47 protein-coding genes (2 of these 47 only partly in view) are annotated in these 57,671 nt (G+C 57.7%); 31 read left to right on the forward strand and 16 right to left on the reverse strand.

Annotation, left to right across the window (positions count from 1 at the left end; genetic code table 11):
• A protein-coding gene (locus tag ACFFT4_RS21110; protein ID WP_378050793.1) for an ABC transporter permease crosses the window boundary here: on the forward strand, positions 1 to 799 show its 3' portion. The gene continues 467 nt to the left of window position 1, outside the view; the window shows 799 of its 1,266 coding nt (coding positions 468–1,266); its start codon lies beyond the left edge, outside the window; the stop codon is at positions 797 to 799.
• Between the two features lie 116 nt (positions 800 to 915).
• Here ACFFT4_RS21110 and ACFFT4_RS21115 read toward each other — a convergent pair whose 3' ends face one another.
• Genes ACFFT4_RS21115 through ACFFT4_RS21125 form a run of 3 tightly spaced genes read right to left on the reverse strand, consistent with a single transcriptional unit; the run spans position 916 to position 2,365 of the window.
• On the reverse strand, positions 916 to 1,470 hold the full coding sequence (locus tag ACFFT4_RS21115; RefSeq protein WP_378050794.1) for a superoxide dismutase family protein: 555 nt from the start codon (positions 1,468 to 1,470) through the stop codon (positions 916 to 918).
• The gene (locus ACFFT4_RS21120) at positions 1,443 to 1,589 is read right to left on the reverse strand and encodes a hypothetical protein (RefSeq protein WP_378050795.1); all 147 of its coding nucleotides are present in this window, start codon (positions 1,587 to 1,589) and stop codon (positions 1,443 to 1,445) included. Before ACFFT4_RS21120 ends, ACFFT4_RS21115 begins: the two co-directional genes overlap by 28 nt.
• Positions 1,586 to 2,365 carry a helix-turn-helix domain-containing protein gene (locus ACFFT4_RS21125; protein ID WP_378050796.1) on the reverse strand — a complete coding sequence of 260 codons (780 nt, stop codon included), beginning with the start codon at positions 2,363 to 2,365 and terminating at the stop codon, positions 1,586 to 1,588. The genes ACFFT4_RS21120 and ACFFT4_RS21125 overlap by 4 nt, the downstream gene beginning before the upstream one ends.
• 190 nt (positions 2,366 to 2,555) lie before the next feature.
• On the opposite strand from ACFFT4_RS21125, the gene ACFFT4_RS21130 reads away from it, so the two are divergent.
• Positions 2,556 to 3,677 carry an amidohydrolase family protein gene (locus ACFFT4_RS21130; protein WP_378050797.1) on the forward strand — a complete coding sequence of 374 codons (1,122 nt, stop codon included), beginning with the start codon at positions 2,556 to 2,558 and terminating at the stop codon, positions 3,675 to 3,677.
• Positions 3,674 to 4,072 (forward strand): Rieske (2Fe-2S) protein, encoded by a 399-nt coding sequence (locus tag ACFFT4_RS21135; protein ID WP_378050798.1) that lies wholly within the window; start codon positions 3,674 to 3,676, stop codon positions 4,070 to 4,072. Before ACFFT4_RS21130 ends, ACFFT4_RS21135 begins: the two co-directional genes overlap by 4 nt.
• A gap of 71 nt (positions 4,073 to 4,143) precedes the next feature.
• Here the strand turns inward: ACFFT4_RS21135 and ACFFT4_RS21140 are convergent, their stop codons facing one another.
• A complete protein-coding gene (locus tag ACFFT4_RS21140; protein ID WP_378050799.1) occupies positions 4,144 to 5,022 on the reverse strand; it encodes a helix-turn-helix domain-containing protein in 879 nt (292 codons plus the stop codon).
• Between the two features lie 201 nt (positions 5,023 to 5,223).
• On the opposite strand from ACFFT4_RS21140, the gene ACFFT4_RS21145 reads away from it, so the two are divergent.
• From ACFFT4_RS21145 to ACFFT4_RS21160, 4 genes are all read left to right on the forward strand, one after another.
• Complete coding sequence (locus tag ACFFT4_RS21145) at positions 5,224 to 7,446, forward strand: helix-turn-helix domain-containing protein (protein WP_378050800.1); 2,223 nt, start codon at positions 5,224 to 5,226, stop codon at positions 7,444 to 7,446.
• A gap of 134 nt (positions 7,447 to 7,580) precedes the next feature.
• The gene (locus ACFFT4_RS21150; protein ID WP_378050801.1) at positions 7,581 to 8,492 is read left to right on the forward strand and encodes an ABC transporter permease; all 912 of its coding nucleotides are present in this window, start codon (positions 7,581 to 7,583) and stop codon (positions 8,490 to 8,492) included.
• Positions 8,493 to 8,506: 14 nt separating this feature from the next.
• The gene (locus ACFFT4_RS21155; protein WP_378050802.1) at positions 8,507 to 9,403 is read left to right on the forward strand and encodes a carbohydrate ABC transporter permease; all 897 of its coding nucleotides are present in this window, start codon (positions 8,507 to 8,509) and stop codon (positions 9,401 to 9,403) included.
• 28 nt (positions 9,404 to 9,431) lie between these two features.
• Positions 9,432 to 11,105 (forward strand): ABC transporter substrate-binding protein, encoded by a 1,674-nt coding sequence (locus tag ACFFT4_RS21160; RefSeq protein ID WP_378050803.1) that lies wholly within the window; start codon positions 9,432 to 9,434, stop codon positions 11,103 to 11,105.
• A 398-nt stretch (positions 11,106 to 11,503) separates the two neighbouring features.
• Here ACFFT4_RS21160 and ACFFT4_RS21165 read toward each other — a convergent pair whose 3' ends face one another.
• From ACFFT4_RS21165 to ACFFT4_RS21180, 4 genes are all read right to left on the reverse strand, one after another.
• Positions 11,504 to 12,472, reverse strand: a complete 969-nt coding sequence (locus tag ACFFT4_RS21165) for an alpha-L-fucosidase (protein WP_378050804.1) — start codon at positions 12,470 to 12,472, stop codon at positions 11,504 to 11,506.
• A 105-nt stretch (positions 12,473 to 12,577) separates the two neighbouring features.
• Positions 12,578 to 13,375 (reverse strand): sugar phosphate isomerase/epimerase family protein, encoded by a 798-nt coding sequence (locus tag ACFFT4_RS21170; RefSeq protein ID WP_378050805.1) that lies wholly within the window; start codon positions 13,373 to 13,375, stop codon positions 12,578 to 12,580.
• Complete coding sequence (locus tag ACFFT4_RS21175) at positions 13,372 to 14,454, reverse strand: Gfo/Idh/MocA family protein (protein ID WP_378050806.1); 1,083 nt, start codon at positions 14,452 to 14,454, stop codon at positions 13,372 to 13,374. Before ACFFT4_RS21175 ends, ACFFT4_RS21170 begins: the two co-directional genes overlap by 4 nt.
• Before the next feature lie 2 nt (positions 14,455 to 14,456).
• Positions 14,457 to 15,452 (reverse strand): DMT family transporter, encoded by a 996-nt coding sequence (locus tag ACFFT4_RS21180; protein ID WP_378050807.1) that lies wholly within the window; start codon positions 15,450 to 15,452, stop codon positions 14,457 to 14,459.
• Between the two features lie 290 nt (positions 15,453 to 15,742).
• On the opposite strand from ACFFT4_RS21180, the gene ACFFT4_RS21185 reads away from it, so the two are divergent.
• The 6 genes from ACFFT4_RS21185 to ACFFT4_RS21210 all read left to right on the forward strand — a co-directional run bounded on the left by ACFFT4_RS21185 (position 15,743) and on the right by ACFFT4_RS21210 (position 25,144).
• Complete coding sequence (locus ACFFT4_RS21185; RefSeq protein WP_378050808.1) at positions 15,743 to 17,605, forward strand: heparinase II/III family protein; 1,863 nt, start codon at positions 15,743 to 15,745, stop codon at positions 17,603 to 17,605.
• Between the two features lie 207 nt (positions 17,606 to 17,812).
• Positions 17,813 to 18,721 (forward strand): ABC transporter permease, encoded by a 909-nt coding sequence (locus ACFFT4_RS21190; protein WP_378050809.1) that lies wholly within the window; start codon positions 17,813 to 17,815, stop codon positions 18,719 to 18,721.
• 48 nt (positions 18,722 to 18,769) lie between these two features.
• The gene (locus ACFFT4_RS21195; RefSeq protein WP_378050810.1) at positions 18,770 to 19,648 is read left to right on the forward strand and encodes a carbohydrate ABC transporter permease; all 879 of its coding nucleotides are present in this window, start codon (positions 18,770 to 18,772) and stop codon (positions 19,646 to 19,648) included.
• 56 nt (positions 19,649 to 19,704) lie between these two features.
• Complete coding sequence (locus ACFFT4_RS21200) at positions 19,705 to 21,354, forward strand: type 2 periplasmic-binding domain-containing protein (RefSeq protein ID WP_378050811.1); 1,650 nt, start codon at positions 19,705 to 19,707, stop codon at positions 21,352 to 21,354.
• A 29-nt stretch (positions 21,355 to 21,383) separates the two neighbouring features.
• Positions 21,384 to 23,594 (forward strand): AraC family transcriptional regulator, encoded by a 2,211-nt coding sequence (locus ACFFT4_RS21205; RefSeq protein ID WP_378050812.1) that lies wholly within the window; start codon positions 21,384 to 21,386, stop codon positions 23,592 to 23,594.
• A 38-nt stretch (positions 23,595 to 23,632) separates the two neighbouring features.
• Entirely contained in the window at positions 23,633 to 25,144 is a 1,512-nt protein-coding gene (locus ACFFT4_RS21210) for a M81 family metallopeptidase (RefSeq protein WP_378050813.1), read from the forward strand.
• Between the two features lie 87 nt (positions 25,145 to 25,231).
• On the opposite strand, the gene ACFFT4_RS21215 is transcribed toward ACFFT4_RS21210, so the two are convergent.
• On the reverse strand, positions 25,232 to 26,113 hold the full coding sequence (locus ACFFT4_RS21215; RefSeq protein ID WP_378050814.1) for a helix-turn-helix domain-containing protein: 882 nt from the start codon (positions 26,111 to 26,113) through the stop codon (positions 25,232 to 25,234).
• Positions 26,114 to 26,305: 192 nt separating this feature from the next.
• Between ACFFT4_RS21215 and ACFFT4_RS21220 the strand changes: the two genes are divergently transcribed.
• From ACFFT4_RS21220 to ACFFT4_RS21290, 15 genes are all read left to right on the forward strand, one after another.
• Entirely contained in the window at positions 26,306 to 27,046 is a 741-nt protein-coding gene (locus ACFFT4_RS21220; RefSeq protein WP_378050868.1) for an IclR family transcriptional regulator, read from the forward strand.
• 8 nt (positions 27,047 to 27,054) lie between these two features.
• A complete protein-coding gene (locus tag ACFFT4_RS21225; protein WP_378050815.1) occupies positions 27,055 to 27,831 on the forward strand; it encodes an SDR family NAD(P)-dependent oxidoreductase in 777 nt (258 codons plus the stop codon).
• A 43-nt stretch (positions 27,832 to 27,874) separates the two neighbouring features.
• Positions 27,875 to 28,759, forward strand: coding sequence for a fumarylacetoacetate hydrolase family protein (locus ACFFT4_RS21230; RefSeq protein WP_378050816.1), 885 nt, complete (start codon positions 27,875 to 27,877; stop codon positions 28,757 to 28,759).
• A gap of 144 nt (positions 28,760 to 28,903) precedes the next feature.
• Positions 28,904 to 29,482: a Uma2 family endonuclease gene (locus tag ACFFT4_RS21235; protein ID WP_378050817.1), complete on the forward strand. Its 579-nt coding sequence runs from the start codon at positions 28,904 to 28,906 to the stop codon at positions 29,480 to 29,482.
• A gap of 112 nt (positions 29,483 to 29,594) precedes the next feature.
• Complete coding sequence (locus ACFFT4_RS21240) at positions 29,595 to 30,077, forward strand: hypothetical protein (RefSeq protein ID WP_378050818.1); 483 nt, start codon at positions 29,595 to 29,597, stop codon at positions 30,075 to 30,077.
• Between the two features lie 248 nt (positions 30,078 to 30,325).
• A complete protein-coding gene (locus ACFFT4_RS21245) occupies positions 30,326 to 31,102 on the forward strand; it encodes an endonuclease/exonuclease/phosphatase family protein (protein WP_378050819.1) in 777 nt (258 codons plus the stop codon).
• Between the two features lie 186 nt (positions 31,103 to 31,288).
• Entirely contained in the window at positions 31,289 to 31,798 is a 510-nt protein-coding gene (locus tag ACFFT4_RS21250) for a hypothetical protein (RefSeq protein WP_378050820.1), read from the forward strand.
• Positions 31,795 to 32,112 (forward strand): helix-turn-helix domain-containing protein, encoded by a 318-nt coding sequence (locus ACFFT4_RS21255; RefSeq protein ID WP_378050821.1) that lies wholly within the window; start codon positions 31,795 to 31,797, stop codon positions 32,110 to 32,112. The genes ACFFT4_RS21250 and ACFFT4_RS21255 overlap by 4 nt, the downstream gene beginning before the upstream one ends.
• Before the next feature lie 293 nt (positions 32,113 to 32,405).
• Complete coding sequence (locus ACFFT4_RS21260) at positions 32,406 to 32,951, forward strand: 50S ribosomal protein L25 (protein WP_378050822.1); 546 nt, start codon at positions 32,406 to 32,408, stop codon at positions 32,949 to 32,951.
• A gap of 313 nt (positions 32,952 to 33,264) precedes the next feature.
• Entirely contained in the window at positions 33,265 to 36,453 is a 3,189-nt protein-coding gene (locus tag ACFFT4_RS21265; RefSeq protein ID WP_378050823.1) for an Ig-like domain-containing protein, read from the forward strand.
• A gap of 229 nt (positions 36,454 to 36,682) precedes the next feature.
• On the forward strand, positions 36,683 to 37,606 hold the full coding sequence (locus ACFFT4_RS21270; protein WP_378050824.1) for a hypothetical protein: 924 nt from the start codon (positions 36,683 to 36,685) through the stop codon (positions 37,604 to 37,606).
• Between the two features lie 99 nt (positions 37,607 to 37,705).
• On the forward strand, positions 37,706 to 38,446 hold the full coding sequence (locus ACFFT4_RS21275) for an ABC transporter ATP-binding protein (RefSeq protein WP_378050825.1): 741 nt from the start codon (positions 37,706 to 37,708) through the stop codon (positions 38,444 to 38,446).
• Entirely contained in the window at positions 38,439 to 39,188 is a 750-nt protein-coding gene (locus tag ACFFT4_RS21280; protein ID WP_378050826.1) for an ABC transporter permease, read from the forward strand. Before ACFFT4_RS21275 ends, ACFFT4_RS21280 begins: the two co-directional genes overlap by 8 nt.
• Before the next feature lie 2 nt (positions 39,189 to 39,190).
• Positions 39,191 to 40,633 carry a sensor histidine kinase gene (locus tag ACFFT4_RS21285; protein ID WP_378050827.1) on the forward strand — a complete coding sequence of 481 codons (1,443 nt, stop codon included), beginning with the start codon at positions 39,191 to 39,193 and terminating at the stop codon, positions 40,631 to 40,633.
• A complete protein-coding gene (locus tag ACFFT4_RS21290; protein WP_378050869.1) occupies positions 40,624 to 41,319 on the forward strand; it encodes a response regulator transcription factor in 696 nt (231 codons plus the stop codon). The genes ACFFT4_RS21285 and ACFFT4_RS21290 overlap by 10 nt, the downstream gene beginning before the upstream one ends.
• Positions 41,320 to 41,418: 99 nt before the next feature.
• On the opposite strand, the gene ACFFT4_RS21295 is transcribed toward ACFFT4_RS21290, so the two are convergent.
• The 4 genes from ACFFT4_RS21295 to ACFFT4_RS21310 form a co-directional block, all read right to left on the reverse strand.
• A complete protein-coding gene (locus tag ACFFT4_RS21295; RefSeq protein WP_378050870.1) occupies positions 41,419 to 42,438 on the reverse strand; it encodes a glycoside hydrolase family 130 protein in 1,020 nt (339 codons plus the stop codon).
• Between the two features lie 11 nt (positions 42,439 to 42,449).
• Entirely contained in the window at positions 42,450 to 43,289 is an 840-nt protein-coding gene (locus ACFFT4_RS21300) for a carbohydrate ABC transporter permease (protein ID WP_378050828.1), read from the reverse strand.
• Complete coding sequence (locus tag ACFFT4_RS21305; protein ID WP_378050829.1) at positions 43,286 to 44,173, reverse strand: carbohydrate ABC transporter permease; 888 nt, start codon at positions 44,171 to 44,173, stop codon at positions 43,286 to 43,288. The genes ACFFT4_RS21300 and ACFFT4_RS21305 overlap by 4 nt, the downstream gene beginning before the upstream one ends.
• A gap of 81 nt (positions 44,174 to 44,254) precedes the next feature.
• Positions 44,255 to 45,631, reverse strand: a complete 1,377-nt coding sequence (locus ACFFT4_RS21310) for an extracellular solute-binding protein (RefSeq protein WP_378050830.1) — start codon at positions 45,629 to 45,631, stop codon at positions 44,255 to 44,257.
• 242 nt (positions 45,632 to 45,873) lie between these two features.
• Between ACFFT4_RS21310 and ACFFT4_RS21315 the strand changes: the two genes are divergently transcribed.
• The gene (locus ACFFT4_RS21315) at positions 45,874 to 47,646 is read left to right on the forward strand and encodes a sensor histidine kinase (protein ID WP_378050831.1); all 1,773 of its coding nucleotides are present in this window, start codon (positions 45,874 to 45,876) and stop codon (positions 47,644 to 47,646) included.
• On the forward strand, positions 47,621 to 49,225 hold the full coding sequence (locus tag ACFFT4_RS21320; RefSeq protein ID WP_378050832.1) for a response regulator: 1,605 nt from the start codon (positions 47,621 to 47,623) through the stop codon (positions 49,223 to 49,225). The genes ACFFT4_RS21315 and ACFFT4_RS21320 overlap by 26 nt, the downstream gene beginning before the upstream one ends.
• Before the next feature lie 134 nt (positions 49,226 to 49,359).
• Here the strand turns inward: ACFFT4_RS21320 and ACFFT4_RS21325 are convergent, their stop codons facing one another.
• The 3 genes from ACFFT4_RS21325 to ACFFT4_RS21335 all read right to left on the reverse strand — a co-directional run bounded on the left by ACFFT4_RS21325 (position 49,360) and on the right by ACFFT4_RS21335 (position 56,859).
• Positions 49,360 to 49,548 carry a hypothetical protein gene (locus tag ACFFT4_RS21325; RefSeq protein ID WP_378050833.1) on the reverse strand — a complete coding sequence of 63 codons (189 nt, stop codon included), beginning with the start codon at positions 49,546 to 49,548 and terminating at the stop codon, positions 49,360 to 49,362.
• On the reverse strand, positions 49,538 to 50,683 hold the full coding sequence (locus tag ACFFT4_RS21330) for a DUF4062 domain-containing protein (protein WP_378050834.1): 1,146 nt from the start codon (positions 50,681 to 50,683) through the stop codon (positions 49,538 to 49,540). The genes ACFFT4_RS21325 and ACFFT4_RS21330 overlap by 11 nt, the downstream gene beginning before the upstream one ends.
• Before the next feature lie 233 nt (positions 50,684 to 50,916).
• Positions 50,917 to 56,859: a discoidin domain-containing protein gene (locus ACFFT4_RS21335; RefSeq protein WP_378050835.1), complete on the reverse strand. Its 5,943-nt coding sequence runs from the start codon at positions 56,857 to 56,859 to the stop codon at positions 50,917 to 50,919.
• 383 nt (positions 56,860 to 57,242) lie between these two features.
• On the opposite strand from ACFFT4_RS21335, the gene ACFFT4_RS21340 reads away from it, so the two are divergent.
• A protein-coding gene (locus tag ACFFT4_RS21340; RefSeq protein WP_378050836.1) for an AraC family transcriptional regulator crosses the window boundary here: on the forward strand, positions 57,243 to 57,671 show its beginning. The gene runs 1,827 nt beyond the window's last position; 429 of the gene's 2,256 nt are visible here — the first part of the coding sequence; the start codon lies at positions 57,243 to 57,245; its stop codon lies off the right edge, out of view.

Genomic DNA, 57,671 nt, shown 5'->3' on the forward strand with positions numbered 1-57,671 from the left:
GAAAGCGCAGCTCTATGCGCCGGTAATGTTCCACACCCAGAAGGTCAGCTTCACGGACGAGAAGGGCAAGACGGAGGAAGAGCAGGGCATCGCCATCGTCCTTACGTATGTCATGATCATTCTGCTGTTCATGGCCGTCATGATCACGGGACAATTGATCGCCACGGAGATTACGGCGGAGAAGAGCTCGCGCGTCATGGAGATCATCGTGACCAGCGTCTCACCGCTGAAGCAGATGTGGGGGAAAATTCTCGGCACGTTCATCGTTGCCATGCTCCAGATCGTCGTTCTGGTCGGGGCGCTGGCCGCCAACCTGACGCTGCCCCACAACGCGGACACGCTGAAGAGCTTCGGCTTCGATCTCGGCACGATCGATCCGCTGCTGCTGGTCTATGCGGTATTTTTCTACCTGGCCGGTTTCTTCCTGTACGCGACGCTGTTCGCCGCCGTCGGCTCGATCGTCAGCCGCACCGAGGACCTGGGCCAGGCGGTCATGCCGATTACGCTGCTGACGCTCGCCGGCTTCTATATCGCGATGTTCGGCCTGAATCAGCCGGACAGCACGCTGATGGTCGTCTGCCAGTACATTCCGTTCTTCTCGCCGTTCCTCATGTTCCTGCGGATCGGCTTGACCGAGCCGGCCTGGTGGGAGATCGCCTTGTCCATCGGCATTCTGCTCGCCTCGATTCTCGTGATCGGCTGGCTGTCCGCGAAGATCTACCGCGTCGGCGTACTGATGTACGGCAAGCGTCCTTCGATGAAGGAAATCGTGAAGGCGATGAAGGCTTACAAGGTGTAAGTTGCCGAAGCGTGCAGCCTGTGGGTATCGTTTAGAATTGAGATTAACTCATGCTGTTCGGAGAAAATAAAAATCCCGAGGATCGGATATCGATCCTCGGGATTTTGTCGTCGCGGTTACAAGATCGGTCCGCATGCGATACGGTTTCCGGAGTTGCCTGACGGATCGGTTACGTAATCGTCCTCTTTCTCGTGGATGATGAGCGACGTACCTCCCTCGCGCAGCAAGGAGTTGGGCTCGCCTTTTTTCAGCGTTACCGTTCGGCTGACCAGATCGGTATCGACGACCCCGTCCGGACCGACCTCGATATTGAGCAGATCGCCGGCATGGAAGCCATGCGGGTTGTTGAAGCCGTGCTGCTTCTGATAAGGATTCAAGTGGGCGCCCGCGGATTCGAATTCGGGAGGCTCGCATTTCCCGACTTCGTGAAAATGGATGCCGTGAACCCCGGGAGGGAGCTTCTTCGCTTTGAGATGGACGCGGACCGCCCCGGTCTCTTGAGTCAGAACCGCGGTTCCGATTTTACGCCCCTTGTCGTTCACGATCTTGACTTTCACCTTATCCGGGGCGGGGGACGTCTCCTCGGCCGCGAAGGCGGCTCCGGCGCTTCCCGAGACAAGCGCGATGCCGAGCAAGCCGGCGATCAATCGGGTTCGATAGTTTTTCCACATGCGAATTCAGCCTCCGAAATCTGTTTTTGAGAATCGTCAACTTTCTTAGCTTCACCATCTTCTGCAAAAAGAAACGCGGCGGGGATATCGCATGCTGTACGGATCAGTCGTTCTTTCACGGCATCCGCCTCGTCAAAGCCGAAGGAGGCATGCCGGTCACCTTCTTGAAGACGCGGTTAAAATACGTCGGATCGCAGAAGCCGAGGTAGTCCGAGATTTCCGCGACGGTCATATCCGATTCGAGCAGCAAGTCGCGCGCCTCGGAGCAGCGCAGGCGATGAACGTATTCGATCGGGGTTTGACCGGTCATCGCTTTGAAGATGCCGGTGACGTAACCGGGAGAGAGATCGACCAGCTCGGACAGCCGGGCCAATTTGATTTCTTCTTTATAGTGGGCTTTGATGTACTGCTCGATGTCGTCGGCGATCTTCCGCTTGTGCGCGGGGATATCCCGCTGGGCCAGCTCCCGCATAATGGAGCCGTACAGCTCCATCATCATCCCTTGGCAGATCAATTCGTGGTAGTCGGCTTTCTCGTTCCAGGTCTGGTAGAGCGAGCTGAAGCGCTGCCGGAAGTATTCGAATTTGCGCGTTCGGTACAGAAGGTGCGAGCTATGCTTGAAAGGGATGAACAAGGGATGATCGTCCGGGAATTGCAGGCCGAAGTGGACGGAGTATTTCTGGTGTGGGGGATAAGGACCGTCCGATCCGCTCCGCAGAGAGCCGGGACGCATAATCAAGAAATCGCCCTTGGACAACGTCAAATCGACTTCGTCGATCCGGTAGATCAGGTTCCCATGGGTCACGAGAGCGACGATATGATTCTCCGCTATCGACCGGGCGATACGCCAATGCGGTATGAAATTGTTAAGGAACACGCCGTGCAACTGAATCATCTTTGCATCACCCGTAGCGTTGTAGGAGTATAGGAATCAGCTTACCAGAAAAAGAGGGAGCTGCGGGAGTCCGGCGAGAAAATGGTGAAGAATCGTTCAGCTGTTTGCGTTTTGTGAATGTTGAATTCTATCGGGCTGCCTTACGATGGATGCAAGTCAATGCTTGTCATTCGCAGAGGGGGAGTAACCGATGGAAAGGGAACGACAAACCGCAAGCGAGCCGGAAGCCCCGGGACTGATCGACGCCGACGTGCACAACGCGTGGGCCAGCCAGGCCCAACTGCTGCCTTATCTGCCCAAGGTGTGGCACGAGCAATGGATGAACGGCCAACTGATCGGCAACCCCTGGTATTCCCCGCTTGGCGGCGTGTACCGGAAGGATGCGGCGACGCCCGAGGGCCAGGAGCCGGGAAGCGATCCGCGCTATATGATCGAGCATCATCTGGACCCGTATGGCATCGATTACGCGATTCTGACCGGACATATCGCCCTTAATTGCTCGCTGCATCCCGATCCCGACTTCGGCACCGCGGTCGCCTCCGCCTACAACGACCATCTGATAGACGAGTGGCTGAAGGCGGACCCGCGGTTCAAGGGCTCGCTCGTCGTGAACTTCTCCGATCCCGACGCGGCGGCGCAGGAAATTCTGCGGGTAGGCGGGCACCCGGACATCGTTCAGGTCATCATGTGCAGCGGAGCCAGAATGCCGTTCGGGCAGCGGTATTATCACCGCATCTACGAGGCGGCCGAACAAATGAACCTGCCCGTCGCGATCCATCCGGGCTCCGAGGGCAAGGGAATCGCTTATCCGCCCACTCCTTCCGGGTATCCGACCCGGTATATGGAATGGCACAACATTCTGCCGATCAACTATATGACGCATATCAACAGCCTGATCTGCGAAGGCGTCTTCGAACGGTTTCCGAGCTTGAAATTCGTCGCGATCGAAGGAGGTATCGCCTGGATGCCGCATCTCATGTGGCGGATGGACAAAAACTACAAGGCGCTGCGGGATTCGACCCCCTGGCTCAAGCGTCTGCCGTCGGAGTACATGCTGGAGCACATCCGTCTGACGACGCAGCCTATCGAGGAGCCGGCCAGCAAGGAGCATCTGGCGCAAATCTTCGACATGGTCGACGCGGGCCGCACGCTGATGTTTGCGTCCGATTACCCGCATTGGGACTTCGACAATCCGAAGCTGGCTCTGGCCGGTATCCCGCGCGAGATGCGCAAGCGAATCCAGGCGGCGAACGCCGCCGAATTATACGGCCTTGGGCGGAAGCCGCGGCTTGAAAGGGGCGGATCGGCTTGAGCAGGCATCGAGTGGCCGGACCGGGCGAGATTCCGTCGGGCGGTCGCAAGCTGGTGAAAGTCAACGGGCTGGAATTCGGCATCTTCAATGTTGGCGGACAGTACCGTGCTTATCGCAACGTATGCCCCCATGCCGGGGCCGACGTATGCGTCGGCACAATCGGCGGAACGCGGCTGCCGGCGCGCGTCTACGAGTACGTATACGGCAGGGAAAACGAGATTTTGCGCTGTCCCTGGCACGGGTGGGAATTCGATCTGACGACGGGAGAGCATCTGGTCGATCCGCAAGTGAAGCTGAGGGCCGGCAAATTGGAGACAAGCGGAGACCGAAGCGGCGAGAATCTGGAGCGCGGCATACTGGAGACCGATGATGACGGCATTTTTCTGATTCTCTGAACTTGCAAAAAAGGGCAGATCCGACGGGAGGCATCGGATTTGCCCTTTTTTGTTGTGCGCCCGGAATCGCGTTAATCGACGCGGAACGCCTGAAATCGCTTGCGATATTCGCCGGGCGTATAGGAAGTTTGCCGCTTGAACAGCCGAATGAAGTAGTTGTTGTCCTGGAAGCCGCATTGCTCCCGGATTTTCGTCAGAGACAGCTCGGAATGGGTGAGCAGGCGTTTGGCCCGGTCGATCTGCAAGCGGTGCCGGTACTGCAAAGGGCTCATCCCGGAGTAATGCTTCAGGCAGCGGGACAGATAATCGAAATGATAGTGCAGATCGCGCTCCATCTCCGCCGAGTCGAACGGAAGCTCCAGGCGATTGGCCAAGTAGGCGGCCACCTCTTCCCCGAGAAAGTAGGAGCGGGCTTGCGGGCTGCTCTTCCTCATGCCGTTCTGAAGCTGCGTCAGCACTTGTCCGAACATAAGGTGCAGCTCGAAGGAGCTGTAAGGGGTCAGCACGCTATGCAGCCGGAGCATCTCCTGCAGGAGCGGCAGAATCGCGCGCATGTCGACGGAGGCGAATTTGGGAATGTCGATCATTGCCGCCGGCGGCTCCGTATCCTGGTTCGTCGGTTTCAGCAGCGGCTGCTGCCAGCTGTTTTTCTCCTTCAAAATCGGTTCGGAAGCCGTCGGGTACTGAAAATGAATCCAATACACCTCGGTCTCTTCCTCCGTCGGATGAAAGCCGCGATGCGTCTTCCCCGGTTCAAGCGCGAGCATCATGCCTTGGCGGATAGCGTATGAAATTCCGTCCTCTTCCATGAACAGCGTGCCCTTCATGCAAAAGATCATATCGAACGCTCCGAATGTCCGCTCGGCATGCACGACTCCGGACGGCCAGAGCACGTATCCGATCGTGGCCAGCAGAGGAAACGGCGGAACCTTCAATTCGAGTACGAGCATGCGGGCACCTCCATCCAGGATGTAGAGATTGTACTACAGGAAGTCGCCATTGTCAGCTGTCCAGAGGGTACGAATCGAGTAAAGTGGTAGATATCATATGGCGAAATCCGATTCACAACATTATGGCAGCGCTTTCATAAAACCGAAACAAGACAGAGTTGATTTTCCAATACGACTAATACGATTAAAAGGAGAAAATCCATGAAATCCAATCGACGGTTCGGCAGAGACAATTGGTTCATGCGTCTGCTGCTTCCTTACGCCTTTTTCCTGGCCATGGCCTTGACCGCAAGCGGATTGATTTACGAGAGGACGCTCGATCTGGTGGGCGAGGAGGAAAGAAATACCCATCTCCATCTGCTGAATCAGGTCAAATCGACGCTGGACGGCCGGCTGGCGGAGATCGACACGCTCGCGATGCAGGTGGCCAACGACCCCAGGCTGCTGCAGCTTCAACAGATCAAGGAACCGTTCGAGGGGACGAATACGTTCAAAATGCTGGCTGCCCAGAAGGGGCTGTATCATTTTGACGTGACGAATAAATTCATCTTGGACTATATGATTTATTACCGCAACAGCGAGACCGTGCTGACCCCGTCCACGCTGTATCTCGCCGATGCGTTCTACGGGTTCGCCTTCGATTACGAGGACATGACGCAGGAACGCTGGCGCCGGACGTTTTTCGAAGAGGAAAACCGCAAGCTCGTTCTGCCCGCGATGCCCGTTCGGTACAAAGGCAAAGCCCATTCCGTTGTTACGTACAATTATCCGTTGGGGACGATTCCGAGCGTGTCGCGGGGGAGCGTCGTCATGCTGATCGACAACGGGCAGATTTTGAAGCTGCTGAGAAGTCTCGTCGACGAAAAGGAAGGCTGGGCCTACATTGCGGACAATCGCGGCAACGTGATCTCTTCGATCGGCGATTACGTTCGGTTGGACCCGGAGCTGATGGGCGGCCGAACCGGGTGGGTTTCCGAATCCGCTCCTACCCGGGGGATGCACGTTACGTATGCCCGGTCCTCGGAGAACGGCTGGTATTACGTTCTGGCCCAGTCTCCCCGGATCGTTCTGGCCAAAGTCCATTACGTCAAGCGGATCACCCTGGGCACGACTTTGGGCTTTCTGGCCGTCGGCCTGGCGCTGGCCTATGTGTTTACTTCGCGGAATAGCCGCACGGTAGCGCGAATGCTGGACAGCCACTATGCGCTCAGGGAAGAAATGCGGAAGCAGGAGCCGATTCTTCGGACCAGCATTATCGAGAGGCTTCTGAAGGGGGAGATTGTCGGCGGGGAAATGGAGGGCATGATGAAGCGTCTGCGGATGAATCCCCGGATTTCCGCCATTGCGGCGGCCATCGTCCATTTCATTCCAACGGAAAACGTCGAGGAGAAACGGCTGAAGGAGCTGGCGCGCCTGAGAATCCTTCTGCGGGAGCTTCTCCGGGAATGGCCGGCTGTCGCGATCCATGGCCACGAGACAGCGGAGGACAAAATCGTCCTGCTGTTTCTCGCTTCGGATACGTCGGAGGAAGAGTGTGCGCGCACGATGGAAGCGCTGTTCGACAGAATCACGGGAATCGATCCCGCCGAGCTGCGCGCGGACTTGTACGTCGCGTCCGGCGGAATTTATTCGGCGCCGATCGACGTCTCCCGTTCTTACGGCGAGGCCAAGCAGGCGTTGAACTATGCGCATTGGCGGCAGCTGCGCGGGCTTACCCGGTTCGGAGAGCTCCCCGACTTGTCGGATAGTCACTATTATCCGGGCGAAATCGAGACGCGTCTGACGAATCACGCGAAAGCGGGGGATGCCGGCGAAGTGGCGCTGCTGCTCGACGACATTTACGAACGGAATTTCCGCAAGAGAAATTTGCCGTTCGCCATTCAGAAGCTTCTCTTGTACGAGATGGCGGGCAGCCTGATGAAGGTTAAGGAGCAGCTCGCCTTGGAGCCGGACGACGACGTAAGGAGGCTGTTGAGCACTACCGACGACGCGGAAAGCCCCGCCGAAGCGTTCCAGGCCGTACGGGGGCTGTATGCCGATATTTGCGAGCGGGTCGTTCGGCGCAAGAAGAGCCGCAACGTCCAGCTGCTGGAGAGAATTCGCGGGCTCATTCAGGAGCAGTACGGGAACGCGGACCTTAATCTGGACGCCGTCGCCGATCAGGCGGGCATTTCGCGAGTATATTTCTCAAGCTTCTTCAAGGAGCAGACGGGCGTTAATTTCTCCGACTATCTGGAGAACCTGCGGATGGACAGCGCCCGCGTCATGCTGCGGGACGCTCCGGCGACCGTGAACGAGATCGCGCAGCGATGCGGCTACGGCTCCACGAATTCGTTCTCCCGGGCCTTCAAGAGAATTCATGGAATCAGCCCTACGATATACAGAGAGAGCTTTCGACAAGGGGCGGGGGAAACGCAATCTTAACGAATGCACGGTGCCGCAGCAAGTGAATACAGCCGAATGTTAAGCGGGGAATACGGATTGTCCGATTGCAGATAGCGGCTAATCTCCCCTTGGCGCTAGAGTGGAAATCAACTCAAGAGAAAGGGGGAAAACAAGTGAACGGACCGCTCGACCGCATACTGCGGGTATGGCAGCTTTACGCCTTGCTTGCGCTGCCGCTGCTTTACCTGATCGTCTTCAAGTACGTTCCAATGTACGGCGCGCAGATTGCTTTTAAGGATTTCGCCGTCGCGCAGGGAATATGGGGAAGCGAATGGGTCGGATTAAAGCATTTCGACCGCTTCGTCCATTCGTACGACTTCGGCAAAATCATGGCCAACACGCTGCTGCTCAACGTCTACAACTTGATCGCCGGATTTCCGTTTCCGCTGCTTTTGGCTCTCGGGCTTAACTACGTGCGGGTTCGCTGGTTCAAGAAGACGGTGCAGATGGTGACGTACGCGCCGCATTTCATCTCGACGGTCGTTATGGTCGGCATGCTGTTCGAGCTGCTGGATCCCAGGAACGGCATTGCGAACAACCTGCTTCAGGCGTTCGGCTTCGAAACGATCAATTTTATGGGCAATCCGGATTATTTCAAATCCATCTATGTGTGGTCCGGAATCTGGCAGAGCGCGGGCTTTAACTGCATCATCTTTTTGGCTGCGCTTTCAAGCATCGATCCGTCGCTGCACGAAGCGGCCGTCATCGACGGAGCCAGCCAGAGACAGCGGATGCTGCACATCGATCTGCCCGGCATCATGCCGGTTGCCGTCATTCTGCTTATTCTGAACATGGGCAGCATGCTGGACGTCGGGTTCGAGAAGGTGCTGCTGATGCAAAATCCGCTGAATACGCGCACGTCGGAAGTCATCGATACTTACGTCTACAAGGTCGGCCTGGTGTCGCAAGCGATGAACTATTCCTATTCCGCGGCCATTGGATTGTTCAAATCGGTCATCGGCTTTTTTCTGATCGTCGCCGTTAACCAGATCGCTCGCAAAACCAATCAGGCCAGCTTGTGGTAAGGAGAGCTTTCCAAGTGGAACATACCCGTATCAAGTCGTCCTTCGGCGACCGGCTATTCACGGCGATCATTTATACGCTGCTGTCCTTGTTTTTTCTGGCGATTCTTTATCCGTTGATCTTTATTTTAAGCGCTTCCATCAGCGACCCTTCGGCCGTCGTGTCCGGCAAAGTGTGGCTCTGGCCGGTACAGCCTACCCTGATGGGCTACGAAGCGGTGTTTAAGCACAAGCTGATCGGCTCCGGATTCGCGAATTCGATTTATTACACGGCGTTCGGAACGGCGGTCAATATCGTTATGACGGTGCTGGCGGCGTATCCGCTCTCCCGCAAGGATCTGTACGGGAAGAACCTCCTCATGCTCCTGTTCGTGTTCACGACGATGTTTTCCGGAGGCTTGATTCCCGGTTATCTTCTCGTCAAGGACCTGGGCATGCTTAACACGGTGTGGTCGATGGTGCTGCCGGGGGCGCTCAGCGTCTGGAACGTCATCATTACGCGCACCTACTTCCAGACCTCGCTTCCGGCCGAGCTGCTGGAGGCGGCGCAGATCGACGGCTGCAACGACTTTAAGTTCGTGTGGAAGATCGTGATTCCGCTCTCCGGGCCGATTATCGCGGTAATGACTCTCTATTATGCCGTAGGCCACTGGAATCAATATTTCAATGCCATGATCTTTTTGAACAAGCAGGAGATGTACCCGCTGCAGATCGTGCTGCGGAACATTCTCATCCAGAACGACGTGAACGCGCTTATGCTGTCCGATATTGCCAACGTCGCCAAGCGGGAAGCGCTGCGGGTGCTCTTGAAATACTCGCTGATCGTAGTCTCCACGCTGCCGTTAATGCTGGTCTATCCGTTCGTGCAGAAGCACTTCGTCAAAGGCGTCATGATTGGATCTTTGAAAGGCTAATCGGAATCGATTCGGGAGGATAACGAAAATGAGAACGAAGTTAAAAAGAAGCATGATCATCGCCGGTCTGTGGACGATTCTGGCCGCGGTGATTCTCGGCGGCTGCGCCAAATCGAACGAGACGGCTTCGTCGGCGCCGCCGAGCTCCGCGGCGGGGGACGAGGTGACGCCGGCCGGGCAGTTTCCGATTACCAAGGAGAAGACGACCATTCGCGTCATGGTTCCCGACAATGCGATCGTCGAGGATTTCGCCACGAACGAATTCACGAAGTATTTGGAGGAGCAGACGAATATCCATATCGAATGGGATGTCGTTCCGGGCTCCTCCTCGGCGGAAAAGCTGAATCTCGTGCTCTCGAGCGGAGAGGGGCTGCCCGACGTCATTATGGGCTTCAACATGTCGAACTCGCAGCAGATGATTTTCGGCACCCAGGGAGTCATTCTTCCGCTTAACGAGCTGATCGACAAATACGGCTTAGAGACGAAAAAGATGTTCGAGCAGATGCCGGTGGTCAAGGATTCGATGACGGCGCCGGATGGCAATATCTACTCCCTGCCGCATACGAACGAATGCTTCCACTGTACGCTGCCGCGCAGGATGTGGATCTATGAGCCTTGGCTGGACAAGCTCGGCCTGAAGATGCCGACGACGACGGACGAATTTTACCAGGTTCTGAAGGCGTTTAAGGAGCAGGATCCGAACGGCAACGGCAAAGCCGACGAGATTCCGATGTCCGGCTCTCCGACCGGCTTCTACGCGAGCATCGATTCTTTCCTGATGAACGCCTTTATCTACAACCCGGGCGGCGACCGGCTGTATCTGGAGAACGGCCGGGTGGTCGTCCCGTTCGACAAGCCGGAATGGCGGGAAGGGCTTCGTTACCTGCACAAGCTGTACGAGGAGAAGCTGCTCGATCCGCAAGCGTTGACCCAGGACGAAGACCAGCTTAGAAGACTGGGCGAGAACCCGGACACGGCGATTCTCGGGACGACCGCGGGCATGCACATGGGCGTGTTCAGCGAATTTTACGGAGCGAGCAACCGCTGGCTGGAATACAAGACGATTCCGCCGCTGCAAGGGCCGCAAGGGCTGCGGATCGCGCCGCGGGAAGCCTATCATCTCGTGGGAACCGGATCGTATTTGATCATGAAGGAGAGCAAGCATGCCGAAGCGGCGTTCCGGCTGGCCGACTTCCTGTACAACGAAGAGACGACGCTGCGCTCGGTCATCGGCCGTCCCGGACAGGAATGGGTCGAGGCGCAAGCCGGGGAAATCGGCATTAACGGCGAGCCGGCCAAGTGGAAGCAAATCGCCGACTGGGGTCAAGTGCAGAACATCAACTGGGGGCAGACCGGTCCCTCCCTGCGAACGAACGAGCTGCGGCTGGGAGAGGTGGCCAACCCGGACAAGCCGCTCGAGATCGTCATGTACGACGAGGCGAAGACGAAGTACGAGCCTTACCAGCAAGCGGTGGAGAACGTGCTGCCGCCTCTGTTCTTCTCGAACGAGCAGGCGATCGAGATCGCCGATCTGTCCAAGACGATCAACGATTACGTGAACGAGATGATTGCCCGGTTCACAATCGGCGACGCCGATCTCGACAAGGACTGGGACGGCTATCTGGACAACCTGAACAAGATGAACCTGGGGCATTATCTGACCCTCTATCAGGAAGTGTACGACTCCAAATATAACAAATAGACGGCTATACGCTCCTGAAATCTAAGCGGGCAACCCGCTGCAATGGGATTTCAGGAGCGTATGAAGCAGTCTCGGTCTACAGGGTAATCATGATCATAACACTTGGATATTGAGCTCCATTCCGATTCGCTCGCGGGCCTCGTTGTACGAATTATTCGAGTAACGTCCCCAGTTTCTCGCCCATTTGAGCGCCAATGTACGAATTATTCGAGTAACGTCCCCAGTTTCCCGCCCATTTGAGCGCCAATGTACGAATTATTCGAGTAACGTCCCCAGTTTCCCGCCCGTTTGAGCGTCGATGCACGATTTTCTCGAGTAACGTCCCCCGATTCCGCCCCATTCGAGCCCGCGTTATGCGATTTTTTCGTGCAATCTCTCGCGGAGGTTCATGAGGCGGTTCACTCGCGAGTCAGCCAGTTGCCGGGAAGCTCCTCGAGATCCGCCGGCCGCCGATAACTCTCGCCGATTTCCTTAAAGCGGGCCAGCACGTTGTCGTCGAGCAAGCCGCTGCGGTTCGGCGCGCCATTCAGCAGGAAGGAGACGTTGCGGCCGTTCGAGTCGTTGATTTTGTCGAGCGCCCATTCGGCCGATTTCAATTCCATGTCCGTATCCGTCGTTCTCCAGAACCAGGTTTTTGTCAGAATGTTGCAGCTCGCGCCCGGCCCCGCGAACGCGTCGGAGATCTCCTGTCCGGCGGCGTTTTCGTAGAACACGATGTCGGTATGGGCGAGATCCTCGCAGCCGATATTCATGAGCAGGCAGTCGGGCTGCAGCTCCTTCACGAAAAGATCGATTTCCTCGAACGGAAGATCTCCATAATTGGGGCCGCCCCACGCCGCGTTCCAGCCGTCGATGATCAGGAACGGAAGCTTGCCGTATCCCGTCAGCAGCTCGCGCAGCTGATTTTTGATAAATTGCTTGTCCTCCGGCGTACATTTATTTCGCCCGATTTGGTGGTGCAGATCGAGCATGGAGAAATACAGTCCGGCTTCGATGCCTTCCTCGCGGAACGCGTCCAGGTACTCCTTTACGACATCCGTAGAGATCGCCGAATTCCGCACGCAATGTTCCGTATAGCGGGTCGGCCACAGGCTGAAGCCTTCGTGATGCTTGGCCGTCAATGCGGCGAAGGTCATGCCGGCGGACTTGGCCGCTTTCGCCCACTGCGCGCAATCGAGTTTGTCCGGGCTCCAGCTCTTCGGATCGAAGACGAATCTGCGCGGCGCGCCGTGATTCTCGTGCGCATATTCCCAGTCCTCGATTTCCGAGTCCGCGAATTGGAACGTTGCGCTGTTGAAATGAATGAACATGCCCAGCCTTTGATTCACGAACCACTGCTGTCTTTTAATCAAGCTTTGTTTTTCCATAGGAAGGCCTCCTGTTTCAGTAGAAATCGTATGATATCTACCACTATAGTAGAGACCTTCCCTTAAATCATCCGCCAATCACGACGTTCTAGCATACGATTTCGACTAGAGTTCCCGTTCGTACTGCCGCATCGCGGAAAGCTCGCGCGGCAGATGAACCTCCGGATCCTCCCAATCCAGCCACTCTCCGCTCAGAAACCCCTCATATCGATCGTTCGCCAGCAGCCGCACGACCGGACGATGATCGATTTCTCCTTGGCCGATCGGCCGGAACGCCAGCCGGCTCGGATCGAGCAACCCGTCATGAATATGCACGTGACGCAGCCACGGCTTGAGGATGCGATAGGCTTCCTCCATGGAGGTTTTACCACCGCGGAGGGTATGCATCACGTCCCACACGACCCCGACGGCCGGATGGTTTACGGCGGACAGGACGCTTGCCATCTCTCGCGGGTCCGACCAGTCGTCGTGCGTTTCGACCGCCAGCACGACGTTCGATTCCGCGGCGAGAGGAGCCAGTTCGCTGAGCGAAGCCGCGATTTGCTCCCGTACCCGGGAACGGTCGCTGCCCTCGGGAAGGACGCCGCAAAATACCCGCAGCAGCGGAAAGCCCAACGCTCCGGCCAGCCTGAGATAGGAGCGGGTTTCCTCGAGATTGGACGCCAGGGTCGCGGAATCGGAATAATGGCAGGAGACGCTCAGACAGATCGGGAACACCCCGCTTGCCGCGAAGCGTTGGCGGATATCCGCTATCGCTTCGGGAGACAGCCCGAGCTCGATGCCGTGGCGATGACCGGCTCCGCTGCGGATTTCCGCCCCGTCGTAGCCGAACTCGCTCGCCATGGCCAGCAGGGTGGACAGATCGGCATCCGGACAGGAGAACGAGACGAACGAATACTTCATCGCGGCTCTCCTCCTTCTGCGCCGATCGCAACGGGCGCGCCCTGCCTCGCCGAGTCGTACATCGCATCCATGATCGTCTGCAGCTTGAGCGCTTCCGCCAGGCCCGTGGCCGGCTCCTTGCCCTCGGCGACGGACCGCGCGAAGTCCAGCAGCGCCCCTTTATCAATCCAGGACGAATCCTCGTTCCCTTCCCATACAACGGAGCTTGACACCCCCGTCTCCGCATGGAGTGAAGCGGCGGCGATCGTCTTCTCGGACGGCCAGGTCATATGAAGCGAGAGGCTGCCTTCGCTGCCGATGATCTGCCAGGTTCTCTCCTGCGGAGCCGCCATGAATTCCCCGCGCTCGTAAGTCAGAACGATGTTGTCCGCGCATTGGATGTAGGCCGTGCCGTACGTCTCGGAATCGGACCCCGGCGGAAAATAATCGGAGATCGACGGGGCCAGCCCCCACATGCGGGCGATGATCCATTCCGGCTGCAGCTTCCATCCGGTCAGGCCGAGCAAGTAATCTAAATCGTAAATGCCCCAGTTGGCCACGATGCCGCCGCCATTGATCGAAGTGTGAACGCGCCACGTAGGCGGCGGGCTCGCGGGTCTGCCCGCAGCCGGCTCGTTCACCCGGCAGCGCAGCACGCGGAGCTCGCCCAGGCGGCCTTCCGCGATCCAGCGGCGAGCCGCTTCCGCATGCTCCAGGAAGCGGAAGCGGGAGGAGCAGAAGGCTACGGTCCGGTCGCCGCGCGCCGCCATCAGACGGCGAATCTCGTCGGCACGCATCGCCAGCGGCTTCTCGAGCAGCACATGCTTGCCTGCGGCCAGCGCCTGCAGAGCCATCTCCGTGCGGATATGGGTGGGGACCGCCAGCACGACCGCTTCGACCGAAGCGTCGGCCAGCAGGGCCGCGGCCTCCCCGTACCATCTTCCAGCGCCGAACTGATCCGCGGCAAGCCGGGCGGCTTCCGTATTGGCGTCGGCGACGGCGGCCAGCTCGATCCACTCCGCTTCGCTCGCCGCTTTAATATGCTGCTTGCCGATGACGCCGCAGCCGACGACTCCGATTTTTACCTTTTTTAACGACATGCTTATAACCTCCTCGTCATTTCCGGCCGTGCCGGCATTCGGGTGTAGCGATGATTCCAGAGCAAGCCGCCGACGATGGCGCACATGCCGAGCAGAATGTTCGGCGTCAGCTTCTCGCCGAGCCAGAGGACCGACAGCAGCACCCCCACGACCGGCTGCAGATAGATCAGCGGCATCGCGCGTTCCATCGGCAGCCGCGACAGCGCCCAGGCATACAGCAAATAAGCGGCGCCGGTAGACGCGAAGCCGAGATAGCCGATGGCGTACCCCTGCTCCCGGGCGTCGAACCCGGCCGGCAGCAGACGGCCTTCCGTCAGCGCCAGCATCGCCCACAGCGCGGCGAAGCCGGCGGTCATGCCGTGAACGTTAAGCGCGAGCGCGGCCATGCCGCCCGAATAACGCTTCGTGATCACGGTATAAGCGGAGAAGGCCAGCAGGGCGAGCAGAGCCAGGCTGTCTCCCGCCAGAGAAGCATCCGAGCCGGCCAGCGACGGCCCGACCATTATGGCGATGCCGATCAAGGATAGGCCCGCGGGAAGGAAGACGCCGGCGTGTCCGCGTCCGCCGCCGACCGCCCGGTCCAGCAGCAGCGTGCAGATGGGCGCCATGGACAGGATCAGCACCAGATGGCTGGCCAGCGTGGCTCTGGCCGCCGCGAAGAACAGCCAGATCATGACTCCGTAGCCCAGAATGCCCCCGATCCAGATCGGGAGCAGGCGGGCAGCGGAGCGAAAGCGCGGGGGCGGCGCGAGAGGAACGGATTCTCCGTCCGGCGACCGCCCAGGCGGAAGGACTGCGGCGATTCCACCCTCGTGTCCGCGTCGGCCCATTCGGCGGCGGAGGACCAGGAACGCTTGCACCAACGCCAGCAGTCCCAGGCCGAGACCGACCCGCCATACGGCAAGCTGAAGCGGCGTTCCGGCGTCGCCGATGCTTCGTCCTACGGCCGCGGCGGAGCCCCAGAACAGGACGACGAGCAGCATGGCCGCGTAAGGCATGGCGAACTCTCCCTTCGGCTTTGTTATTGCGTTGCGCGTCTTGCCTTGCGCTCCGCATCCGACATCAGCATAGCAAACCGCCCGTAGTCCCGCGTTGTCCGAAAGTGATGCTGCGTTGCGCATTTGCCGCCGCTCCCTGCCGCTCGTTTCGCCAAAAACCGGAAACGAACATAAATGCGTTACGATCGCAATTGTTTGTTATTTCAACCCTCGGAGCCGCTGTTTATAATTCAGTTGCCCGCCCCGGTCGCCCTCTTCGACGACTCGACGATAAAGGAGTGTTCGCCCATATGATCAGCTTCAAAACTCTGCGCCGGGAATTGACGGCGGAGCGAAGCCTCCCTGCTTCCCTGCGATACGGACTGCCGCCGCGGGAAAGTCCGGCGTGGACCCGCCTGCGGGAGCAGCCGCACTTGCAGCCGCTGCTGCGGGAGATTCGCGACTTTGCCCGCAGCGCCAGGGAGACGCCGCCTCCGCTGCTGACCTTCGAACGCTTTCAGACGTTCGAAGCGCAAGGAACGCGCAGGGAATACGAGAAGCCGTATTTCGAGCGGCGGGGCCGCCTGCTCGCGCTCGTTCTCGATTCGCTGCTGGAGGACACGGCCGACAACAAGCAGGCGCTGGAAAACGTGATTTGGGACATCTGCAACGAATACACCTGGTGCCTGCCCGCTTGTCTGCCCGCAGGAGCGGCCAATGCCGCCGCCGGCCGGGTTCCGCCGGAATGCCAGGTCGACCTGTTCGCCGCGGAGACCGCACACGCGCTGGCCGAAGCGCTGCTGCTGGCGGGAGACATGCTGAATCCGTGGATCGAATATCGCATTCGGACCGAGATCGAACGCCGCGTGTTTCGTCCGCTGTTCAACGATCCGGTTCGCTTCGACTGGGAGTCCCGCTCGGACAACTGGTCGGCCGTCTGCGGCGGTGCCGTCGGCATGGCCGCGCTGCTGCTGGAGAAGGACGGGCAGAGGCTGGCGGGCATGATCGAGCGGGTAACGCGCAGTCTGGCGTGTTTTCTGGAAGGATACGGCGAGGATGGAGGCTGCGCGGAGGGACTCGGTTACTGGTTCTATGGCTTCGGTTACTACGTGTATTTCTCCGATATGCTCAAGCGCTATACCGAGGGCGGGCTGGACTTGCTCGCGGGCGGCAAGCCGAGAGCGATTGCCGCGTTCCCGGCCGCCGTGACGCTCTCCGGCCGCCGCGCCGTCAACTATTCGGACGTCGGTCTGGTCACGCTGCACACGGGCCTGCTGAGCAAGCTGGCGCACGAGCTGGGGACGCCGATCCCGGAGCTGGACAAGGTTCCGCCATTTTGCGCGGACGCCAGCTATCGCTGGCCTCATGTCATTCGCAATCTGTTATGGACGGATACCGAGCTGTTCGGAAAGCCGCTGCCCGAAGGGGGAAAATGGCTTGCGAACCTGGCCGTCGCGGTCGATCGCAGAAGAGCCGGAGGGATCGACTTTGCGTTCTCGGCAAAGGGAGGCCATAACGACGAGCCTCATAACCACAACGATCTGGGACAATTCATTCTTCACGTCGGCGGAGACAATCTGTTGGCCGACCCCGGAGCGGGGGAGTATTCGCGAGATTACTTCGGCCCGGAGAGATATTCGCTGCTCCACAACTCGGCGGAAGGCCATTCCGTTCCCGCGATCAACGGACGGCTGCAGCAGGCCGGCAAAGAGTATGCGGCGACCGTGCGGCGTTGGAGCAGCGATGCCGGAGGAACCGATCTGGAGCTGGACCTGACCCGAGCGTACGCGGTTCCGGGACTTGAATCTTTTCGCCGGAGCTTTAGCTGGCGCTGGCATCCCGGAGGCGCGGGCGCGCAGGCGTCGCTTGAGCTGACGGACAGCTTCGAATTCGCCGACCGACCGGAAAGTCTTGCGGAGCAATTCGTCAGCCTGCACGCTCCGAAGCTGGCCGACGGGGAGATCAGGTGGACGGGGGAGAGCGGCTCGATTGCGCTGGAATACGATCGAAGCGCATTCGCGGCGGAGCTGGACGCGGTCGCGACGACGGATTTTGCCGGACGTCCCCAGACTGTCTACAGGCTGCGCTTGGAAGCGTTGGCGCTCTCGGATCGCCTGCGGCAGACGTTCCGATTCCGCTGCTTCGGTCCGACGCCCCGTGAAGGCGAAGAATGAGAAAAAACGCGTCAATACCGCGTTGCGGCGCGATATCGCTTTTTTGCACCGAACAAGAAACCGTTATCATGACAGGATTTTGGCGGTTGCGCGACCGCCCTTTCGCCCCTACGATGGGCTCATGCGACCGGCAAGCGAAGGGCAACGGCGACGGCCCGCAAGAGGGGCGCGGCCGTCGCGCAACCGAACCAGGAAGGAAGGAACCGCATGAAATCTTCGCTGATCAAGAGATATGTGGCGCACAAGTATTTTTTTATCATGCTGCTCCCCGTTCTCGTTTACTACGGCATTTTCCATTACGGGCCGATGTACGGCGTCGTTATCGCTTTTCAGGATTATCAATTCTTAAAAGGAATCGGCGGGAGCCCGTGGGTGGGGTTCGATAATTTCCGCGAGCTGTTCGGAGGATTGTATTTCGGCACGGTGCTGCGCAATACGCTGATCATCAACTTCTACAAGCTGCTGTTCGGCTTTACGGCTCCGATCCTGCTGGCGGTCTTAATCAACGAAGTGTCCGTCAAGTGGTTCAAAAAGACGGTGCAGACGATCAGCTATTTGCCTCATTTTCTGTCCTGGGTCGTGCTGTCCGGCATGGTAATCGAGATTTTGTCGCCGAGTCGCGGACCCGTGAATATGGTTCTGTCGCTGCTGGGCATGGAGCCGATCTTCTTCATTACGGAGCCGGGCTGGTTTCGCTCGATCCTGGTCAGCACCGACATTTGGCGCAGCGTCGGCTTCTCTTCCATTATTTATTTGGCGGCGATCGCGGGCATCAACCCGGAAATGTACGAAGCCTCCGAAGTGGACGGCATCAGCCGGCTGCAGAAGATCTTCTATATCACGATTCCGTCCATCGCTCCGGTCATCGTCATTATGCTAATCCTTAATTCCGGGTCGATCATCAACGACGATTTCGAGCAGGTGTTCAATTTGCTGAACGCCAAGGTGATGGAGGTAGGCGACGTGCTGTCGACCTACACCTATTCGGAAGGACTCCTGAAAATGAATTACAGCTACGCCGCGGCCGTCGGCCTGTTCAAGAACGTCGTCGCTCTCGTCCTGGTGCTTACCGCCAACTATTTGGCCAGCAGAATCTCGGACGACACCATTTTTTAGAGGTTCGCTTTTTGAACACGCATTTAACGCAAGAAAGGAAGAGACCGCGTGAAACACAAAAGAACCGCATCGGACAACGTCTTTCTCGTGATCGTCTACAGCCTGCTGACGCTGCTGTCGATTACGACGCTGGTTCCGCTGCTGCAGGCGGCCACCGTCTCGCTAAGTCCGCCCGAGGTCGTCAACCGCTACGGCTTCCATCTGTTCCCGACGAAGCTGGATTTCTCCGGTTACGAACGGGTGTTCAACTATCGCGTCATCTGGACGGCTTACGGCAATACGATTACGAGAACGCTGCTGGGTACGGCGATTACGCTCGTGCTGACGTTCCTCGGCGCCTATCCGCTGTCCAAGCGGACGCTGCCCAACCGCAGATTATGGACCGGCATTATCGTGCTGACGATGTTTTTCTCCGGGGGCCTGATTCCGACCTATCTGCTCATCAAGAACATCGGACTGATGAACTCGGTTTGGGCGCTCGTGCTCCCCGGTGCCGTAAGCGCTTTTATGCTGCTGATCGTGCGCAACTTCATCAGCGCGCTTCCCGAAAGCCTGGAGGAATCGGCCAAGATCGACGGAGCGAACGAGATCGTCGTGCTGCTTCGCATCGTGCTGCCGCTGTCTCTGCCGATCATCGCCACCGTCGGCTTGTACGCGGGAGTCGGCCACTGGAACGCCTGGTTCGACAGCATGATTTACATCCAGGAGGAAAACAAGCAGGTGCTGCAGTTGATTCTGCGCAAAATTTTGCTGGAAGGCCAGGATGTCGCCGCGGAATCGGGAGCAGGCTCTCATGCGACGGCCGTCAACTCCGAAACGGTGAAAATGGCGGCTCTGATGGTGTCCGTCCTGCCGATCCTCTTCGTGTATCCGTTCCTGCAAAAGTACTTCGTCAAAGGGACGCTGATCGGTTCTGTCAAAGGTTGACTCTTGATCCCCGGATCAGGTTAACATAAAATTTTCTAAACGGAGGGATTCACGGCATGAGAAAGAAAACGAACAGAATTGCCGGAACGACATTGACGCTTGCGCTCGCCGTCGGGCTGCTCGCGGGCTGCGGAGGGAACGGGGACAAGGAGACCGGCAAGGCGAGCGAGAGCCCGTCCGCTTCGGCCAAGACGTCCGAGGAAGCGGCCAAGCCGATCGCGATGGAATGGCTCGGTTACGACTCCTACGGCCAGCCCAACCCGGACTCGGCGGTCATCAAAGCCGTAGAGCAGAAGTTTAACGCCAAATTCGATTTCTGGTACATCGATTCGCAGAAGTGGGAGGACAATCTGAACGTCAGATTGGCGGCGGGCGAGATGCCGGACGTCCTGAAAATCACGAACCGCCAAAACCTTCCCAAGTACGTGAACCAGGGCATTCTGGCTCCGATTCCGCTGGAGACGATCGAGAAGCATGCGCCGACCTATGTCAAGTTTCTGAACGAGAACTACCCGGAGGTATGGGACGGCGTCAAATACAACGGCGAAATCTACGCCATTCCGATGACGAATCTGAACGGCACGTATCCGACCGTCGTCATCTGGCGGCAGGATTGGCTGGAGAAGGTCGGCATCTCGAAGGTTCCCCAGACGATCGAGGAATACGAGGAAGCCTTCGTCAAATTCCGCAACGACGACCCGGACGGGGACAACAAGAAGGATACGTACGGCTTGTCCGACTTCGCGCTTCCGAACATTCTGGGCGCCTTCGGTTACCCGGGAATCACCGATTTCAAAGGAGCGGCCAAAGGGGACGCGAGCAAATCCGTCCAATTTACGATGAAGGACGGCAACGTCGTTCTGACGTCCATTCAGCCGGAAATGAAGGAAGCGCTTTCGGTTCTCCAGCGTTGGTATAAAGCGGGCCTGATCGATCCCGAATTCATCACTTCGGAAAATACGACCGGCTACTGGGCGGACTCCCAGGCTTTCTACAACAGCAAGATCGGGATTACGGGCATGTCGATGTTCTATCACTGGCGCAACGAGATGAACCCGGACATCGCGGACGATACCGGGGGCGGCCAGTACAAGGCCTTCAAGGAGAGCAACCCGAACGGAGAAGCCGTCTTCGGCGTGCCCGCGGTCGGTCCGAACGGCGCTTCGGGCACCCCGACCTGGGATACGGCCAGCCATCCGATCGCGATTACGACCAAGGCGATGGAGGATCCGGCGAAGCTGGAGCTGCTGCTGCAAATGATCGAAGCCGCTTGTACCGACTACGAATACTATTTGATGCTGACCAACGGAGAGAAGGGCGTCGACTGGAAGCTGGAGGGCGACAAGTTCATTAATCTGACGGCTTCCGATACGTTGGCCGAGGCGAACGTGAAGGGCAAAAACGTGCTTAACGCCAAAGTATCCTACGACCCGTTCCTGAAGCAGCGCGATCAGTTCGACTATGCCTTTGCCGACGAGCATGCCAAGATATCCGGCTACAACGCGGTATACGTGCCTAACGTCGAAGCCTTCAGCAAATATTCGAACACCTTGAACAAGCTGACCGTGGACGCTTATTTCAAAATTATTACCGGAGAGGCCGAGGTGGACTCCTTCGACGATTACGTCGCGAAATTCCGCGCCAACGGCGGCGACGAGCTGGAGCAGGCCGCCAACGAGGCTTACAAGCAGATGGTAGGACAATAATAAAGACTTAAGACTGGGGGGAGCGGGAGATGGAGGAAGCGAATCGTTCCGGCAGCCGGATATTCAAGCGGCTGCTCGTGTTCAACCTGATTACCGTTCTGGTCGTCTCGCTCGTCCCCCAGTTCGTGTTTTACCGTTACTTCATGACCATGTACAACGAAGAAGCGCAGGCATTGAACATGCAGACGGTCAGACAATTCCAGAGCGCCATCGACGAGCCGATCGTCAAGGCGATGGTCAACTTTCCCAATCAGTACCTGTCCGAGCTGGAAAGCAACGAAGCGCTCGTCTACCCGCTGACCCGCGATATCAGCCGCGATTCGGCGGCTATTTTGAAGGTGGCGAGACGCATTGACGATATCAAAAACAACACGCCCTTCCTGCATTCCATCGATCTCTATTATCCAAAGGGCAATTTGCTGTTTCTGGGCGACCGCGTCTGCATGCTGAACGAGTCGGAATGTCCGCTCGGCGGCAGAGCGGACTGGTTCGGCGCCTTCGCCGAATCCGATCTTAACATCGACTGGATCGGGGCCCGGACGGCGGGACCGCACGATCCTGCGCAGATCGCGACTTACGTGAGGAGCATTCCGTTCTTCGGCAGCAAGGAGGTGCGGCAGGGCACCGTTGCCGTCAATCTGGACCTGGCCGAGCTTGACGCCAAGCTGCGGGGCTTGAAGGCGCCGGCGTCCGGCATGCTGCTGATCGTGGACGAAGCGGGCGGCGTTATCGCGCACAATTACGGAGATGAGCCGCTTCCCGATCTGAGTCAGGAAGCGCTGCGAGCCAAGCTGCTGGGCTCGGACGGCGCGGGCATGTTCGACGCCAAGGTCGACGGGCAGGCGAGCGTCGTGTCGTTCGTGAGCTCCGCCTTTAACGACTGGCGGTACGTGTCGGTCACGTCGATCGAGAACGCGTACCGCAAATCGAATCAGCTCAGAGGATGGATGCTGGCGATCGGCTCGGCGTTCCTGGCCGTTAACGTGCTCGTAAGCGTCTGGCTGACGGCGCGGGCGCACAAGCCGATTTCCAACCGGATGGAAAACCTGCGGCAAAGCCTGATCCGCCATATGCCCGTCGTTCGGCACAATTACGTGCTGGGGCTGTTGTTCGGCTCCGCTCCGGATGCGATGAAAATCGGCGATATGCGATCCATTCTGGGCATCGGTCACGAGGATCGCCTGGCGGTCGGCTTCGCGCTTCGGATCGAAAGAGAGGGCGGCATGGAGCACGAGGAAGCGCTGGCGGCGGACTTTCATTTGATCGAACGCCTGGAGAGCGGGGTGCCGGGCGCGGATATCGCCGCGATTCGGGACGACCGCTCGCAAATTCTCGGGTTTATCAGCTATCCCGAGGAGATGTCGTTGACGGCGATTCTGGCGCAGATGACAGAAATGATCGCAAGCGCCGGGGAGAGATATACGCTGTGCCTGGGAGGAAGCTATCCGTCGGACGCGGGGGCCGTCGCGCGGTCGTTCTCGGAAGCGGACGAGGCTCTGGAGTATGCCTTCCTGCATCCCGAGGCGCGGGTGCTGCTTCACGAGGAGCTCCGCATCGGAGAGCTGAAGGAGCCCGGCAATCTGCCCAAGGCGCTGGACGAACTTCCCGCGGCCATCAAGGCGGGAGACGGCAAAAGGCTGCAGCAGCTGATCGGGGACCTGCTCGCGGAAATCCGCCTGGGCGAATGGACGGTAAAGTATTGCCGCAACGTTCTGCAGGACATCGTGCTGGCGATCGACAAGACGGTTCAGCAGCTGGGCTTTCAGCCGGCGGAGCTGTTCGGCGGCGACTTGCGCGAGCAGTATCGCGACATGGAGCAGATCGATCAATTCGAAGCCTGGATCGGGGAGGTCGCGGAGACGGCGATGAGCCGGATTCACGAGCGGAAGGGACAATTCGATCTGGAATTCGCCGACAAAATCGTCTCGTACGTCAACAACAGCATTTCCCATCAGCTCTCGCTCGTCTCGGCGGCGGAGCACGTCGGCGTCAGTCCGACCTATCTGAGCAAAATTTTCAAGAGCATTACGGGCAGCAACTTCAACGAATACGTGACCGGGCTCAGGCTGGAGCGAGCGGCGGAGCTGCTGCGCGAGAGGAAGCTGTCGGTGCAGGAAATCTCGTACCGGGTCGGTTACCAGTCGACGCACCACTTCATCCGCCTGTTCAAGGAAAAGCACGGCCTTACGCCCAAGCAATATCAAAAAAAGATCGCGGACGGCGGGGAGGAAGAGCTGTAGCGCCGGATTCCCGCCTTATGCCGCGGGGAGGAATCGTTTTGCGAATATTGACCGGAACGCTGATGCACGAGACGAACACGTTTAATGAACGGCCGACGACGCTGGAGGACTTCCATCCGCTGATTGGCCAAGAACTGTTCGAGCATGCCTTCTGGAGAGGGAACGCGGAGTCCACCGGGGGAATCGTCGAGACGCTGCAGGTGGAAGGCGCGGAGGTCATCCCATCCGTGCACGCCGTGGCAATGGTGTCGGGCACGGTCGTCGACGAGGCGTACGAGGAGATCAAGCGAGGCGTGCTTGCGGCCGTTCGCGCGGCCGGGCCGCTCGACGGAATTTGCTTCTGCCTGCACGGCTCCATGTGCGCGAAGTCCGTGCTCGATCCCGAGGGGGATCTGATGAGCGCCATCCGGGAGGAGGTCGGCCCCCGGCTGCCGATCGTCTGCACGCTTGACATGCATGCCAAGGCGACGGATCTCCTGCTCGCGAGCGTGAACGCTTTTACCGTATTCCGCACGGCGCCCCATACCGACAGGTACGATTGCGGGGAGCGGGCGGCCGAGCTGCTGCTGCGCATCATCCGCCGCAAGCTGGAGGTCGTTACGGTCGCCGCGCGGCTGCCCCTGCTCTTGTGCGGCGAAAATTCCATGACGACCGTCCAGCCGATGCGGGATTTGATCGCCGAAGTATACGAGACCGGGCGGGAGAAGCATGTGCTGAACGCGGAGTATGCGCTGGGCTTTCCTTGGGCAGATACGCCGCATCATAGCGTGAGCGCGTTGGTATGCGGAGAGGCCGCCGAGCTAGAAGCGCTGACCGATACCGCGCTTCGCATGGCCGGGCGTCTCTGGGAGAAGCGGGAGCAGTTCCGATTCTCGGAGGAGACGTATTCGCTGGACGAGGCGATAGACGTCGCTCTGCGCGAGGCGGAGGGGCCGGTCGTGGTCTCCGATACGGGAGATAACCCGACCGCGGGAGCGTCAAGCGACTTGACGGGAATGCTCGAGAGGCTGCTGCAGCGCGGGGTTGACCGGGCTCTGGTTGCGGTCATCGCCGATCCGGCCTCGTTTGCCGCATGTCGGGAGGCGGGATCGGGCGCGACTCTGGAATTGGCGCTGGGCCGCCGTCGCCCCGATTCCGTCGAGCCGTTCGCGGCGCGGGTCGAAGTCCGTTCGGTGCATTCCGGGCTGGATGCGTCGGGACACAGCAAGGAGCGCTGCGACGCCGCGGTAGTGCGGATCGGCGGAGTCGACGTCATTGTCGCCGAGCGCCGGATAGCCGTCTACGATCCCGCTTACCTGGCGCAGCTTGGCCTGCGTCCCGGCGATTACCGTCTGATCGCGGTCAAGAGCGGATACTTGAGCCCGGGTTACCGGGCTATGGGAACAAGAAGTTTGTTCGCGCTGACGCCCGGGCAGACCGCCATCGAGCTGGACAAGCTTCGTTATGAACGGCTGACATCGCCGATCTATCCGCAGCAGCTGGATACGGTATGGAACCGGGACGAGGAGCGGGAGCGTATGCTGGGGATGTTCAAAGGCCGGCGAAAGTAACGATGTTGTTTGAACCAAGGGAATGGAGAAAGGGAATGGTTTTGCCGTGAGGCGGAGCCATTCCCTTTCTCCATGCAAGGAGTATTTTTACTTCTCGCGGTTTTGCGCCTGATTCCGGTATTGCACCGGCGTCATTCCGAAATTGCGGCGGAAGAGCTTCCCGAAGTAGGCGACGTTGGTCAGGCCGATTCGTTCGGCGATCTCGCGCACGGGAAGCCGGGTGGCCGACAGCAGCAGCCCGGCTTCGCGCAGTCTGCGCGCCGTCATATATTCGGTCAGCGTCGCGCCCGTTTCCTGGTGGAACAGCCGGGACAGGTGCGACGGGGAGACGAAAAGTTCGTCCGCGAGACGGTTAAGCTGGAACTCCTCGTGATAATGCGCTTCGATCCACTGCATCGCTTTTTCGGTATTGCCCATCGCGCGCGGCCGCGAAGGCGATGAAGCGAGTTCCTCGATCTCGGGAAACAAGCGCCGCAGCAGCTGCAGCAGGGCGATCCCGGCCAGCGACATTTCTTCAAGGCGCCGAAGCCGATCGGCGCCTTGAAGCGTTTGGGCACAGCCGGCCAACGCTTGGATTGCCGCCTCGGCATGCTCTCCCAGCGGGAAATGCTGCCGACTGAGCTCATTCCTCCATAGCACCCGGAAAAAACGCTGCAACGACGGAAAAGCGTCGAGCCGGGAATCGAGCTCCGCAGGATCGAACAGGAACACGCTGCGCTCGTAGACGGCGTCGCTGCGCATATGGACTTTATGCAATTGATAGGGCTGGAACAGAAGCAGGGTGCCGGCCTGCGCGTGCACGAGCTGGTCACCGACGATGACCTGCCCCGCCCCTTCGTGAACCAGCAGCAGCTCCATGCCCTGATGCGCGTGGAAGCAGTAAAACTCGGAATGGCGAATGCCGTAATTCAGAAAAAACCGCTCCTGCAGCTCGATCCGTTCGATCAACCCGGCGTGTACCCTCTTCATTCCGTTGCTGGCTCCTTCGCAAAGCATTGATCTACATCAATCATACCATAAGGCCGGATGCGGGAGCTGCACGTCTTGACGGCGGTCCGTTCTCTGTCTAATATTAGAGGTGCATAATAATAAACTTTGGTTTAATTAGATAAACTTAGCGGAGGGGATATCATCAGCGAACGGAAGTATTGGGCTCCCGCCCTGGAGAGAGCTCACCGCATTTTGGAGCTTATCCGTCACGAGCCGGGCAAGCTCAGGCTGATCGATCTGTCGAAGCGGCTTGATCTTAACAAAAGCTCGATGTTCGTGCTGCTCCATACGCTGGAGGAGTTGGGCTGGGTTACCAAGGATGCGAACGACACCTACTCCTTGGGGCGTATGCTTGGCGTGTGGGGTCACGCTTTCGCCAGCCAATTCGATCTGAATGAGCGATTCCGGGAGGAAGCGGGCCGATCGCGGGACAAGCTGGGAGAGACGATACAGCTTGCAAGGCTCGAAGGGAATCAGGCGCTCTATCTGGGGAAGGTCGAAGCGCCTTCGCGCGTGAAGCTGGTTTCCGAGCCGGGCATGCGTTTTCCCGCCCATGCGACCGCCTTGGGAAAAGCGTTGCTGGCCTGGCGGCGGCGGGACGAATTGGAACGCATCCTTGACGAGCGGTTGGAGGAACTGACGCCGAATACCGTAACGTCGCGAGCGGCGCTGCTGGCTCAACTGGAGCAGATCCGTTCGGCGGGATTCGCGACGGAGGAGCAGGAATCGGCGATGGGCTTCTGCTGCGTCGCGGCGCCCGTGCTGGACTCGGCGGGGGCGGCCGCGGCCGCCGTAAGCGCGTCGATTCCCGTGCATAAGTGGGAGGAGTCCCGGGAACGGGCGAAAGAAGAAATCGTCAGCCTGGCCGGGCGATTAAGCTTGTTTTTGACATCGTTCGAGGAGAAGGAGTGATGGGGCAGATGGCAAGGTTGGCAAACAAAATCGTTCTCATTACCGGAGCCGGATCGGGCATCGGACAGAGCACCGCCGTGCTGTTCGCGCGGGAGGGAGCGACGGTTATCGTTAACGATCTGGAGGCGGCGAAAGGGGACGAGACGGTACGGCTCATTGAGGAAGCCGGCGGGAAAGCGATCTGTCTGGCCGCGGACGTGACCGATCCGGAGCAGGTCGCGGGCATGGTGGAGACGATCAAGTCGAAGTACGGCAGAATCGACGTGCTCTTCAACAACGCGGGCATCAGCGGAGTCGGCATGCTGCACGAGATCGACCCCGAGGCGTGGGATCGCGTGATGAAGGTGAACATTCGCGGCGTCTTCGTGCCTTCGAAATACGTGCTGCCGCTCATGATGGAACAGCGCGGCGGATCGATCATCAATATGTCGTCCTGCATTGCGGAGATCGGGCTTGCAAGGCGAGCCTCATATTCCGCGACGAAAGGCGCCGTGCTGGCGCTGACGAAATCGATGCAGGTCGATTACGCTCCGTACAACATTCGCGTTAACGCGCTGCTGCCGGGAACAATTCTGACGCCGTTTGTCGAGAAGTACCTGTCGGAATCGTACGATGATCCGGAGGAGGCGTACGCATCCCTGAAAACCCGTCAGCTCAGCGGCGATCTGGGCCGTCCCGCCGACGTGGCTCAAGCGGCGCTGTTCCTGGCTTCCGACGAATCGAAGTTTATGATGGGTTCTCCGCTGTACATCGACGGCGGAGTCGTTTTCGGCAAGAACGCTTAATTTAACGGTTTTATTCATACGAATAACGGGAGGATTTATCGACATGAAACTGCTCACTTTTATCCGGCAAGGAGCGCCGGCTCTCGGCGTGAAGACCGAGCGCGGCATATTGGACGTCGCGACTGCTGCGGCGGGACGGGAGGCTCCGGCTTCCGTCATGGAGGTCATTGCACAGGGCGCTTCGGCGATTGCGGCGCTCGCCGATCTGGCCGCGGCGACGCCGGCGGACAGCTCCGCTTGGCTGCGGGAGGACGATCTCGCATTCGGGCCTTGCGTGACGGAGCCGAAGAAGATCATCTGCGTCGGTCTGAATTATCGCAAGCACGCGGAGGAGACGAAGGCGGCGATTCCCGAGTATCCGATTCTGTTCAACAAGTTCGACAATACGATTGCCGCACACGGACAGGACATCGCCATCCCCCGCACGACCGACAAGCTCGATTACGAGGCCGAGCTTGTCATCGTGATCGGCAAGAAGACGAAATATGTCTCCCGCGAGCAGGCGCTCGACCATGTGTTCGGCTACTGCTGCGCGAACGATTTGTCCGCCCGCGATTTGCAGCTTCGCACGCCGCAGTGGATGCTCGGCAAGATCGGCGACGACTTCAGTCCGATCGGGCCTTATCTTGTAACGGCCGACGAAGTGGGCAATCCGAACGATCTTGCCGTCAAAACCTACGTGAACGGCGAGCGGCGCCAAAACTCCAACACATCGGATATGATTTTCGCCTGCGACGAGATCGTCAGCTACATCTCCCAGCATCTGACGCTGCTGCCGGGCGACATCATTCTGACGGGCACGCCGGAAGGCGTCGTTCTCGGTTATCCGAAGGAGAAGCGGGTGTACTTGAAGCCCGGCGACGTCGTCACAATAGAGATCGAGAAGCTCGGCTCGCTGACGAACCGCTTCGTGACGGAAGAGGCGTAAAGGGACGCGTCGCGAACAAACGAGTTGACAAGCCGATTCTTTTTCACCCATAATAAGGGGAAATAAAGGGGAAGCACCCCGCAAAGAGAGACACGATATTTGTGTTGCTTTGCGGGGTGCTTTTCGTATCGGGAGGGTATCGGAATGGACGACGGCAAGAGAGAAAAAACGGCTAAAGTCAAGGAGACGCACGGCACTTATTTTATCGATGAGAGATACGAGATTATCGGAGGGGTGAGGTACGATTTTCTGACCTCTCCCAAGTTTTCGCATCAGGACGTGCTTGGGCGTCTGTATTTGGCGTTTCATTCCGCCTGCTCGGAGGACGGCGTTATTTTGCTCGCCCCGATGGACGTTCATTTCGACGAAGCGAACATTTTGCAGCCGGACATTCTGTATATTCGCGGAGAAAACAGAGGCATCATCCGGGACGGCTATGTTTATGGGGCTCCCGATCTGGTCGTGGAGATTTTGTCGGGAAGTACGGCGCAAAGGGATAAAACGATCAAGAAATCGACTTATGAGAAATTCGGAGTCGGGGAATACTGGCTGGTCGATCCGGTCTATCGGCTCGTGGAACAATTCGCGCTCGTCGAAGAGAAGTATCGCCTGCTGGCGACCTTGTCGGAGGAGGACGAGCTTGTTTCTGCTACCGTGGCCTGCCTGACCGTCGACCTGTCGGCTGTGTTTGTGAAAGAGGAAGCGCCAGACGGTCTTGTGTAGGGAAAATCCCGCAGTGCTTAAAGAATTTGCGGAATGCGGAAGCAGGTGCTCTCCATATCGGTCCAGGTGAAACGCAAGTGTTGGGGAAATAAGCGAAAAGGATGTGAGAACAATGGGCAGCTATTATACAATTGGTGTTATTTCTTCCCTAAATGCCACTTCAACCGGATTGTTGACGCGTAAGGAATGGGTAGAGATTTTGAACGAGAGAGTAGATATTCAACTATTCGATTTGCGAATTAACCGCGACGAAGCGGAGGCATTCTTGCGACCGGATATTTTTAGCGAGAACATTGCCGACTTCTATAACGTGCTAAGAAGTATTTTGGGACAAGAAAGAAACCGAAATATCGATTATTACGAAAAAGAGTATGGCACTGAGCTGGAAGATTACCAATTCGCAGATACAACTCTTTACTTGCAACATCCAAAAGGCGATCACATTACGTTAGACATGAGTATTGCTTTGTTGTTTATCGAGGGAAAAGTGCTGGCGGAGGAGTTCGATACAGATCCGGTTCTGATAAATTGGTTATTTCGGCACAGCAATATCGAGAGTAAACTAGCTGGCTGCGTGATAAGCGCAATTGTGTAGAGGAATTCTTCGATATCGCGAGAACAACTGTCGCTTCTTTCGTTCACGAATAGGAGGGGAATCGGCATGAAAATCCAGAAAACGGACGAACGATTGTCGTTCGTGAAACTCCGGAAATGGCAAACTGGATGCATCTCCAAACCTAAAATAAAAATGCGGAAAAAGAATCGTAGGCAATAGTTTGGGATGAATAGCCCTGCTTCGAAGGTGTACAATGGGGGGGAAGTGAGTTTCAGGGAGGAACCGGGATGCTTGCGAAAATCATGACTTTTAATTTGCGCTTAAACGTAGCTTCGGACGGAGAAAACGCCTGGCCGAACCGGGTGAAGGCGGCCGCGGAGGCAATCAAGCGTCACGATGCGGATATCGTCGGTATCCAGGAAGGGCTGCTTCCCATGCTCAGGGATCTGGAGCCGCTGCTGCCGGAATACGCTTGGGTCGGCGAAGGGCGAGAGGGCGGAGAGCAGGGCGAATACAGCGCCATTTTTTACAAGAGGGGCAAATGGAAGGCGGAAGAAGTCGGCGGCTTTGGCCTGTCTGAGACGCCGGGGAAGCTTGGCGCGATGAGCTGGAATACCGCTTGCCCGCGGATGTGCACGTGGGCGCGGTTCAAGTCGGCTGCCGGCGAAGAGCTTGTTGTGTTCAACACTCATCTGGATCATTTGAGCGATGAAGCCCAGACGAAAGGTATGGAGCTGATTCGGCGGCGGATCGAGCGGTTCCGCGAGACGACCGTTCTTCCCGTCGTTCTGACGGGAGATTTCAACGTCGGTCCGGAGCATGCGGTCGTTTCCGGCCTGGAGCGGGCCGGTTACCTGAACGCCTATTCCGTTCTTCCGGAAGGCGTGCGCGGCGTTGGTCGAACGTTCCACGATTTTCTGGGCGGAGAGCCCGGAGAACCGATTGATTACGTCTTCGCGTCGCCGGATCTTGCGATTGTCGGCGTTGAGGTGGACCGCGGGCAGTACGACGGGCGTTATCCTTCGGATCATTATCCGGTCATTGCCGAGGTGTCGCGGGTATAAAGGAAGGTTCAAAGGCAGTCACGAGAATGTAAGAAGCGATAGGTATAATGCGGACTATCTGCCTTTTCATAGTTTCGTCCAAATAAGGGGAAGTAATGGGGAAGTACCCCGCAAAAAGAGACACGATATCCGTGTTGCTTTTGCGGGGTTTTTTCGTATAGAGAGGGGGAAGGAGGCGCAATTCGTTTGCGCTCCTATGTCGTATACGATATAATGAAAACACAAATTACCTTTGCGAAGATTCCTGGGACGAAGTTTGAACCAGCGTTCGAATTCATCCAGCAGATCGGCCGAGAAGCTAAAACCGATCCAGGCATGAGCCAACTGTTCGCGCTTATTATTCGAGGAATGAAGTTTCTCCAAACCTACGGCTTGCAAGAAGCGTTCAAACAGTATTTTGTTACGGATCTTGAGGACGGTCGTCCGTACACAATTAGGATAGCGAAGCAGTTGAAAGGTCACGTACCTCTCCTCGAGTTCCGCATCAATTTACGTCCGGTTGGCGCGTTTCGCGTGTTCTTTTTCGAATATGATTTCAAGGATCGGCAAATTCTCGTTTTTGCAAACGGGATGCTGAAACAATCGACGGATGACCCTGCTTTTGAAGCAATGGCAAGCCAAGTCGATGTCATGTACGCCAATTTTCTGAAGCAGCCCGAGCAATACATAAATCTCGAAGGAGAGGGATTGGTATGAGCGAGGAACGTTTGGAAAGCAGTTTTGAGAAACTGCTCGCGCAAGCGGAGGAAATGCCGGAGGTCAAAGAATATCTTGCGAGCGTATCGGTTTTTATCGGCGACATCGTATTGGCGCGCCGTTTGCAGCTAAAATTGACACAAGAGGAGCTTGCCAAGCTGGCGGGGACGACACAGCGTCAAATCTCATTGATCGAAACGGCGAAGGGCAACGTTGGACAAACGATTATCGACAACGTATTCAAGGCGCTGAATGTTAAGGATGTCTCGATTTCCTTCCACAACGAAGAAGCAGCCTCGGCCGTTGCGTTATAAGGCGTTATAGCTTGAGTTACAGCTGGAGCGGGCCGACCGGGACCGTAGTCTGCTTCTGCTGTCGACACCGCCATCGAACTATGATAGGATGAAGGAAACCCAGAGGCATTCCACTTCTTCCAGAGTGGAGTGCCTTCGTCTATATTTATGGGTTTTTACATTTAATGTATTCCTATCAATCCGTAAGGACATGGAGGTCGTGATGCTATGTTTCTCTATTGGTCCCCGTTCAGGGGAGATCCGACGGCTGCCGTTAAAGCGCTAAGATCACTCGTGTAAAGGAGAGGTAGAGCATGGCTGCATGCATTCATACGGAGAGACGTCCGCGGTTGAACGCTTCCGGGCTGCGGAATTTACGCCGGGAGGGGCGTCTGCCCGGAGTCGTATTCGGCAAAAATACGGACAACGAAATTATTCATATTTCCACCAAGCAATTCGAGAAATGGTTAAAGCAAGGGGCATCCGGTTTTATCGAGCTGGAGATGGAAGGCGAGAAGCCGTTGACGGTACTGCTGGAGGATCTTCACCGCGACCCGGTAACCCGTTCGCTTGTTCACGTGGATTTCCAGCTCGTCCAGACCGACAAGATCGTTCGCACGAAGCTGGCGGTGAAGCTCAAAGGTACTCCGGTCGGAACGAAATCGGGCGGCATCGTGCAGGTGCAGGACCCGTACGTAGAAGTGGAAGCCCTGCCGGCAAACTTGCCGTCCACGGTCGAGCTGGACATCAGCGAGATGGAAATCGGGGATACGCGGTTCGTGAAAGACTTGGAGCTGCCGCCGGAGGTGACGGTTGTCTCCGGGCCCAACGAGCTTCTCGTGGCGGTGTCCAAGCCGTAAAATAAGTCGGCTAATGAAGCCCGTTCATATCCATAGGTAAAATGTTAAAGGCTGTCCCGTAAGCGAGCAATTCCGCTTACGGGACAGCCTTTGCCGTTTCGGACGAGTTGACGCTAGGCGTACTTGAGACAAGCGCTTGAAATTGGGTTGAGAATATATTGGAATATTTAGAAAATCATATCATGACATTATATCCAATTACTTTTCTAACAGGAATTTTTTTCTATTCATAACTGAAGTATTGCTGTAGAATAAAATCATCGTCAAAATTCGAGTAAAACTTCTATGCATCCAGAGGAGGGAGTTTGAAGCTATGACATCGGGAACAGCCTCCGGGTCTGGTCGTACAAGCCCATTTAAGAGACGGATATTCGTCGTCCTGGCCATCTGCTTTATTTTGATTTGGAGCATGTCTTCAGCGCTGGGAAACGCGCATGCTGCTACAGCATTGGCCATCACTAATGAGCCGGAGGATATCGAGGTATTTGAAGGTTCCCCGGATCAAACGTTTTCTGTCGAGGCTGAAGGCGATGGCGTCTTGAGTTATCAATGGTATCGCTCTGATGAGAACGGCACTGTTCAATTGCCGGGTAAAGAGCAATCCATATTAACGATCCCGATCCCGGCATCTGCCTTTGAGTCGGACTATTACGTTGTTGTTTCCGACAGTGCAACCAGTGTAACCAGCCGATACGCCCACTTAAAAGTGAACGCGCTGGAGGTAGCTCCCGAGCCGACGATTGCAGCGCAGCCGGTAGGCAACGAAGATTTGGAAGAGGGCGATCCGGATCTGGAGCTCAGCGTTTCGGCAAGCGTCTATAGTGGAACGTTAAGCTATCAGTGGTATCGCAATACGACGAACAGTACGTCGGGCGGTTTTCTGCTGGAGGGCAAAACAACGAGTACGTTAACGGTATCGGCAGGCGGAGCTCACGATTCGTACTACTACGTCGTGGTGACGAATAGTATTCCCGACATGAAGACGTCAAGCGTAAAAAGCGGCACTGCCCATGTACTCGTAACGGATGTGACTTCACCGTCCGTAACGATTTCATCGGCCATAAACAGACCGACCGCGCAAGCTACATTTGCCATTAAGATTCTATTCAGCGAGCCGGTAACGGGGTTCTCGGCGCCAGACGTCTCCGTCGATAACGGCAGCCTCAGCAATTTTCAGGAAACAGGCGGTATACTGTATACCGCGGACATTACTGCGGTAGAGGAAGGCCCGGTTACAATCGGTATTGCCGCCAACGCGGCGGAGGACAATTATGGCCATGGGAATATAGCGGCAGCACCCTATGTCGTTACCTATGATACGACTGGACCCAAGGTCAACATTTCCTCGTCGGCCGCGGATCCGACGAATCAGTCGTCATTCGTCGTTACGCTGGCTTTTGACGAGCCGCCGCTCAATTTTTCGGCCGACGATATTGCGGTAACGAACGGGACAGCCAGCCAACTGCAATCGGCGGACGGCTTAACGTACACGGCAGTCATCCAACCGACGGTTGACGGAACGGTAACGGTTCATATGGCGGCGGGCGTGGTAAACGATGCGGCGGGCAACGCCAACACGGCGGCATTGACCTCATTCAGCACCGTCTATGACGCCACGGCGCCTACGGTAAGCATCACCTCATCGGCAGCGGACCCGACCAACCAGTCTCCTTTCGAGATGACGTTCACCTTCAGCGAAGCGGTCACCGGTTTTGTGCTGGGCGACATTGCAGTCACGAACGGAAGCGCAAGCAACCTGATTACTTCGGACAATGTGACCTATAAAGCAGAGGTTGCACCAAACGCAGACGGGCCGGTAACGGTCAATGTTGCGGCCGGCGCGGCAACCGATGCGGCGGGCAATGCGAACATCGTGGCTGCGGCACCGTACAGCATCGTTTTCGACAATACGCCTCCGGTACCGACTATTTTAAGTCCGGGCAACCAAACGCGAACGACCGACAAACGTCCGGAGATTAAAGGAACGGCGGAAGCCGGAAGTACGGTTACGATTACAATCGATGGCGACGAAAGCCATGTGCAAGCGGACAGCAACGGCGAGTGGCAGTTCAGGCCTGCAAATAACTTGCCTAACGGAACGCACACAATCACGGTTGACGCAACCGATCCTGCCGGGAACGACAGCGAGGTTCAGGCCGGGCTGACCCTTGTGATCTATACGGAAAGTACATCTGGGGGCACTGCAGAAAATACGCCTGAGGTCACTAAAGAAAATGAACCCGATCTCTATACGGACGTTTTGATTAACGGCAAAGCGTTTAAGCTCGGCAAGCTGACAGCAAGCCGACAAAACGACAGGTCGGTCGCAACGCTCACGATAGATGAGCGCGGACTGGAAACGATGCTTGCGGGAGAAGGGCCGCATGCAGTGCTCACGATTCCGATGAATACGGACTCCGACGTTCTGATCGGAGAACTGAACGGGCAAATCATTAAGACTTTGGAGCAAATGCAAGCAGTAGTAGAGTTAAAGACAAAGCACGCTACGTACAGGTTGCCTGCACAGCAATTTGACATCGACACCCTCGTTAAACAGTACGGCAATTCGATTAACCTGCACGACATTGCTGTACAGATCGAGATTGCAGCTCCGACAATAGACACGGTGCAGCTGCTGGAACGTGCCGCTAAGCAAGGAGGGTTTACGGTTGCAGCCCCTCCTGTAAGCTTCATTATAAGAGCTTCGCATGCGGGTAAGATTGAGGAAATATCGAAGTTCAATACGTACGTTGAACGGACGATCACTTTACCGAAAGGTGCAAATTCGAGCGGAATGACGACGGGAGTCGCGATTGAACCGGATGGAACGGTTCGCCATGTCCCGACCCGGATTGAAGTCGTCGACGGGAATTATACCGCGCATATCCATAGTCTGACGAACAGTATTTACGCTGTTGTATGGCATCCGCTTGAATTTGCCGATATGACGAACCATTGGGCGAAAGAGGATGTTAACGATATGGGCTCGCGGATGGTGATCGACGGTTTGGAAAACGGATTGTTCAGTCCTGATGATAGTATTACGCGTGCGGAATTCGCGGCGATTCTCGTGCGCGGGCTCGGATTAAAGCTTGAAAACGATCGGGAAGCGTTCTCCGATGTGAAATCCGCCGACTGGTACAGCGACGCCGTTCATACGGCTTATGCCTATAACCTGATCGACGGATTCGAAGACGGGACTTTCCGGCCTAATGACAAGCTCTCACGCGAACAAGCGATGGCTGTCATTGCCAAAGCCATGAAAATGACAAACGGACCCGGAGCGGCAACGATGACTGCCGAAGCGGCTGAAGAGACGCTGCGTTCCTATACGGATGCGGTCGATGCTTCCGTCTGGGCGAGAAGCGGTATTGCAAGCAGTGTAAAATCCGGAGTTATATTGGGCAGAAGCGAATCGGCGCTCGCACCCAAAGCGAATATCACAAGAGCCGAGGTTGCGGTTATGGTCAAACGTCTGCTCAAACAAGCCGGCTTGATTTAAGCTCTGCTCATTCTAGCGCTCACAGAATCGCCTCAGCTTCTATTCCGCTGAGGCGATTTTTCTTTTGTAATCGTGGCAGGAGTCGAATCGGCAGGCTGTTTATATAAATTTAATCTTTTTTAAGCGGCGCTTTAGAACCGATTTACGGGCAGTTTAGATCCGAAGGTTAAGATGAGTTCATGGAAGCCGCAATGGAATCCATGGAATCGAACCTAAGGAGGAGTAAGGAATGAACAAGAAGTTGGCAATGATCGGAGCGGGGGTGGTGGCGGGCAGCGTGCTGCTGATGTCTTCCGTATACGCGGGAGTCGGGAGCGCGTCCGGCTACGAAGCCTACAAAACGGCCATCAAGAATACGGCATCCATAGACAACGTTACCCACACGGTGAAGGTGTCCATAGAGGATAACGGCAAGCCGGTTATCCAGGTCGCCTCCACGATGAAGACGGACGGCGAACGCTCCTCGGGCAGCGCCGAGATCAGCCTGCCGGGCGGAGAGACGCAAAGCCTTGAATTTTTCCATCAGGACGACCGGCAAATTCTCAAATCGGGCAGTTCGGACGTCTATCGGATTCTCGAAACGGACAACGAATTCCGCAATCGCTTCAAGCACCGGGAGGACGAGGCCAAGCTTCACGATCCCGGCTTCTCCCGGGAAGTCGAGAAGGTGATCGACACGCTGGTCGGCAATCTGAAAAACGACGTGACGCTGAGCCAGGAGGGCGAGACGAAAGAAATCGCGCTTAAGCTGGAAGGCGGCCGAATCCCCGCTCTTGCCAATGCGATCGGCTCGCTGCTCATCCGGGAGAGCGGACGCGACCATCCGGTTTCGCCCCGGGCGAACGCGGACAATCCGCTGGGCATCGACCTGTCGAGCCTGAAGGACGGCCTGCCCAAGCTGACGGAAGAGATCAGAATCGACGCCGTGATTCTGACCGCGGATGTGAACGCCGACGATCTTCTCACGGAACAGACGGCCGAGATCCGTGTCAGCGGCAAAGACGCCGACGGCGTTCAGCACGAAGCGGTCGTGAAGCTGGAAGCGAGCCTGTCCGCATTCGGAGCGACGACGCCGGATACGGTGGATTTGACCGGGAAGTCGACCGTTACGGTGGACTTCGGCCGGGAAGCGGGCTTCGGCCCCCGGCGCTAAACGGCGGGAGGAAGCGGACGTAACGGAATTGCGGGTGCGGGGAGCGTCATGCCGGAGTGCGGCGCTCCCCCTTTCGTTTTCAGACGAGGAGGCTGACAGGTGGATAAGATTGTGGAGGTAGAGGCGGTAACGAAGCTGTACCGCAACCGGAGAGGAATTCGGGACGTGACGTTAAACGTTCGCCAAGGGGACGTCTACGGTCTCTTCGGGCCCAACGGCGCGGGGAAGACGACGCTGATGAAGACGATGGTCGGCTTAAGCCGGGCGGACAAAGGGACGATCAAGCTGTTCGGACACGACGTGACGACGCATTACGAGCAGGCGATGGCCAGGGTCGGCGTGCTGATCGAGACGGCGGAAGCTTACGAATACATGAGCGGGAGAAAAAATCTCGAGCTCGCCGCGAGAATGTATCCGGAGCTGCCGGCCAAGCGCGTGGACGAGGTGCTGGAATTGGTCGGATTAACGGCGGTTCAGCACGAGCGGGCGGGCAAGTATTCGCTCGGCATGAAGCAGCGGCTGGGCCTTGCCGCGGCGATGATATCGAAGCCGGAGCTGCTTATTCTCGACGAGCCGACGAACGGTCTGGACATTGAGGGGACGGTGCAGATTCGCGAGCTCGTCAAGCGGCTGGCGCGGGAGGAGCGGACGACGTTCCTGATCTCCAGCCACCTCATTCGCGAGATGGAGCTGATGTGCAACCGGATCGGAATCGTTCACGACGGCAGGATGATCCGCGAAGGAGTCTGCCGGGAGCTGCTGGAGGGACGTTTCGCCTCCTTGGAGGAGCTGTATATGCACGAAGTCGAACAAGACAGGAGGGCGATGGCGCATGCATAGCCTGTACGCAAGCTTGCGCAACGAAGTTTGGAAGCTCGCTTTGAAGAAGAAAAACTGGTTTTTCCTGCTGATGACGCTGGCCATTCCGGTCGGAGCGGGAATCCTTCTGGCGAACTTCCAGAGCGGATTCGGTCTCGGCGTGATGACTTCCGGCGATTATCCGATCGCCATGCTCGGGCTGTTCACGGGATTTCTCCTGCCGCTGTTCGTCTTCATGGGCGCGGCCGATCAATTTTCCGGAGAGCACGGCGACCGGACGATGAAGAACGCGCTGACAAGGCCGATCTCGCGCTTTAAAGTGTTCGCCTCCAAGCAGGCGGCGCTGGGAATAGCGATCTTGGTTTATCTGCTGGCTGCGCTGGTTGGCTCGTCGATCGCCTCGTTGTTTCTGAGCGGAAGCCTCAAGCTTGGCGATACGCTGGACTGGCTGATCGCCTACGGAGCGGCCTTCCTGCCGCTGCTGGCGCTTGGCGTTGCGGCGGCGTTCCTGGCGCAATTTTTCTCCAGCGGCATCGGGGCGCTTGCCGCCAGCATTTTGCTGTACGTCGCTTTGCGGGCGGGCGCGTTCTTCTTCCCGCAGCTCAATTCATACTCGCCTACCGCTTATTTGAACTGGCATACGCTATGGCTGGGAGACTCGCTGCCGGCCGGGCAGATCGGGAGCGTGTTTATGTTTTTGGCCGCCTGTTGTATATTGTTGTTTACAGCGGGTTTTTATTTCTTCGATAAAAAGGAGCTCTGATCGTGTCCATTCGCGTGAGGCTTGTATTGTCTTACCTGGCGATGCTTGTCGTGCCGGTGATCCTGTCGGCCATCGCCATCGCGGTTATTTTCAAGCTGGATGAAACGCGCGACAACCCGATTAAAACCATTTTCGAGCGGGAAAGCCGCGTCTATGCCGACATCAAGCTGACGAGCATTCGCGAGCCCGAGGCCTTCCTGGAGCGGGCAACGATCGAGGACTTCGAGCGGCGGCTCCGGGACATTCATATGCGTCTGATCGTTCGCATAGACGGCGAAATGTTCTACGCCGACCCGGAGCTGTCCCCGGCGGCGCTGGAAGCTTTGCCCGCGTTCGGAAGCGTGGAAGGCTACGAAGGCGGCTACAGAGGGAAAGCGATGATGGCCCGTCATGAGGATTTTCTGCTGCCGGACAAGAGGGAAGGCTCCGTATTCGTCATTTCGGACGCGAGCGTTTTTCCGAAATATCTGCAAAATTATTTTCTATGGATCGCTTCCCTCGTGATCGCCATCCTCGCTTTTACCAACGGAATATTGACTTACATGGTATCCCGCAGCATCATCCGTCCGCTGAGGGCGCTGCAGAAAGCGACGGAGGAAATCAAGGAAGGCAATCTGGGCTACGAGGTGGAGATTCGTTCCAAGGACGAGATCGGCAAGCTGAGCGCGGCGTTCGAAGAGATGCGCAAGAAGCTTATGAAGTCGGTGGAGCTTCAGCTCCAATACGAGGAAAATCGCAAAGAGCTTATTTCGAACATTTCCCATGATTTGAAAACGCCGATGACGGCGATCAAAGGATACGTGGAAGGCATTATGGACGGGATCGCGGACTCGCCCGAGAAGCTGGATCGTTACGTGAAGACGATCAACAGCAAAGCGGCCGACATGGACAGAATGATCGACGAATTGTTTCTGTTCTCCAAGCTGGACCTGGGCAAGCTTCCGTTCGATTTCGAGAAGGTGGATATCGGCGCTTATGTGCAGGATTGCGCCCAGGAGCTCGTTTTCGATCTGGATAAAAGGGGCATCAAGCTGGAGCTGAACGCCTTGCCCGAGCAGGCGCTGTTCGTCAAGGCCGATCGGGAGAAGCTGAAGCGGGTGCTCGTTAATATACTGGGGAACGCCATGAAATACATGGACAAACCGGACGGAAGGATCGGATTAACCGTCGAGGCGCAAGCCGGAGCGGCGGTGATCTGTGTAAGCGACAACGGCCAGGGGATTCCGGAGGACGCGCTGCCTTATATTTTCGACCGGTTCTACCGGGCGGACCCTTCGCGGAACTCGTCCACGGGAGGCAGCGGGCTCGGTCTGGCCATCGCCCGGCAGATTGTAGAGGAGCACGGCGGCGGCATCCGGGCGGAAAGCGAGCTCGGAGCGGGCACGCGGGTATATATCGAGCTGCCGCTCTGGGGGCGGACGCGGAAGGAGGGGGAATTCGGTTGAGCGGAATCTTGATCATCGAGGACGAGCAGAGCATCGCCGAGCTGGAGCGGGATTACTTGGAGATTAACGGATTTGCGGCGGATATCGAGAACAGCGGAGATCGGGGACTGCAGCGGGCGCTGGCTTCCGATTACGACTTGATTATTCTCGATCTGATGCTGCCCAAAGTGGACGGCTTCGAAATCTGCCGCAGAATCCGCGCGGAGAAGGACATTCCGATTCTGATGGTGTCGGCGAAGAAAGAGGACATCGACAAGATTCGGGGGCTGGGCCTCGGAGCGGACGATTACATGATCAAGCCTTTCAGTCCGGGCGAGCTGGTGGCGCGCGTGAAGGCGCACCTGGCCCGTTACGAGCGGCTGAGCGGACGGAGGGAAGCGCGCAATGACGAGATTCGCATCCGCGGCCTGAGAATCGACAGATCGGCGCGGCGCGTGTTCGTCAATGAGCAGGAAGTCGCTTTTACGACGAAGGAATTCGACCTGCTCAGCTATTTGGCGATGAATCCGAACCGGGTATTCAGCAAAGAGCAATTGTTCGATCAGATTTGGGGCATGGACGCGATCGGAGAGATCGCCACCGTCACGGTGCATATCCGCAAGCTGCGCGAGAAGGTCGAACTCGACCCGTCCGATCCGCAATACATCGAGACGATCTGGGGAGCGGGTTACCGGTTCCGTATCTGACCGCCCAATCCGTCGCGTCTGTCGTTAAACAAGCAAACGCCGCCTGTCTCCTGGTCGGAGCGGGCGGCGCGCTTATTTCGGGTACGGTTTCCTTCCCTGCTACGATTCAGGGTCGAACACATAGTCCACAAGCTCCTTGAGCGGCACGGTCGCAAGACCGATGCTCGTATCGCAGCATCCGTAATAAACATACAGCAGGTCGTCGACGACGAGGTTGGCCGTCGGGAACACGACGTTTGGGAGCACGAGGCCGAACTTCTCGTAATACGTTTCCGGCTCCATGATCGGCAGCCGCGTTCGGGCGATGACCTTGCGCGGATTCTCGAGGTCGAGCATCAGCGCGCCGACCCGGTAGATCGACTGCTTGTCGACGCCGTGGTAGAGCACGAGCCAGCCGCGCTCCGTCTTCACCGGCGTCGCCGCGGCGCCGATCTTCGTGCCTTCCCATTCGGGATTTTCCGCGACGGCGACAAGCTCGGGCTCGGACCACGCGAGCAAATCGTCGGAATAGCCGATCCATATGCCCGGCGTGTCCGTGCCGTACTTCTCGCCGACGTATGGCATCGGACGGCGCAAAATCGCGTAACGGCCGCCGATTTTCTCCGGAAACAGCGCGTTGTCCCGGTCGTCGATGTCCGCGGGCGTCGTGTAAGCCAACTGCTCGAAGCGGATGCCGTCCTCGGATACCGCGATGCCCGAGCGCGTAATCATCGGCTCGACGCCGTTGTCCGCCCATTGCGGATAGTTTTCCGGGTAATACGCCGGCAGCCCGGTTCCCGTCGGCCAGCAGTCGAACGCGTAAGGCTGCAGCGCGTAGCACATGTAATACAGGCCGTCGATCCGGACGACGCGCGCATCCTCGACGCTCCCGTCGGGAAAGCCGAGCCTGTCCGCGGTAAACACCGGCTGCTCCGAGACCGGCTTGAACCGCACGCCGTCGTCGCTCTCGAGCAGGCCGATGCTCGTCCGGAACGGCCGAAGGGAGCCCGCCGCCCGCTCGTACATATAAAATTTGCCGTCGCCGGTCTGGACGACGCCGGGATTAAACGCGGCGGCTTTTCGCCAGCCTGCGCCCCCGGGCGCGACTATCGGATTGTTTTCGTGTCTCGTTAATCGGATCATGCGTTTGCTCACCCTTTGACGGCTCCGGCCGTCATGCCTTTCATGATGTTTTTGTAGAACGCGAGATAGACCGCCAGCACCGGCACGATCGACAGCACCATCGCCGCCATCAGCGTCGTGTAGTCGGACGTGTACTGTCCGTAGAAATTCGTCAGGCCGACCGGAATCGTCTTGAACGCTTCGTTCGTTACGAGCACGAGCGCGAACGGGAACTCGTTCCACGTATCGAGGAAGGCGAGGATGACGACCGTCGCGATCGCCGGCTTGCAGAGCGGCAGAATAATTCGCGTCATCGTATAGAACTTGGACGCCCCGTCGATATGCGCCGCTTCGTCCAGCTCCGCGGGCACCGTCCGGATGAAGCTTTCGAGCAGGAAGATCGGCAGCGGCAGCCGGATGGCGATATAGGGAAGAATCAGCGTGTAAAATTTGTCGTATAAGCCGAACTGCTTGAACTGCAGAAACAGCGGAACGAGCAGCCCGTACACCGGTATGAGCATGCCCGCAATCAGGAACGAGTAGATCGCATTCCGGAACCGGAACCGGAAGCGCGCCAGCGCGTATGCCGCGCAGAACGCCAGCAGCACGACGACCGTCACCGTAACGGCGGCGTTCAGCGCGCTGCTGACGAAATACTGCGACATCTCTCCTTCCACGAACGCCTTGTAGTAGTTGCGGAACGCCCACTGCTGCGGCAGCTTGACCGCGTCCAGCATAAATTCGTCCTTCGTCTTGAGCGACGAATAGACGATCCAGACGATCGGGAAAATGCAGGCGACCGAGAAGACGACCATGGCGACATTAAATGCGAACGACCCCGACAAGCCAAGCCATCGCCGAATACTCACGAGTTCCTCACCTCCGCCAATCGCTTGAACAGCAGCACGATGCCGAAGCTGAGCACGAACATGCCGATCGTGACCGCGCTTCCGTAGCCGAGCTGCATGCTGGAGAACGACGTTTTGTACGCGTATTGGGCCAGCACCATCGAGCTTGTGCCCGGTCCGCCGCCGGTCATCACGTAGATGTGGCTAAAGACGAGCATGTTCGAAGAAATGCTGAGCATCATGACGACCTTGATCGTGTCGTAGATGAGCGGGAACGTAATATAGCGCGCTTTCTTGAAGCCCGTACAGCCTTCCAGCTCGCACATTTCGTAAATATCCTTCGGAATGCTCTGCACCGCCGCCAAAAAAATCATGAGCGGGATGCCGAGATACTGCCAGATGAGCGGCAGCGTAACGGAATAAAGCACGATTTTCGGATCGTCCAGCCACGGCCGGATCAGCGATTCGAGGCCGATGCCCCGCAGCAGAGCGTTCAGCACGCCGTAATCGTTGCTGTAGATCATTTGCCATACGAACCCGACGACGACCGCGGATAGAACGACCGGGAAGAAAATAACGGTCCGGTGAAATTCCTTCAGACGCATCGTCTTCGACATGAACAGCGCCGTCAGCGCCAAGGCGAGTCCGATCTGAACGACAAGCGTGAGCGCCAGAAGGATGACGTTGTTTTTGAAGGACTGCCAGAAGTAGCCGTCGCCGACGAGCAGCTCATAATTGTGAAAACCGACGAAACGCTTGACCGGCCCGCCCGTCCAGTCGGTCAGACTGTAGTAGAACGACAGAAACAGCGGGACGATCATGACAAACGTATAGATGGCGAGGCTCGGACCGAGCAAGCCGGCGAGTCCGAGCCGCGAGATGCCGAATGACGCTTTTCGATTCATTGCTTATTGCTCCTTTAACGCCGTTCGGGGGCGCCGCCGCCCCCGAACGCCATGATGCTCGATGCAAAGCCAAAGCCGCCGTCAGATGCCCTTGTCGTATTCCGCTTGAATTTTCTGGGCGAGCGCTTCCGGCGTCACGCCTTCGAGCAGCAGGTCCTGCAGGCCGGCGTTCATGACGCTTACGGTCGCCGGGCTCAGGTAGGAGTCGTAGATCGGCGTGAACTGCAGCCCGGACGACAGCTCCGCGTATTTCACGGCAAGCTGGCTGACGCTGCTCTTGTCGTAATCCCCGACCTTGAAGGCGACCGGCTCGCCTTTCTCCGCCAGGCTCTTGGCGAAGTCCGCGCCGCTGATCGCTTTCAGCACTTCGGAGATCGCCTCCTTCTTGCTCTCGTAGCCTTTCAGCCCGACCGCGTAGCCGGAGCCGGAGCCGCCGGATGTCGCGAGCGGATTGCCTTTGCCGCCGTCGACGGACGGGAGCACGGCCACTTCGGTGTTGTCGACGATATTTTGCGGCGCCGCGTTAACCGCGCCGATCGCCCAGCTGCCTTCGAGGAACATCGCGGCTTTGCCGTTGAAGTACAGCGTTTTCTGCTGGTCGTTATTGATGCTGTTCATATCGGAGTTGAAGGCGCCCTGCTTCGCGAGGCTTTGGAACGCCGCGAGGCTGTTCACGAATTCGGTGTCCGTGAACTTCGCTCCGGAATTTTCAATAATGCCGTAGAACCAATCCGAGCCCGTGTAGCGGTCGCCGAGCGCGCTGAGGATACAGGAGTTCGCCACCCACTGCTCCTTGTTGCCGAGGGCGATCGGCGTGACGCCTTTCGCTTTGAGCGCCGCGATGGCGGCCTCCAGCTCGGCCCACGTTTGAGGGAACGAAGCGATGCCCGCGTCCGCGAGAATTTCCTTGTTGTAGTAAACGACCGAGGTCGCCAGCATCGAGAACGGAATGCCGTACGTCTTGCCGCCGCTGCTCAGATCGTTGAACGACGAAGGCAGGAAGCCGTCTTTCCAGGCCGCGTCTTCGTCAAGGATACCGTCGAGCGAGGCGACCGTTTCGTTTTTGGCGAACATGGCGAGCTCGGAGCCTTTGCTGACGAAGAGGTCGGGCAGATCGTTCGACGCGGCGAGCGTTTTCAGCTTCGTGTAATAAGCGTTCTGATCGCCGATCGACTCCTCCTGGACGATAATGTTCGGATTTTCCGCCTGCAGCTTCTCCAATTGGGCCCGCACGGAAGTCGCGATGTTCTCCGTGCTGTCCTTCGGCCACATGTTCATGAACGTTACCGTTACCGGCTTTTGCTCGGCAGGCGATGCCGCCGGCGTACCGGACGCGCCGCTCGCGGCCGGAGAAGGCGAGCTTTCGTTCGTATTGCCGCCCCCGCATCCCGCGATAGCGGCCATACCGACTGCCAAGGCGACAGTCAGACCTGCTGCTTGTAGACGTTTTGTTTTCATGACGTCCTCCTGATCGTGTCTTTTTTTGTCGTGCTTTCCGATTTGCGTCTTCATTATACGAAGGCTCCGGACGGTTTCACAGGTTGCTTTTTTATGATAATGTCCGCGATTTATTCGACTTTGTCCGAAACGGAGTTATCGCGCGATTTTCATTTTACAGGGCGATTCGAGGCTGTGTATAGTAGAGGAAAACGCGGCATTCGCGCGCGCGGGACGACAGACGTCGACATCGGGAGGGCGTTATGCTGAAGCCGAAATTTTTCAGTCTGCAGTACAAAATCATGATTTTCTCGCTCGTTATCGTCCTTATTCCGCTTACGATCGTCGGCGGCTTCTCCTACAAGAAATCGACGGACGTCATCGAGGAGAAGGTGAGCCTCTCCAATTTCAATACGGTGCAGCAAATTGCCGACAACATCAATTTCGTGTTCAGCGACATGAAAAACTCGATGCTCTACTTGTGGCAGAACGAAGCGTTCATGAACCATTTTACGATTCCGGAGGCCGAGATCAAGCGTTCTCCCAACCTGCGGCTGTCCGCGCAAAACGCGGTCAACACGTTCGTCGTCTTCCGACCGGGCATTTTCTCCATCTACGTCCAGGGCATGAACGGGCTTGTCTTCGATTCCGCCAGCAGCACGAACACGATTGCGCCGGAGCAGGAGCAGAAGCTGCTGGCCCTGCGGGGGGAAGGCCAGTGGATCGCCGATGTCGTTCAGGAATACAACCGCAACGATGTCCGCGTCTTCGCCTATGTCAAGGTGCTGAAGAACATCGACGACCTGTCCGAGGATCTGGCCATTCTCAAAATCAACGTCGCGGAGGAGCAAATTTCCGACATTTACAAGGGCAAGCTGCTCAGCGGCAGCGGGGACTTCTTCATCGTCGACGAGAACAAAACGATCATTTCCGCGCTCGACAAGGCGAAAATCGGCACGAAGCTAGCGGCGGCCTACGACGATCCGCGCCTGTACGAGCGGACCTCGGGCTATTTTCAGGCCGAGCTGGACGGGGCTCCGTATATTGAAACGCATTACGACTTGGCGCGGCCCGGGTGGAAGCTGATCAACCTGGTGCCGATGAACGAGCTGTTCAGCGACACGAAGATGATCGGCAACGTGACGTTGTACGTCATGCTCGGCTGCTTCGTATTTTGCCTGATGATGATCGTGCTGTTTTCCCATAACGTGCTGGGCCCGCTTAATCGCATTCGCAAATCGATGCGGGCGGTGGAGAAGGAAAATTTCGACGTCAACATTCCGATCAAGGGCAACGACGAGATCGCCCTGATCAGCGCGAGCTTTAACCGGATGTCCCAACGGCTGGACGAGCTGATCAACGAGGTGTACGCCGGCCAGATCAAGCGGAAGGAAGCGGAGCTCAAGGCGCTGCAGGCGCAGATTAATCCGCATTTCCTGTACAACACGCTGGACACGATCTACTGGATGTGCCGGATGGAGAAGGCGAACGAAAGCTCCGACCTGATCCAGGCGCTGTCCAAGCTGTTCCGGCTCAGCCTGAACAGCGGCAACGAGCTGACGAGCGTGGAACGGGAGCTTGAGCATCTGAAATCTTACATGACCATTCAGAAAAAAAGGTACGAGGACAGCGTCGAATTCGACATCCAAACGAGCGGCGAGCTGGAATCGTGCAAAGTCGTCAAGCTGGTGCTGCAGCCGCTGGTCGAGAACGCGATCGTCCACGGCATCGAGCCGAAGGGCTCCGGCGGGACGATCCGGATTCGAATTGGCCGGGAAGACGGACAACTGGTGTACCGGATAACGGACGACGGAGTCGGCGCCGACGAGACGGAGCTGCTGTCGCTGCTGCAGAAGGTGCGGCAGGGCAACCGGGGCTTCGGCCTCAAAAACGTTCACGACCGAATCCAGCTGTTCTTCGGAGCGGAATACGGACTTTCATTTCGGACGGAGGCCGGAGGCGGCCTGACGGTCACCGTTCGGCAACCTTATCTGCAAGGAGGCGAACCTCATGATGAAATTGCTGCTGGCGGATGACGAGCCGACGATCCGCAAGGGCATTCGAACCTCGATCGATTGGGAGCGGTACGGGATGGAGATCGTCGGGGAGGCGGCCAACGGGAGCGACGCTCTCGCGCTCGCCCTTCGGACGAAGCCGCACATCGTCCTGACCGACATCCGCATGCCGATTATGGATGGACTCGAGCTGGCGCGGCGGCTGAAGACGGAGCTTCCCGACACGAGAATCGTCGTCCTGAGCGGATACGAGGATTTCTCTTACGCGAAGGAGGCGCTGCGGATCGGCGTTCAGGAATATTTGCTGAAGCCGGTCGGCGCGGACGAGCTCGTCGCCTTGCTGCGGCGGCTGCGCGAGGAGATCGAGCAGGTCGAAGCCGTCAAGCGCGATCAACAGTCGCGCGAGCACGTCTTTAACGAGAATCGTCCCCAAATCCAGTCCGATTTTTTGAATCGCCTGCTGCGGGGCGGCGACGCGGATCGCGAGGAAGTATACGGCCGGGCCGAACCGCTGCAGGTCAAATTGACGGGAAGCCGCTTCGCCGTCGTAGCGATCGACATCGACGACTTCGCGCTCATGACGGAGCCGCTGACGGCGGCCGAACGCGACCTGATCCGGTATTCCGTCATGAACGTCGCCGAAGAAATCATCGCGACGCGTCTCTCGGGATTCGTCGGCTACAGCGAGTTCGACCATCTTGTCGGATTCGTATGCGGGGATCGACTGTCCTCCGCTGCGATCGAGAGCATCTGCAGGGAAATCCAGCAGGGTGTCAGGCAGTATTTGAAGCTGTCCGTTTCCGTCGGAATCGGGAAGCCGCGCGAGCAGTTCCGGGATTTAAGCGGCGCGTACGCCGAGGCGTTCGCCGCGCTCAAGAACAAAATTTACGAGGGCAGAGGCAGCCTGATCCACTACCGCGAGCCGAAGCAGGCGGATGGGGCGCGAACGGTGCTGTATCCGTCCGACGAAGAGAAGGTGATCACCAACTGTCTAAAAACGCTCGACGCCCGCGGGCTGGAGCACGCCCTCGATCAGATTTTCGAACGGTTTCTCGCCCTGCAGGTGGAAGCGGACAAAATCCGGACGATATGCGGGAGATTGCTTCTCGTCGCGTCCGGGGGCGTCGAGGAGATGGGCATCGACACGGCGGACGCGCTCCGTCCCGACTTCAATCCGTATCGGGAGCTGGAAAGGTTCGACACGCTCGGAAAGCTGAAGGAAGGGATGGGCGGCTTGCTGCTGCGGTTGATGAAGCTCGTCGAGGACAACAAAAATGCGAAGTTCAAGGGCATGATCCTGACCGCCATCCGTTACATGGAGGAGCATTACCGCGAGGAGATCAGCCAGGCCGACGTGGCGGCCGTCGTGTACGTGACGCCGAATTATTTGAGCCGGGTGTTCAAGGAGGAGACGGGCGTCAACTTCATCGAATGGCTGAACCGCTACCGGATCGAGAAGGCGAAGCAGCTGCTGTCCGAGCCCGGGGCGAAGACGTCCGTCGTCGCCGAGAAGGTCGGCTTCAGCGACTACAAATATTTCTCGCACATCTTCAAGCGTTACGCCGGCTGCGCTCCGAAGGAGTATCGGGAGAGTCGCTAGGGAAGAAGCGGCGGTGCGAGAGAGGCAGCCAATGCCGACATGACAGATTGGATTCTGCCGGTTTCCTCATGATTAATTTTAAACAAAAAAGCTATCCTCTGCTTACAGGATAGCTTTTTCACTACACGGTATGTTTATCTTTTGAACGCTTCATCGAGACGTTCTTTAATGAATTGACTGTTTTTCCTTCGGGTCGCTCGTTGTTCAAATATAACTTGCGCCGCGCTTTTGGTTGAAGATGCAAACAAGAGCGCGTCTTTTGGCTGAGTACCAACCGCTTCTCTAACGACTCCATTCAAGGATACGTAAACCTTAGTCGCCATGCTGCATCCCTCCTAAAAGCATTCGCGCAAAATCAAAAGCCAATGCATTTTTATTTATTATAACACGTATAACGTTATCTTTGAAAGCCATGAACTTGTTCGTATTCCATTCTTGCCCACATGGCAAATGAAATGTCATTACATGTTTTGGGAGACGCAGACAATAATAAAAGGTAAAGTTCGATTCTTTAAAGAATACCTGATCATCGGGGTTGTTATACGTGAGCGCAACAAAGGAATCCTTGTTGTCCAGCAAATAATAATCATCCCCGGTGGCAGACCCTGTCTTTCCCATCGTCACCATGCGATCCTCTTGAAGTTTGTACAAGGTGACAGCGGAGCAATCGCTGAAAGAGCCAACCGCCTCCTTAACAAAGCCGTAGTCGTGTTCCACGATGTCGCCTTTGATCGAACGTCGGAATGATTCCAAAAAAGCTGTAAGCCTGCGAAATTCAGTGAAATTTACATTTGCCAGAGTATTTGTCAGCAAATCATAGAATTGATCGTATTGTTCCAATTGGCGTTCATTCGTTTCAATTGCATCTTTGAACGGCATTAATTGGATACCTCTCCGCAATAAATCGCTGAAGTATATTTTCCAGTCGGGAGCAACAGCAAGGTCTAGGCTTTCGAAAAAGATCCCCCTTGCAGCAATGTCATGAACGAAAAACCATACATAGGGATCAATGTGAGAGGATAGTTCCGCTGTACGAAGTGCCGCAACTATTTCTGAGGCGTTTGGAATTGAAGAATTTTCTGCTTTATAAGCCTCTACGTACTCATCTATTATGTTCTTGGCTTTGGAAAAATAGGTTTTCTTCACATCGCTGTCCACAAAAACAAGTATCGTCTTACGTTGGTTACAGGCTTCGATGAGTTCCATATGAGTTACAGTCCGCTGCGAGTGTTCGTAAAAAGTTCCGGCATTGTTGGAAATGAAAAGCAAGAATGCATCAGATTGACGAACGCATTCCATACATTTTGCGACAGGATTAGTGTGAGAATCCCAAGCTCCGAAGTTTTTTTCAAACAACATCGGTTCATGACCAAGTTCGCGGAGTAAATCCCACAGATGTTCTCGTAGAGGCTTAAGCCGGTCCTGAGCGACTGAGCTTATAAAAATCTTGGTCTTCACGAACATGGCAATCCTCACATCCTATCAGAATGCATTGTGGATTTATTATAGCATACTTCTAAAATATGACATCTATCGAGTGGTGCGATCCGTTTCCGATTTTAGTTGGCGGTTAAAAGGCAGAGAAGAAGATTTCCATCGCGGAAGCGTGGCGTTCTTCTTCTCTGCCTGTAGGATAGAACGAATGAGTTAAATCCCGGAAAGCCTGTTGCCGCTATTTACACAGCCGCCGATCAGCTGACCGGGGTGCCGTATACCTTCATCTCGTAGATCGAGTAGCCCCACTGGCCGGATTTCTGGACGCCTTGCATCCGGACGAACCGCGTCCGGGCGTTCAGGTTGACGACGTCGGTGCCGCCGTCGCCGTTGGTCTCCGTGAAGACGTCCGTCCACGTCTGGCCGTTCGCGGACGTCTGCAGCTTATACCCTATCGCATAGGAAGCCTCCCAATCGATCTCCACGCGGCGGACATCGTACGGTTGTCCCAGATCGACCTGCAGCCAGTTGTCGGCCGCTTCGTGCGCGGCCCAGCGCGTGCTCGGGTCTCCGTCGAACGCCCTGTCCGCCGTCTGCTGGGCGTTCGACGCCGTCGAGGAAGCATATGTTTTGCCCAAGGCGATATTCGGCTCCTGCCCTCCGTACACCTCCATCTCATACAGCGAGTAGCCCCACTGGCCGGACTTCTGCACGCCCTGCATGCGGACGTAACGGCCGAGCGCGTTCACCGCGATCCGCTCCGTTCCGCCGTTCGAATTGTTCTGCGTATAGATGTCCGACCAGCTCGAGCCGTCGACGGAAGCTTGCAGCCGATAGGCTTTGGCGTAGGAAGCCTCCCATTGCAGGACCACTTCGCTCAGCGCGTACACGCCGCCGAGGTCGACCTGCAGCCAGTTGTCGGCTCCCTCGTGCGCGGCCCAGCGCGTGCTCGGATCTCCGTCGAACGCTTTGGCCGCCGTCTGCTGCGCGTTCGATTCGGTAAGCGCGCTCGCCGGCTTGCCCAGAGCGAGGTTGAGCCGCGCCGCGTCCTTGAACGTCAGCTCGATCGTCGCCGGCACGTTCGCCCGCAGCGGCACGATGCGCGCGATGTCGCCGAGCGGGGAAGCGCCGATCGCGACGTCGGGGCTGGAGATGCTCTCGATGCCGGCGCGTTGGATAAGCGTCAAATCCTGGTTGACGGCCGACGTCAGCTTGACCCGCACCGAGCGGTTGGCCGTATTCCAGCTCAGCTCGTCGATCTTGAAGCGGCTTCTGCCGAGCATGCCGGAGATCGAACCGCTCGTCAGCGACTTCGGCAGCGCGGGCAGCAGCTCCAGCGTTCCGCTGTCGGTTCTGGCCAGCATTTCCATCAGAACGGCGGGAACGGAGTTGACGACGTCCGTCGCGAATACGCCGTGATTGTTGTAATGCGATGTCGCCATGTTCGTATAGTAGTAGTCGTCCTTGGCGAAGCGCAGAAGCTTGGCGTTGACGGAGTCGGCGTCGTTCAGGTTGGCGGCCGCCAGCGCGCCGTGCAGCAAGCCGTGGCCGGCGTTCTCGTAGCTGCCCTCGTCCTTCTTCCGCAGCGAGACGCGGGCCGCGTCGTACAGCGCCCTGTTCTTCTCCGCCGTCACCTCGCGATACGGCCAGATCGGCATCATCGCGCTCGAATGGCGGTGCTGGTACTGGCTGCGATTCATCAGATCCGGCCATGCCCACTCGGCGAACGCGCCGTCGTTATTGATCAAGTACGGAGGCAGGTTCGCGAGCTTCTCCTGCCAGACCGGAATTTTGTCCGCGTCCCTGCCGAGCGTCCGGCTCGTCTCGATCAGCGTCTCGAGCGCGAATCTCGCTCCGGCAATGTCGTACACCGAATTGACCGTGAGCGGAACGCCGCCCGCAGGTCGGTTCTCCGGCGAGATCGATCCCGCGAAAATATATTTGCCGTTGCTGTCCTTGCGGACGAGGAAGTCCTCGTAGAAGTCGCCCATGTCGCGAATGAGCGGGTAATATTCGTTCGCCAGGAAGGCGGTGTCGCCGGTAATCCGGTAATACTCCCAGAACGGATACAGCAGCCACGACTCGCCGCCGGTTACGTACTGATACGGATAATCGAAATTGATATTGGAAATGAGTCCTTCGCCGTTCGGCGTATTGCCGCCTGTAAGCATGCCTCTCGTGCCGAGCAGCTTCCGCGCGTTCGTGCGGAAATCTTCCTGCCATTGACGATTGATGTGAAAATAACCCGCCATCGCTTCCGGCATGTTGCCGATGTTGCCGCTCGAGATTTGCAAATTCAGGTTGGCGTCGAGATGGTAGTAGCCGTCCCAGCCGACGTTGCTGTCGCCCGTCCAGTTGCCGAGGAGATCCGGCGGAGCCGTGGCGCTGCTGGAGCCAAGCAGATGGTAGCGGCCGGAGTAGAACATTCTTTCGAGCAGCGCCGGGATCGGCGTCGACGAAGTCTTCTGCATCGCCAGCAGCTCTTCGTTCGTCCTGGCGCGATCCGCGGCGCTGGCGCCGAGATCGAGCGAGACGCGTTCCATAATCGCGCGGTGAGCGGACGTGTGACGGCTCAGCAGCGCCGCATAGTCGGCGTTCATTGCGGCCAGCCTCGCCTGCAGCAGCCCTTGGTTCCACTGCTGCTCCGCGGGCGTGCCGCCTTCGAACGTGCCGTCGTACCGCTGCGTGAGCGTAAGCAGCAGCACGTACGTCGCGTTCGTAACCGACACCGCGCCGCCGCTCATCGTCTTCGCGCCGTCCGTCACGATGCGCGTGACGCCCTCGTAGCCCGCGTTATACGTGCCGTTGGCATACTTGGCCCGCAGGTTAAGGTAATCGACGTTCGAGTTGTTGACGTACGTCACGCCTTTGTTCAGCAAATTCATCCCCGGATCGATGCCCAGCTCGAGCCGGACGTCCAGCTTCTGTCCGTTCGGCGCGGGCAAATACTGCACCGTCACTCCGTCCGGGCGGGAGACGAAGGACGTCCGCTTCCAGGCGCCCTTGTTATCGTTCCATTCGACGGACACGGTTCCGTTGGCGTAATCCGTCGAACGGGCGTAGCCGGAGATCGCCCCGCTGCCGGCCATTGTCATCGTCATTTTGAACCCGGGATGCTTGCTGCCTTCGCCCCCGCCCTGGTACCCCTGCACGTTGGCGGCCAGTTGGTTCGCCTGCTGGTATTGCCCGGCGATCAGCAGGTTGCGGATCTGGTCGATATTCGCCTGACTGACCGTATTGAACGTGCGATGCGGGCGGGACTCCGACCGGGCCATGAAGAAATCCCGGTCGTTGAACACGACCGTCTCCTGGAGAGGATTGCCGAAGACGATAATGCCCTGCTTGCCGTCGCCGGCCAGCAAGCCGTCCTCCCAGTCGGCGTACGCCGCAGGATACGTCGAAGACCGCGCCGTCGTCAGCGGATTGCCGGGAATATCCGGAACGGACCCGGGACCCGGATCTGCACCCGGACCCGGACCACCGCTGGAGCCGCCGCTTGTTTTCGGCCTGCCGTATACTTCGAATTCATAGAGCGACAGCCCCCATTGCGTCGCCGCCTCGATGCCCTGCATGCGGACGTATCGGCCTTCGGCCGGCTGCGCGAGCGGGATCTCGTCGGTATGGTTGCCCGGCGCGACGGCCTCGTGCGTATGGACGTTTGTCCATGAATTGCCGTCGTTCGACACTTGAATGCCGTATTTGCTCGCATAGGCGGCTTCCCACATCAGCACGACTTTGTCGATGACGTGCGTCTGCCCCAGATCGACCTGCAGCCAGTTCGTATGGCCGCCGTGGGAGCCCCAGCGCGTGCCGGGATTGCCGTCGAACGCGCGGAACGCGGAGCGGTCGTTGGCCGGCTGGCTGTTCGTCTCGCCGCTGCCGTCGTTCGATTGCGTGGACGCCGTGTAGGCGGATGGCGGTCTGTTCAGAGCCACGTTCGTAGACGTGACCGGTTGAATCGGCGTTCCGTAGATTTCGAATTCATACAGCGAGTATCCGTAAGGCGTCTGCGGCGCGACGCCCTGCATGCGGACGAACCGCGCGTTTTGCCGGACCGGAATCGTCTCGTTGCCTCCCGCGCCGGTCGTCGTGGCATAGACGTCCGACCAGCTCGCGCCGTCGTCGGAAATTTGGAGCTTGTAGGACCGGGCATACGCCGCCTCCCACGACAGAACGACTCTGTGCACGTCGTACACGTCGCCGAGATCGACGCGAATCCAGGCGTTGTTGTCGTTGCTGTGGTCGGACGACCAGCGCGACGAGCCGTTGCCGTCGATCGCCTTGTCGGCGGTGTACGAGCCGTCTTGATATGAAGCGGTCGCGACAACGCCGGGCTTCAGCGACAGGTTGACCAGCGCGTTCTCGTTCGGAGTCGGCGGCATCGGAACCGTCTGCCCTTGCGGCGGCCACAGCGTGAACGAGTTGCTGCCGCCGTGCGCGTTCGCGAACGGACCGGCCATGACGCCCGTCGCCGGAATCGGCTGGCCGAAGAAATCGGCGTTGACGTCCGCAGCGATGCTCTCGTTCGCGTTCGGGATGATGCCGACGCGCTGCTTCGTCACCCGGGTCAGGCCGCCGATCCCGGACGTATTCAAGTCGAAGCTGACGTTCAGTCCTTCCCGCGTGGCGGAATAGGCGAAATTGGAGATCGCCCCCGTGGCGTTGCCTTCCTTGATATGCGTCTTGTTCGGCGCGTTGTTCGGAAGCGTCGAGCCTTGGACCAGGTTGTTGTACCAATGGAACTTCTGGACCGCCGTCGACAGCGTCGTCTCGTTCATCGTTCCCGGAGCGAAATAGTACGCGTCCCGGCCGCCGCCGTCGACGTTGATATTGCCATTGTCGACGAACAGGTTGTTGGCGAACACGACTCCGGTCGCGTCCAGCATGCGAATATCGCTGTTGCCTATGAACACGTTGTTGTCGACGAGGATCGGGCCGTGCACCGCTTCCGCGTAAAAGCCCCACGGCGCGTTCATGACGATATTGCCCGTCACGCGCACGTTCTGGTTGCCCCAATCCGTCCAGATGCCGGCGGAGTTGCCGCCTTTGGAATTGCGGATGTAGTTGCCTTTAATGAGCCCTTCGTTCATGTAATGCACCTTGATCGGCGCCGTCTCCGCGCCGCTGAACTCCCCGCGGTAGTTCGTGTCCTCGATCCGGTTGTACAGAATATCCGAGTTCCACGAGAACACGCCCGCAATGCCGGACTGTCCGCTCTTGGCGATATAGTTGTTGCGCACGATATGCGAGCCGTACAGCGCCGTGCTGCGGAAGTTTGTCCGCGTCGTCCCCGGCCGGTTGCCCGCCCATTCGTCGTTCGTCAAGCCGATGTCGATGCCGATCGTGCGTGCGTTGATGACGGTATTGTTCTGGATAATCCACTTCAAGCCGCCGAACACGCTGATTGCGCCTGCCTGCCGCCTCGACGGCGAGCCGGGGAAGTCCGAATACGTGTTGGCCGCGTGCTTCATCGTGAAGCCGTCGACGGTAATGTAGCCCAAGCCCCACACGTCCGGGGCGAAAATTTGCTTGCGGACGTTGATTTCCGCCAGCGCGGCGTTCGGATCGGCCCCGTCGAAATTCGCGTAAATGGTCGTGCTGCCGCCGGACGTTTCCGCATACCACGTGTTCGGAGCCGACTGCACGTTGCTCAGCGAGCCTTTCTGACTGTACGCGACTTCGTCCAGGTAGACGTCGCCGGCCGTGTATACCGGGAAGAAATCTCCGCCGCCGCCCTGCGGATGACGGGTCGTATACGGGTTGTAATCGCCGAAGAAGCTGCCCGGCAGCGTCACGCGCCATACGTCGCCGTTATGGCGCGTCCAGCTGTCGATTTCCTCGGAGCCTTTGATCACGACTTCACCGTCGCCCGCGTTGGTATAGACGATTCTATGAGCTTCGTCCGTGCCGCCCCTGGCCGGCTTGACCGTCTCGCGGTACAAGCCCGCGTGCACGACGACGGCGTCCCCGGGCATTGCGGCTTGCGCCGCCCGGTTGATCGTCAAATAAGGCTGGGCCGCCGTGCCCGGGTTGGCGTCGCTGCCGTTTTTGGCGACGTGGATAACCTTTCCGTTCACAACCGGCGGCACGTCGGCCGATGCCGGAGACGGCATCGCTTCGAACAGACCGGTACACAGCAGCGCCGATAACAGCAGCTTCGCGGTGCGGTCGGTTCCTTTTTTCCATAATGGCCGTTTCATGATTGTTCTCCTTTCGTTGTCAGCTTCATACTCGTGAACGTTCATGTTTCCGTAAGTAATCGCATGCGCCTTCGTTCGCTCAGTCGAATTCCGTTGTCCGCCACCGCCTTCCTCGCAAGTTTCGCGTCCGAACGCACCGAAGCGTAAACGCTTCCAAAAACATTGTAGAGATTGCCCGCCCAACTTCGTAGGGGAGGATTCTATGAAAACCTCTGCATTTTTATCCAGTTCCGGCGCCGGGGCCGAAGATCGGCTCAAATGAAGGACTTTCGCGGACTGTTCCGAAAACAAAACCCGATTTCCGCTTCCAGCACTTGTACTGCGGGGGACGACGCCCTATACTTTCCGAAGAGAGGCCGCCCGGCCGACAGAGGGGGATGCGGATGAAACGGTTCATGCCGAGGCAGAAGTACATTCGGATATTTTTGGCGCTGTGCATCCTGTTCGCGTTGGTATCGATTCCCTTCGTGTATTTGATTTCGCAGCAGTTTTCCAGCTACGCGCTGAAGCAGATCGACAAGGTCAACCGGATCGAAGTCGAGCACGCGCAGGAAAATTCCCGTTTCGTATTCCGGAAGATGATCGCTTACGGCTTGAATATGTACCAGGACAAGAGCATCCAGCTGTGGCTGACGGACAAGACCGAGACGCCGGAGCATCAGGTCGACGCGATGAAAGCGGCGGCGAACTTCAGGACGACGGAACCGTTCATCGAAGAGATTTATTTGTTCAACATGCGCACCGAGCACGCCCTCGATTTGAAATTCGGATTGTCGTCGTTTGCCCGGTTTCCGGACCAGGCGGCTCTGGAT

The organism is Cohnella cellulosilytica (assembly GCF_042431195.1).
Lineage (GTDB): Bacteria > Bacillota > Bacilli > Paenibacillales > Paenibacillaceae > Cohnella > Cohnella cellulosilytica.

What these genes read in the sequence shown, in the direction of transcription:
- ACFFT4_RS21175 (WP_378050806.1), bottom strand. Translation starts at nt 14,454, where the DNA reads ATGTCGTTAAAAAAGGTAAAAATCGGAGTCGTCGGCTGCGGCGTCATC.
- ACFFT4_RS21125 (WP_378050796.1), bottom strand. Translation starts at nt 2,365, where the DNA reads ATGATTCAGTTGCACGGCGTGTTCCTTAACAATTTCATACCGCATTGG.
- ACFFT4_RS21180 (WP_378050807.1), bottom strand. Translation starts at nt 15,452, where the DNA reads ATGCCTTACGCGGCCATGCTGCTCGTCGTCCTGTTCTGGGGCTCCGCC.
- ACFFT4_RS21235 (WP_378050817.1), top strand. Translation starts at nt 28,904, where the DNA reads ATGGACGACGGCAAGAGAGAAAAAACGGCTAAAGTCAAGGAGACGCAC.
- ACFFT4_RS21140 (WP_378050799.1), bottom strand. Translation starts at nt 5,022, where the DNA reads ATGCTCGTACTCGAATTGAAGGTTCCGCCGTTTCCTCTGCTGGCCACG.
- ACFFT4_RS21225 (WP_378050815.1), top strand. Translation starts at nt 27,055, where the DNA reads ATGGCAAGGTTGGCAAACAAAATCGTTCTCATTACCGGAGCCGGATCG.
- ACFFT4_RS21230 (WP_378050816.1), top strand. Translation starts at nt 27,875, where the DNA reads ATGAAACTGCTCACTTTTATCCGGCAAGGAGCGCCGGCTCTCGGCGTG.
- ACFFT4_RS21260 (WP_378050822.1), top strand. Translation starts at nt 32,406, where the DNA reads ATGGCTGCATGCATTCATACGGAGAGACGTCCGCGGTTGAACGCTTCC.
- ACFFT4_RS21245 (WP_378050819.1), top strand. Translation starts at nt 30,326, where the DNA reads ATGCTTGCGAAAATCATGACTTTTAATTTGCGCTTAAACGTAGCTTCG.
- ACFFT4_RS21255 (WP_378050821.1), top strand. Translation starts at nt 31,795, where the DNA reads ATGAGCGAGGAACGTTTGGAAAGCAGTTTTGAGAAACTGCTCGCGCAA.
- ACFFT4_RS21320 (WP_378050832.1), top strand. Translation starts at nt 47,621, where the DNA reads ATGATGAAATTGCTGCTGGCGGATGACGAGCCGACGATCCGCAAGGGC.
- ACFFT4_RS21315 (WP_378050831.1), top strand. Translation starts at nt 45,874, where the DNA reads ATGCTGAAGCCGAAATTTTTCAGTCTGCAGTACAAAATCATGATTTTC.
- ACFFT4_RS21280 (WP_378050826.1), top strand. Translation starts at nt 38,439, where the DNA reads ATGCATAGCCTGTACGCAAGCTTGCGCAACGAAGTTTGGAAGCTCGCT.
- ACFFT4_RS21190 (WP_378050809.1), top strand. Translation starts at nt 17,813, where the DNA reads ATGAAATCTTCGCTGATCAAGAGATATGTGGCGCACAAGTATTTTTTT.
- ACFFT4_RS21185 (WP_378050808.1), top strand. Translation starts at nt 15,743, where the DNA reads ATGATCAGCTTCAAAACTCTGCGCCGGGAATTGACGGCGGAGCGAAGC.
- ACFFT4_RS21145 (WP_378050800.1), top strand. Translation starts at nt 5,224, where the DNA reads ATGAAATCCAATCGACGGTTCGGCAGAGACAATTGGTTCATGCGTCTG.
- ACFFT4_RS21160 (WP_378050803.1), top strand. Translation starts at nt 9,432, where the DNA reads ATGAGAACGAAGTTAAAAAGAAGCATGATCATCGCCGGTCTGTGGACG.
- ACFFT4_RS21310 (WP_378050830.1), bottom strand. Translation starts at nt 45,631, where the DNA reads ATGAAAACAAAACGTCTACAAGCAGCAGGTCTGACTGTCGCCTTGGCA.
- ACFFT4_RS21115 (WP_378050794.1), bottom strand. Translation starts at nt 1,470, where the DNA reads ATGTGGAAAAACTATCGAACCCGATTGATCGCCGGCTTGCTCGGCATC.
- ACFFT4_RS21200 (WP_378050811.1), top strand. Translation starts at nt 19,705, where the DNA reads ATGAGAAAGAAAACGAACAGAATTGCCGGAACGACATTGACGCTTGCG.
- ACFFT4_RS21170 (WP_378050805.1), bottom strand. Translation starts at nt 13,375, where the DNA reads ATGAAGTATTCGTTCGTCTCGTTCTCCTGTCCGGATGCCGATCTGTCC.
- ACFFT4_RS21165 (WP_378050804.1), bottom strand. Translation starts at nt 12,472, where the DNA reads ATGGAAAAACAAAGCTTGATTAAAAGACAGCAGTGGTTCGTGAATCAA.
- ACFFT4_RS21270 (WP_378050824.1), top strand. Translation starts at nt 36,683, where the DNA reads ATGAACAAGAAGTTGGCAATGATCGGAGCGGGGGTGGTGGCGGGCAGC.
- ACFFT4_RS21265 (WP_378050823.1), top strand. Translation starts at nt 33,265, where the DNA reads ATGACATCGGGAACAGCCTCCGGGTCTGGTCGTACAAGCCCATTTAAG.
- ACFFT4_RS21215 (WP_378050814.1), bottom strand. Translation starts at nt 26,113, where the DNA reads ATGAAGAGGGTACACGCCGGGTTGATCGAACGGATCGAGCTGCAGGAG.
- ACFFT4_RS21305 (WP_378050829.1), bottom strand. Translation starts at nt 44,173, where the DNA reads ATGAATCGAAAAGCGTCATTCGGCATCTCGCGGCTCGGACTCGCCGGC.
- ACFFT4_RS21240 (WP_378050818.1), top strand. Translation starts at nt 29,595, where the DNA reads ATGGGCAGCTATTATACAATTGGTGTTATTTCTTCCCTAAATGCCACT.
- ACFFT4_RS21130 (WP_378050797.1), top strand. Translation starts at nt 2,556, where the DNA reads ATGGAAAGGGAACGACAAACCGCAAGCGAGCCGGAAGCCCCGGGACTG.
- ACFFT4_RS21205 (WP_378050812.1), top strand. Translation starts at nt 21,384, where the DNA reads ATGGAGGAAGCGAATCGTTCCGGCAGCCGGATATTCAAGCGGCTGCTC.
- ACFFT4_RS21325 (WP_378050833.1), bottom strand. Translation starts at nt 49,548, where the DNA reads ATGGCGACTAAGGTTTACGTATCCTTGAATGGAGTCGTTAGAGAAGCG.
- ACFFT4_RS21335 (WP_378050835.1), bottom strand. Translation starts at nt 56,859, where the DNA reads ATGAAACGGCCATTATGGAAAAAAGGAACCGACCGCACCGCGAAGCTG.